The following is a 57,671-nucleotide window of genomic DNA, read 5'->3' as shown; positions in this document are numbered from 1 at the left end:
GAACGTAAGGTGTTTTGGGCTCAATAGAAATATTTGTAATCGCCAGTTCAGCGGAACCTTCAACAGTTGGCTTAGCAGCTGCGGCGTGCGCGCTGTGGTCCATGTTGCTGTGATCCATCGACTTGGCTGCGTCTGCTTTTTGCGTTGAGGCGGTTGCAGAAGAAGCTTTGCCAGCACGTTGTGCCAGATATTTTTCGCGCAATTTGCCATCTTGTGCATTTAAAACCGCTGCAAAAGCGTCCGGCATCCAGCGATCTTCTGGCTGTGCATAAGTGTCCATCAATCCCAAAACAGCGGTTTCAACTTCCGGCGTGTAAGGAATTTCGGAGAATGCAAGCAATGAGTTCAACACCACAAGCGGTGCTTTGTCGTGCAATGCGTCGGCAGTCAGCAATGTTTGAGCAGTTGCAGGATTCCGTGGCAACACTTGAACGGCCGTTTTGCGCACGTCAGCAGATGGGTGTTTCAATGCTTCCGTTACGGCAGCTAAAACCTGCGGATCTTCAATGGCTTTCAGACCGTGCAATGTCCACAATGCGTGAATGGCAGCGGTGTTCAGGCCAACTTCGTCAACTGATTTGTCTTTAACCAGCTCAACCAATTTAGCCGCAACATCTTTCTGTCCACGTTCCACCAAAAGGCGTTGCGCGTGACGGCGCCATAGCATATTGGTGTTTTTCAATGTTGCAACCAGCTCGTCGGGGCGGTCTTTGCTCAAAACGATTGGCGTATATTTCGGCGCATTTTTCCAGCCAATGCGATACAAACGACCATGCGTAAAATCACGCAAATCGGTCTCATATGCATTTCCTTTACCGTTTTCAGATCCTTTTGGGGTCGGGTTATGCTGAATAATGTAGCTATACCAGTCAGCCACCCATACAGCGCCGTCAGGACCAACTTCTGCAAACACAGGAGCAACCCATTCATCCGCACCAGCCAGTAAGTTGAATCCTAATGCATCCTCGAAGTCTGTTCCTTTCGGAGTCATGAAATTTTGGTGCAAAATGTGCCCCGTAGGTTCAGAAACGAATGCGACATTGTTCCAATATTTCTTTGGAAATGCTCTTGCCGTGTAAAAATTATGTCCGGCTGCGGCTGTAAACCCGCCAAAAACGTCCACCTGACGCACTTTCGGCGTGATTGGCTGCATATCTTTGTGCGTATCCGTGCTGCGGCTTCCGTTATCGACTTTGCTTTTACCAAAATATCTGTTTGGAATGGCGCTATACCAGCCGTGCGAGTTGTTGGCCGTTGAGCCAAAAAGATCGCCCGCTTCGTTGAAACCAAGTCCCCACGTGTTGTTAGATGTTTTTGCAACAATTTCCATATCAGTTCCATCCGGCTTGAAGCGGAAAAGTGCCTGTCCGAAGTTCAAGGAATCTGCGCTTCCGAATTTTCCTTTGAAACCTGAATAACCAACCGATCCGTAAACCCAGTTGTCGAATCCATAATGCAGGTTAGAAGGTCCGGCGTGCGTATCGCCCGTTCCGAAGCCTGAGAAGAGGATTTTCTTTACATCCGCTTTGTCATCACCATTTGTATCTTGCAAAAACAACATATGCGGCGCTTGCGAAACGATGATTCCGCCATTGGCAAAAACCAAACCTGTCGGAATGCTCAGATCGTCTGAGAACTTCGTGAATTTATCGGCTTTGCCATCTTTATTGGTGTCTTCACAAATCAAAATGTAATCGCTTCCGCCTGTGTCTTTGCGCTCGTTTGGATAATCTTTTGTGATCAAAACAAACAGTCTGCCGCGCTCATCCCAGGTCATCGCGATTGGGTGCATAACGTCTGGCTCATGCGCGAAGACGTCCAATGTGAAGTCAACCGGAATTTGAATGTGTTTTACAGATTCTTCTGGCGACAAAGGCAATTGCTGCATTTGCGGGCCAGGGCGTTGCTCGTAGTTAGGAAGTTTGGCTGCGCGATATTCAAAAGGTTTTGGCGCCAAAGCTGCCAATGATTTTCTAGCATCATCATTAACCGCCCAAAGAATCCCTTTTTCAATCATATCCTGAAAGCCAGGAACCGACCAGGTACGTTCGTCGTGGCCGTAAGCCGTGTAAAAAATGCGGCCTTTTCCGTGCGTTCTCACCCATGTATAAGGCTCTTTCTGCTGCCCCGGTCTGTCTTTTTCCTGATCTTTTTGGATCAAACGTTCTGTGAGAACAATGTTGTCGGGTTGTAATTTTTCGTGCAAATAGGTTTCGTCCACCGTTTTGAAATCCTTCACACCAGCGATTGCAGGATGATCCGGTTTTGTCCAAACAGGCTGAATGGTGTCCCACGTATGTCTCCAGAACTGGCCGCCGATCAGCTTCACCACTTCCGGGTTATTGCGGAAACAATACGATGCGCAGTGAATGGGGATAAAACCTTTTCCGCTCGCCACGTAATCCAGCAATGCTTTCGCTTGCTGCGGCGCGATGGAATCCCAGTTTGCATAAAGCATCAGGGCGTCGTATTTGTTAAGTGTCTCAGCATTAAGGTCGTTCAGGTTATCCGTGTAGGTAAAGTTGAAACCTTTCGGGCCTAATGCAGCCATGATCTGCGGAACGCGTTCGGCAGGCTTGTGATGTCCGTTGTCTCCCAGAAACAGGATTTCCAGACGCCGCGCCTTTCCGGCCTCACTCTTGGCCGAAGAGCTCTTCACCGACGCATTCTGCGATGAAGGCTGAGAGGCACAGCCCAGCAGGACAATACCAAGTAAAAAGGATAACGCTTTGGTTTTCATTGGGTTTGGTTTGTATAGAGACTTTCCAAGTCTTCAAGACTTGGAAAGTCTGTTATTTGATTTATACGTTTTTAAAATCCGGCAACTGTATCAATGCCCCGCCTTGCAACGCTGACTCGTGCGCCAAAATCCCTACGCTCGTCCAGTTCGCCGACTGCCAGGCATTCGGGAATGGCTCGCGGTCCTCTATTAATGCGCTAATGAACTCATGGGCCAAATGCGGGTGTGAGCCGCCGTGGCCGCCTCCTTGTACAAATGACAAATGCGCATTTTCATCCAGGTTATAAACGCCTTTTCCAGTGAAATGACGGATTTCTTCTGGCAAATAATGTGCGTAATCAGGCGTTGCCACTTTCTCCGCAATCTCGTGTTCCGGTTTTTTAGCTGTGTGGATCACGGGATCTTCGCCTTCGATCAATGGCCATTCGAAAGATTTCTTGCTTCCGTAAACCTCAAAACTTTCTCTGTACTGACGCGCCACGTCAAATAACGAGCGATACACATAAGCTGATAAGTCGCTGTCCTTAAATTTAATATGCGCAGATTCAACTGCAAAAGGAGAATTGTGGATTTTTGCCAAATCTTCACTGATTGTTCCTGAACCAAAGCAGGAAACATATTCTGCTTCCAGTTTCAAAAGTCCTGCAACCGGGCCTACGCAGTGCGTTGCGTAATGCATAGGAGGCAATCCAGGCCAGTAATCGGGCCAGCCTTCCATATCCTGCTGGTGACTTGCTTTCAGGAACTGAACCTTTCCAAGCTCGCCTTTTTCATACAATTCTTTTACAAAAAGGAATTCCCGCGCGTAAACCACAGTTTCCATCATCATGTATTTTTTGCCCGATTCTTTGGTCGCTTTCACGATTTCGATGCAATCCTCCACGCTCGTCGCCATCGGCACTGTGCAGGCCACGTGCTTGCCAGCGCGTAATGCCTTCAAAGTTTGCTCTGCGTGATTGGGGATAGGGGAATTAATGTGTACGGCGTCTACATTCGGATCATTCAAAAGGTCATCGTAACTTGTGTAGCGCACGTCGATGCCATATTGGTCACCAATTTCATTCAGTTTTGACTCTGTACGCTGGCAAATAGCGTACATGTTTGCATTGGGATGTTGCTGGTAAATGGGGATAAATTCGGCTCCGAAGCCAAGACCAACGATTGCAACATTAATTTTTTGAGACATATTTATTACTAGGTTAATGATCGGATTTTGGGCAATACAATTTTAAAACAAAATAGTGCTAAAAACTTTACGTCTTTTGATTAGTACTGACTCGATTTTGACCTATTTTTCCGAGGTGAGTCAAATTCTTGCAAAATATAGATACAAATTGTCGATTATATGATCAGACCCGCCGCATCAGAAGATGCTCCTGCCCTGGCTCCGCTTATCATTTTAGCATTAGGCCACATTGCCTGCATATTCGCCCAATCCGACGATCCAAACGACGCTATTCCGCTCATGGAGGGTTTTATTGGGAGTAAGGGCAATCAATATAGCTATGAAAATACATTGGTTTACGAAGATGAAAACAGTGTGATCGGCTCCATTGTAGGCTATGACGGCGCACGCCTGCATGAATTACGTGCGCCTGTTCTAAAAGTGCTCCGTGAATCAGACCCAAATTTTTCACCGGGTGACGAAACGGAAGCAGGGGAGTTTTACATTGATTGTGTGAATGTTGATCCGGCGCATCAGGGAAAGGGAATTGGTAAAAAGCTGCTCCATGCATGCTGCGAACTGGCCGCATCAAAGCATTTCAACCGCGTCGGGTTAATTGTGGATCACGTGAATCCGGATGCCAGAAAGATCTATGAAAAAGTAGGTTTTCAGGTGGCTGGCGAAAAGGATTTTCTTGGGCACACGTATGATCACATGACTATTGCAGTTTGATAGTCGTTTGCTTATGCTGCCACTCCTGCCTAATGCTGTCCGCGATGACGGATTTTTGCCTAAATTGCTTCTTTAAAATTTTTTAATAAATCCTTTTTACCTGAATCCTATGCCTCAAACCAGCAGTTCTCATCGGAGAACATTTATAAAAGCCAGTGCAATGGCTGTGGCCGGAATGGCCGTTTCGAAATGGTCATTTGCCAAAAACGCTGCTGCTGATTTTCCAGTCGTTCGCGTTCCGGCCGACAAGCGCAGTTTTACCAGCCCAGCCGTAGAAGCCACGATTACCCGCATGAAAAAGGTGATTAAAGACCCGGAACTGGCGTGGCTTTTCGAAAACTGTTTTCCCAACACCATTGATACAACTGTCCACTACAAGCCCATCGACGGAAAGCCCGACACATTCGTTATAACAGGCGACATCGACGCTATGTGGCTCCGCGACAGCACGGCGCAGGTTTGGCCCTATTTGCCATTGCTCAAAGAAGACGCGAAATTGAGGGATATGGTCGCCGGCCTCATCAACCGTCAGACCAAATGCATCATCATCGACCCTTACGCCAACGCATTTTACGACCGGCCAAAAGAAAGTGAGTGGACAAAAGACGTAACGGATATGAAGCCGATGCTTCACGAACGCAAATGGGAGCTGGACTCGCTTTGTTACACCATTCGCCTTGCTTATAATTATTGGAAAGTAACAGGAGACACGACGCCATTCGATGCTGATTGGACGAAGGCAATGGGATTAATCCTCAAAACCTGCAAAGAGCAGCAGCGCAAAGACGGCCCAGGCCCATACAAGTTTGGTCGCGTCACTTCCTGGTCAACGGACACCGTTCCCGGCAATGGTTATGGTAATCCGATCAAGCCAAATGGGCTGATAGCAAGCACATTCCGCCCTTCTGATGATGCGGCCATGTATCCGTTTTTTGTTCCGTCTAATTTCTTCGCCGTGGTTTCTTTCCGTGAAGTAGCTGAAATGTTGGAAAAAGTAGGGGGCGAAGGCGCGAAGCTGGCAGGCGATTTCAAAGCGTTGGCAACGGAAGTTGAGACTGCATTGAAAAAATACGCTGTCTATCCGCATCCGGAATTCGGCAAGATTTATGCATTTGAGGTGGATGGTTTTGGCAACTATCTGCTCATGGACGATGCGGGAATTCCAGGCTTGATTAGCATGCCTTATCTGGGCGCAATGTCTGTGAAAGATCCTATTTACATTAACACAAGAAAATTTGTCCTGAGCGATTCCAATCCTTATTTCTTCAAAGGAAAAGCAGGCGAAGGTCTAGGCAGCCCACATACATTGGTGAACCAGATCTGGCCGATGGGGATCATCGCCCGAGCCATCACATCCACGGATGAAAAAGAAATCGAAGCCCAACTAAAACTCCTCAAAACAACCCACAACAACACCGGCTTCATGCACGAATCCTTCGACAAAGACGACCAGTCCAAGTTTACCAGGAAGTGGTTTGCTTGGGTTAATACGTTGTTCGGGGAGTTGATTTTGAAATTGGAAACAGAGCGGCCGCATTTGCTGGCGAAGGTTTATTGAGGTGTGCAGACTTTCCAAGTCTTGAAGACTTGGAAAGTCTCTGGTTTAACCAAGTCAGTAACGTCACGCATCTTGTCTCATCCCTCTGGGATTTGCGTTTGGGTCGGTCGTTTCTTTTTCTACCGCGCGGCGGCTACCAATATTTCATGCCTCTGGCATTTTTGTGCTTGCAAGAATTAGCTTGGTAGAAGTGTTAAGTGTTAATCGCGGAGCGATGCGATCTTGGCGGCCGCCGCGTGGTTGAAAAAAATAGAGGTATGTAAAATAAGAAATGCCGGAGGCATGTAACAACATACATCATTGCGTTTTAACGAGGCCGTTTTGCTTTAACAGCGTTTCATACATCCGCAATTCATTGGTTCCTCTAATGTTTTTGGAGCTGTAATAGGATAAATTTTTAGCTCGTATTCTTGCAGACTTTCCAAGTCTTGAAGACTTGGAAAGTCTCTGGTTTAACCAAGTCAGTAACGTCACGCATCTTGTTATATGCCTCTGGCATTTCGTGCTTGCAAGAATTAGCGTGGTGGTAGTGTAAGTGTTAATCGCGGAGCGATGCGATCTTGGCGGCCGCCGCGTGGTTGAAAAAAATAGAGGTATGTAAAATAAGAAATGCCGGAGGCATGTAACAGCATACATCATTGCGTTTTAACAAGGCCGTTTTGCTTTAACAGCGTTTCATACATCCGCAATTCAATGGTTCCTCTAATGTTTTTGGAGCTGTAATAGGATAAATTTTTAGCTCGTATTCTTGCAGACTTTCCAAGTCTTGAAGACTTGGAAAGTCTCTGGTTTAACCAAGTCAGTAACGTCACGCATCTTGTTATATGCCTCTGGCATTTCGTGCTTGCAAGAATTAGCTTGGTGGTAGTGTAAGTGTTAATCGCGGAGCGATGCGATCTTGGCGGCCGCCGCGTGGTTGAAAAAAATAGAGGTATGTAAAATAAGAAATACCGGAGGCATGTAACAGCATACATCATTGCGTTTTGGCGAGGCCGTTTTGCATTCAATCTAGCTGTTGATACTGTGGGGAAATCCCACACTAAATGTTCAAATTTTTTTACCTCAGCTTAAAAGTGATAGTTGTCTTTTCATCAATGTCGCCAAAATCGGATAGAATCTCTTTCATGCGTTTTTGTGAGATTCCTTTTTTGAATGTGTAATCGCGCCACGCATTTCGATATCTACCTTCCTTTGTGTCAGCGGGTAGCGTTTGATAAATGTTCGCAAGCCACCATTCAAACGCTTCCTCGACAGAGGTAAATTTTTTCATTAAACAAATGTAGGATTTGTGGGTAAAGTCCACAATTGTTCAATTGCATTCGTGCATGTTGTTACATCCCTCCGGGATTTGCGTTTTGGATGTCTGACTAACGTGCTACCAATATTTCGTCCCTCTGGGACTTTCAGTGCATGTAAATCAGGAAGCGATGTAATGTTGGTAGCAAAAGTAATCGCGGGAATTATAGTGCAAGAGGCATGCAAGGTTGCTAGAAAATCGGTGCACCGCATTAGCAAACGCCGGAGGCGTGCAATTTAGTAGCAAAAATTAACGTGCAACATTGAAATGCCGGAGGCATGCAATATTGGTCGCGAAGAAAATTGATGCAAACCCGCAATGCCGGAAGCATGTAACAACATGCAAATTGCCTTCAAAATTAGTTGGTGACAACCGACTTTCTCCGCACATTCCTGCTGTCAACTGCGCCCGCCCGGGCCACTTTATTACCCTTTTTCTTCTTCCCTAACCAAATAATAACCCCCGTAACAGGCAAACTAGCGGCAATGAGCGCCGTTAAAAAAGCAAGGATTTTAGTAGGCCAGCCTAGTAAGCTTCCAGTGTGGATGGGATAAATCAGGCGTCTCACTTTCATGCCTTTCGTTTCCTCGGCGTAAAGGCGCTTTTTGATCAATTGACCATTGTTTTTGTCAAAATACAGGAAATTAACAATGTTGTTGATCGCAGCATGGTCATCGGCTTTGGAAACGGTGACGGATAGGCTGTCAGAATCAGCCAGGGTAATGACTATTTTGCCGGGATTAGGCAGTTGCTGATTGGTTTGTGTGTAAATCTTTTGAAAAAAAATGTCCTTGTGATTATCGATAGGTTGAATGTTCGCAGGTGCTTCCCTTTTCTGCTGAGGTATGCCGTCAAAGGTCATGAAGATGATGTTATTGACCCATTTATAGCTCCATACTAACCCGGTGATCGCGATTACGAAGACAAAAGGAAGCGCGTAAAAACCCAAAATGGCGTGCAGATCCCAATTAAGCCGCTTGAATTTGGCATTCCACTTGATCGTGAAGCGTTGCTTGCGATTCTTTCTATTTGGCCACCACATTACCAGGCCAGTGATCATAATGATCAGGAACATGACACAGGAGATTCCGGTGATCGCTTTTCCTGTTTCTTCCAGACATAAATAACGGTGAAGCCGTAGCACAACGCTGAAAAAAGCATCCTGCTCGATTCTGTACGATGCGATTTGTCCTGAATAAGGATCAACAGCCACGGACAAGATATCTTTTTCCTTTTTACCATTTTTCAGACCGAAAATCACATTGCGGTCAGCTTCTCTTTCAATGGTGACACGGAGTAACTTTTTGTTGGGAAAGGCGTCGGAAACTTTTGCGGTTAAGAGGTCGAGCGGCAGGCGGGGTTTTCCTTCGTGGATGGCGGCAATGTGAAATTTGCTATCAATAACCGGTTCGAGCTCGTCTTCAAAAACAAGCAAGCTTCCAGTCAGGGCCACTATAAAAACCACAAGGCCGGAGGAAATCCCCAGCCATAAATGCAGTTGCGACGCAAGTTTTTTAAGTGCTTTTTTCACAGTTAAAGGTTTAAGAATAGTTACATGCTATCAGAATGTATATGAAATCGTTGCCATAAAATTCCTCGGCGCTCCTGGGAAAAGGCGCAGATAATCGTAGCCGCCTACCCAATAAGTTTTGTTGGCCAGGTTGTTCAGGTTCACCTGGAACTGGAATTTGTCGATCTTATAATAAATGGCGCCGTTCAGCAATGCGTAGCCGGGCAATGTCTGCGTGTTGTTGATGGACACGTTACGCTCGGTCACAAAGTTTCCACCTAAGCCGATCCCGAATCCGCTTAACGCCTCGTTCACAAATGTATATTTGGTCCAGATGCTTCCCTGGTTTTTTGGTGCATTTGGTTTTTGCTTGTTAACCAGCACCTGATCCGTTGCCCGGGAGCCTGCATCGGTGATTTTGGCATCGTTGTAACTGTAAGCGACGATCAGGTTCCAGTTTGGAAGAATGTTCCCGGTCACGTCAAATTCAACACCTTTTGCAATTTCTCCGCCGATCTGCTGCATTAAGTTCGGGTTTTCAGGCGCGTTGGCTGAGTACAGTGTGTTGCTTTGCTCGATCTGATACACCGATGCATTGGCGGTTAGCCTGCCATCGAGCCATTCCGTTTTTAAACCGGCCTCATACAAGCTGCTGCGGATCGGATCGAATGGCCCGCCGGATAACGGATCGCTCTGCACGGTGGCATCTTGCGGATTGTAGCCCTTCGTGTAAGTTCCGTAAACGTTGATGTTGCTGGTAAGCGTATACACTGCTCCGATACGCGGTAAAAGTGCGTGCTGCGTTACGTCCTGCTCCTTACTTGTCGTGTAACCTTTTTTATCAATATAGGTGTCATAGCGCAAGCCAAGCAGGATTTGCAGACGATTAATCTTCAATTGTTCCTGTAAATAAAGACCATGCAGCTTGTAAAAAACAGGTGTTGTGGAGGCGTTTGTTACCACATTATAAATGTATTTGGAAGGATCTTCCATGCTGTTGTTTTGCAGCGACAAGTCGTAGTGCGAAATATTCGGCTTTGGAATGCTGCGTGTTACGCCATTCTCCGTATAATCGTAAAAAACATACTTTTCAGGTGTTTTGGCATTATAAGCTCCGGCTCCACCTGCTTTGAGTAAATAACCGCTCGCCGTTTGCTGACCCGAGCCTTTCGGCGTTACGGATTGAATGTAATCGTAACCTGCAACAACTTTATGCTCAGCAATTCCGGTGTTGAAATTATGGTTCAGGAACAGAGAAACATTGTCCATGAACGATTTTGTTTTTCTGACAAAAACTTGCCTTGCAACCAGGTTATCTATCACTTTTCCAGCTGAGTCCACAGCATTGGTATTACTGCTTCTGTGTTCCAAAAGATCTTCGGAATAACCGGTTCGCAGGTAAGCAAGATTGAATGATGTGTTTTTGGTAAATTGATGATTTAGTGACGTGGTGATCAGGTAAGTTTCTTCATTCAAATAATCATTCACCGCATTCAGCGAAGTTTTGATCGAGCTGGAATAAAGGTCATTTCCTTTTACAGATTGTCCACGGTCCAGGCGGCTGTTCGAGCGGTTGTATACGAGGTCGAAGTTGATGCGTGTTTTGTCGGTCGGCAGGAATGATACGGATGGCGCGACGATGATGTTTTTGTCAAATTGTAGATTACGGAAGCCTTGGGCATTTACATAACCCAGATTCAGGCGGTAAAGCAATGTTTTGCTTTCGTTCATCGGGCCTGTGAAGTCGGCCAGTGTGCGTAATGTGTTGAAACTACCGGTCGTAAACGTTAAGGATTTTTGTGGCGTGGTCAATGGTTTTTTGGTCACGCGGTTGATCGTTCCACCCGGTGAAGTGTTTCCATATAATGCGGATGCAGCGCCTTTAATTACTTCAACCCTTTCCAGATAATTCACGGGTGGCTGTTTCCAAAACCCTGAAAATGTCCTTAATCCGTTCACCAATTGCGTTGTGCTGCCGCCGTTCATGCGGAAACCGCGGATAGTAAGATCGTCGTAAAATGTGAATTGATTCACGCCGCTCATATTTTTCACGGCATCACCCATCAGGAATGTTCCCTGATCGCGCATTACTTCCTTGGTAATGTAACTGATCGCCTGCGGCACTTCCTTGATCGGCGTTGCGGTTTTGCTGGCGATGAATGAGAGGTCATTTTTGTAATTCGATTCCCTGTTGCCAGTGATTTCTACGGCTTGCAATTCCTGCGCGTCTTCGGTTACAGTAATTTCCAACGTGGCGGTTTTATTCGCTTTTACAGAAACGGTCTTATCGATGCGTTTGAAACCAACTCCCGTTCCGATCAGCTGATAATTGCCTTCATTCAGTCCTGAAAATTCAAAGGAACCATCAGCAGCTGTGACGGTTCCTTTGCCTGTTCCTTTCAAAATAATGTTGACGGATTCGGCGCCTTCGCCGGATCCGGTCTTGATTTGTCCTTTTATATTGCCGGTCTGGGCACTTGCAGCCGCGCAGATTAGCATGAAGAATAGTAAAAATTGTAAGCGCATAATTTTGTATAAATAAGAACTTCCCTCGATTTGGCAAGCAAAAGTAGTCTTATTTAGACTAATGCAAAATAATAATGCGGCAGATTTTTAACCATTATACGCCGAAGCGCAAATTCATTTTAAATGTTCAATTTTTTCTTTTGATTTTGCTTGATTTCAGTCAGTTGTCGCTGGCAGAAATGTGCTCAGGACAAATTTGATTTAATAAAAGCCAGCCCATCCCGCATCAGCTGTTCTTCCGATTCAAACATTTTGCGCCAAATGTTCGCTACCGGCAGTTTCTGACTAAATGCTTCAATGCTGATCCAGCCGTCGTAACGGATATCCTTAATCGCTTTGAAAACACCTTCCCAATCTACATTTCCTTTTCCGGGCGTAGAACGGTCATTTTCAGAAAGTTGGATAAATGAAATGCGGTCGCCAGCCTTGCGCATGGTGTCGCCAATGTTCTTTTCTTCAATGTTCGCGTGGAATGTGTCGAACATAATCTTGCAATGCGGGTGATTGACCTCGTCTACAAAGCGGATCAGCTCGTCACCGCATGAGGTAAGATAAAGCTCAAAACGATTGAGATATTCGAGTCCTAATGTAATGTCCAGGGATTCCGCATAATCCGCCACTTCGCGAATGCCTTCGATCGCCCATTGCCATTCTTCCGGCGTTGCAGGCTGGCCGGTGAAAACGCCTAATGCAGAATGGTAAGGACCCATTAATTTAGTAGCACCGAGCACAAGCGAGCAATCCAATGCGCTTTTCAAATGGTCGATCGTATGTCTGCGCATGGCAGGATCGGGACTGATCAAATGTTCTGATGGACCGCAAATGGTGTCTGTCTCACAGGCAAGCCCAAGCTCGTCAAGCTTTTTGCGGAAATTAAACCAATGTGCAGGATTTGTATTAAAAATGGGGACTTCTACGCCGTCAAAGCCAATTTCTTTGATCAGTTCGAGGGTAGGGAAAAGGCTGTCGTCTATTTGTGGGCCCCAGAGGAGCAAATTCATACTGTACTTCATCAAAATGGTGTTTGGTCAGGGAATGCCTGCTAAGATGCACACAATTTTACAATAAAAAACCCCTTCCGATTTTACCTGATTTGACAAATACCAACCGCATATTGATCTTTTAGCAACATCAGCAAAGAGATTAAGGCGAAATTCCGGAAAATCTGATATAGGAAAAAGGCAGCCTGGATCGCGAGATCTCAGCTGCCTTTTTCAATATTTCTTCATACACACTTATTGTACTCTGCTGAATATCATTTGATTGTTGTTCTCGTAGTACAACACGAGCCGGTTCATTTTCAGGTCGTACAGGTTTACATTTGGCAAAGCATTCACAAATAAGTTTCCCCATTGCGTTTCCGCTCTTTCTGTTCCGCCGCCGCCCATTTGAATGGTATTTTGCTGCGCAGTTTCATAGAAGCCCGTCAAAATGTTGGTAGAAGTTGTGCCTTCGAGCTCACCTTTTTCTTTAAAGATGAGACTAATGGGCATTTGTCCTTTGGCTAGTGCAGGCTTTTGAATAGTGTCAGAATTTTGTACTATACTTTGGAGCTCCCATTTCCCGGTGAGTTCCATGTTACTGCTGATTGTGGTCGTTTTTCCACAGCTTAGCAGGGCAAATATGCCAAAAAGTAAGGTTAAGAGAGGGGTAATTTTCTGCATGACGGCTTAAATGCTACTAATTGAATGTATAGGAATACCACCATATATAAATGGTTGGAATGGAGTTTACGAGCATTCTCATATTAAAAAAGTATGCCATCTTCTAACATAGTTTTCGAAACCGTGCACGCTGCATTCCTTTTGTTACAACGATAATACCGTAGAATTCTTTTGCCGTTACCTAATTGATTTTGTCCGACAATTAGCAAGTAGAATTCTTTACTAGTCGTATTTTGATACCAATATGCTAGTTTTGTAAAACTATAAGGTAAAATAAGGCAGGTTTTATGAAGGCGCCAATCCATAAAAATATTGAAAGCCAGGTTAGGACGGTGACAATCCAGGAGCTGAAAGCACCTCATTTCGATCCTAATTGGCATTTTCATCCGCATTACCAATTATTTACTGTATTGGAAGGGACGGGAAAGCGCCTGATCGGCGATTCCGTTCAAACTTTCGGTCCTGGCGATACGGTTTTCCTTGGACCTGACGTTCCCCACTTGTGGCGGAGTGACGCTGCTTATTTCGACACCGGTTCATCGTTGCTGACACATGGCGTTGTTTTGTACTTTCAGGAGGATTTTCTTGGAAAAGATTTTTTGGATAAGCCCGAGATGCTGGCATTGAAGCAATTGCTGCTGGATTCAAAACGCGGCATTGAATACAAGGGTGAATTACGGAGCCATATCCGCGCCGAATTAATGTCGATCATGCATTCGGAAGGGTTTCAAACCATTATTCAATTGCTGACATTGCTGGATAAGCTTGCCCACGAAACGGGCGGTTCGCCCATTTCCAGCTATGGTTATGTCAACACGTATAAGGTTTCGGAAACCGAGCGCATGCATAAGGTGCACAATTATGTGCTGCAGCACTTTTCGCAAGAGATCAGATTGGGAGACGTAGCATCTTTGGCAGGAATGACCGAGGCGGCTTTTTGCAGATATTTTAAAGCCAGATCAAACAAGACCTTTATCGATTTTGTCAATGAGATCCGCATCGGGCATGCTTGCAAATTGTTGCTGGAAGATAAGTGGACAATCGCGCAGATTGCCTATGACAGCGGTTTTGACTCTTTATCCAATTTTAACAGAAACTTTAAAAGATACATCGGGCATACTCCGAGAGAATACAAAGGAAACTATTAATCAATCAATTAAAAACTTTGCCCCGGGCTTAAGCCCGGGGCAAAGTTTTTAATTGATTGATTTTATTGACTGGCAGCAACTGGTTTATCCTTTCACATAGTTTGTCCCATATGGGCCGCGTTGCGGCCTGGATAATGTTGCATTTGCTTCTTTATCACCAATATATTCTTCTTTTTTCGGGTCCCATTTCAATTTACGGCCTAATTTCATCGCTGTATGCGCAATCAAACAGGCCGAGCAAGAGCGCTGTGCGATTTCTGCATGACTCACTGTTTGTTTGCCATTCTGAATGCTTTCCAACCAGTTTTGGTGTTGCTCGGGGCTTTCGTACAAATGAATTTCATCCGCCTGGATTACCGAGCCGAGAATTTTGGGATCGCTTGCATAAAAAGCTTTGTTTTCCTTCGCTGCGGCAGCTGCACCCGGATCGGAAGCTGTTACGCCCACATTACCGCGCGAAACGAAGATCCAGCCGTCCGTTCCTTCGAATTTGATCCCATTTGGGTTGGTGCCACCGATTTCCATTTCAACCCCATTGGCATATTTGGCATTGACCAAAAAATCGCCGTGGACATTCCATAAGCCGGAATTGGAAGCCGGGAAAGTTGCTTTCCCATCAATTTCAATGGGTCCGGTAAGCTCGGTGTCCATGCCCCAATGCGCAATGTCGATGTGGTGTGAACCCCAGCCAGTGATCATCCCCGCACCGAATTGCTCTAAACGCAGCCAGCCCGGACGGTCATTAATGTCGGTTTGAGAATGCACCCGATCCAGCGTATAATACACCTCGGGTGTTGAGCCGAGCCACATATCGTAATTCAAATTTGCAGGAACCGGCATTTTCTCCGTGTTACCGCCCGCCGGATCGCCTGGTAGGCCCACATAAACCTTTTTCAGCTTGCCAATGCGGCCATTACGCACCAGCTCACAAGTCCTTTTGAATTGAGGCCAGGGGTTCATAGACCGCTGCTGACTGCCCAATTGAAACACCACCTTCTTTTTCTTGATCATATCCGCCATCATCCGGCCTTCCTTGATTGTCAGCGAAGTGGGTTTTTGCATATAAATGTGCTTGCCCGCAACAGCCGCTTCCATCGCAGGCTGCGCGTGCCAGTGATCGGGCGTGCTAATGATCACCGCGTCTATTTCTTTGTTGGCCAAAAGCTCCTTATAATCGTCATATGCTTTTACATCTACATAATTCGCCTTGCCTGTTTTATCTGCATATTTCTTCTCAATCCACTGTTTACCTTGTGCAAGTCGGTTTTTATCCACGTCCGCCACGGCCATTACATGCGCAACTTCGTTTTTCAAAACTTCTGGCAAATCGTGACCGGTTGCAATGCGCCCGATTCCAATCTGGCCAATGTTAATCCGGTTGCTAGGCGCGAATTTGCCAAAAACACTTGCCGGAACAATCGTCGGAAACATGGATGCCGCGATAATTCCGGCTGTTCCCGTAGCAGCGCTTTTCAGGAACGATCTTCTGTCCTGACTGTTTTCTTCTTTTTGATTTTTCATTGGATTCAGGATAATGTTTTGATGTTACTTTTTACGCACTTCATCTGTCGGGCTTGTTGCATAGGCCTTGCTATAATTTCGAGCCTTTTGCGGCCCGATTGCCCATTCAATGGCTCCCAGAATATGTTTTCTCAGATCTTCCTGCTCATAATCCTCTTTCTGATGTCCGAGCGAAGTATAAAATGCGCGGCCACCGTCGTACTCATGCCACCAAACCGAAGGGAACACAGTCCCGAATGTATCCAGCGCCTTTCCGGCTGGTTTTTGAATGGTTGTATGGTCGTTAACGGCTAGCACGTTCAGGTTCACGCCCATTTCTTTTACAAAATAAAACTCATCCGTTTTGCGGTCCCATTTGGCTGGTAAATGTGCTAATGAAGGATTTTTGGAATCCAAAACATTAACTGTAAAGCTTTGCCCGGGCTCATGCCAGAAGAATGTCCCGCCCAGCATATCTTTAAACCATCTCCACTTCCGCTCAGTCCCTGAGGCCGAGTGCAATCCGACAAAATTCCCGCCAGCCTGAATGTAGCGCATCAATGCAACGCGCTGTGCATCCGTATCAAAAACATCATTATTTGTGTTTGAAAAAACAAGCGCATCATATTGTTTCAAATTCTCATCCGTAAACTTGGCGGGATCCTCACTCACATCCACGCCAAACCCATGTTGTTTGCCCAAAGCCTGAATCGCCGCCACCGAAGCAGCAATATTATCGTGTACATAACCCTTGCCATTTTTGGTGTAAATAAGGACTTTGACCTTGTTCCACTTGATTTTTTGAGCGTGGGTATTCGATATTGTCGAACTTAGCAACAGAATTGTAAAGAGAAGATAAATAGGTTTCAGGAATTTGTCTTGCTTCATAGATATTTGGGTTGGAATTGTTGATTTCTTCTAAGTGAAGTTTGGTTATTGCAGTTCATCAGGTTTTCGAACATTTGCAAGTATTTTCGCATTATCTCGGCTGACAATCTTCTTCCCGGTCTTGGCTTCAATTTGTTTTCTCGTATTTCCGGCAATGCTCCCGCCGGTATGTGCAATTTCTTTACTTTCGTCAAAAGTGGCTGGGAGTTTCGACTGAATAAGTCGGAGCATTTGTTCTGTATCCGCAACATCTGTCAGGTATGACTTCCCGTCCGTAGCTATCAATTTCAGTTGACTACAAACTGTAGTCAACTGACTTCCTTCCTTTTTCAGGCGTCCTTTCAAAACACTCCAGTATTTTCTAGGATTTGGACTGTCAGTTAAAATTCCGACTATATCAGTAATGGCAAAAAACCACTTTTCAAGATCAGAATCCCCGTGGCTCCTAATCTTCTTTTGATCAAACATCTTTATCCTCCTTTCCATAGTATGTGATTATTGGTTGTTTCAATCATCAAAACCCAATCGAATTCCCGCCATCCACTGGCAATGTAACGCCCGTGATGAATTTAGCTGCGGGGGAGGCCAGGAAGACGGTTGCCCAGCCAATATCGTCCGGTTTTCCCCAGGTGCCCATAGGCGTGCGGTCCATCGCTTTGTCCCGCCGGGACGGATCACCATTCATGGCGGTGAGCATCATGGGCGTTTCTATAAAACCCGGAGCGACAGCATTTATCCTTACATTATAAGGAGAAAATTCGGTGGCCAGCGCCTTAACCATCCCGCCGACGGCAGATTTGGAAGCTGTATAGGCCACGACGCGGTCGATTCCGTACAATGCGGCCATGGATGTAATCATGATAATAGAACCTTTCTCGCGCGCGATCATGCGTTTGCCGCATTCTCTGGTTACAGCGAACACTGCGTGTAAATTGGTTTGAATAACACGGTCGAAATCCTCGTCGGTGACTTCAATGGCATGTTTTTTCATGTTAATGCCTGCATTATTGACCAGGATATCAATCGGCCCGTGCGCTTCTTCAATGGCGGCGATCAAGTCGGGAATGGTGCTTAGCTGCGTAATGTCATTTACAAAATAACTCGCATTAGTGCCTAACAAACCCACAGCTTCTTGCAAAACTGCTTCCCGGCGGCCCGTAACGACTACTTTTGCGCCTGATTGGATCATGGCCTGCGCAATGTAAAAGCCAATTCCACTCCCGCCACCGGTTACCAGCGCCAGTTTTCCGTGGAGCGAAAAGACGTTCATTGCCGCTGCATTATTGTTATCAATTTCAGGCATTGCTATAAAATCGTAAGTTGAGTAGAAAAATAGGTTTTGTTTTAAAAGACGACAGAGCGCTTAATGCCCATTTCGAGCCCGCGAAGCTCTGCTAATGCTTTCAATCGCCCGATGCCGGAATAACCGGGATAAGTTTTCTTGCGCAGGTCATCAAGCATTTGGAAACCGTGATCAGGGCGCATGGGAAGTTCATGGTCCTGATAGCCAGCGTCTTTTCGTTTTTGCTCTTCTGCTAACAGGGCCTTTACAACTGCGTACATATCCACATCGCCATACAGGTGCGGTGCCTCGTGAAAATTTCGGGTGCCATCTTCACGCTTCGTTGTTCTTAAATGCACGAAATGAATGCGGTCACCGAATTTTTCAATGATATTGACAAGGTCATTATCGGCCCTTACGCCCAGCGAACCTGTGCAAAATGTGATTCCGTTGGCCCGAACATTACAGGCTAGCATTAATTCGGCAAGGTCAGCTTCGGTGCTGACCACTCTTGGTAACCCCAGCAATGATCTTGGCGGATCGTCGGGGTGAATGCAGAGGTTAATACCAAGCTCTTGTGCAACCGGAGCGACTTCCTGGATGAAATAATAGAGATTTTTACGCAGCTGCTTGTCGTCAATGTGCGCGTATGCGTCCAGGTAACTCTGGAAATGAGTGAGGTCGAAAGCTTCTTCGGAGCCTGGTAAGCCCAATAAAACAGTATTGATTAAAACAGAAATTTCGTCCGCAGACATCTTCTCAAACTTTTCGAAAGCCGACTGTTGGGTCTCCGGTTCGTAATCCGCAGCTGCGTTGGGTCTGCGAAGAATGCAGAGGTCAAAAAGTGCGAAATCTTCCCATACAAAACGAAGGGTTTTGTGTCCTTCCGGCATTGTATAGTCGAGCTGGGTGCGCGACCAGTCCAACACGGGCATGAAGTTGTAGCAAACGATCTTGATCCCGCAAGCCGCCAGATTTACTAATGACTGTTTGTAATTTTCAATGTAAAGTTCTCTGGAAGGAAGGCCTTTTTTGATGTGCTCATGAACAGGAAGGCTTTCAACGACCAGCCATTTTAGCGAGGTGAATTGTTCGTTACCGGCTTCAATCAGCGTTTTTCGTTCCTCGATCGCTTCTGCTGACCACACATCTCCCACTGGTATCTGATGTAGCGCACTCACAATTCCGGCGCACCCGGCCTGGCGTATGTCCATCAATGAGACGGGATCATTCGGCCCGAACCAGCGCATGGTATGAATCATAGGATAATTTGCATATTAAGTTATAAATATGCAGACGCAATTGCTTGCGCTTTCCCCTACATCGGCACTTCAACGACAAATATTTGCTGGGAAGCTGCCTCGCCCTCTTTTTGTGTTAAACGATTGGATGCTAAAATTTTACCATCGGGAGACCACACCAAATTAGATGGCGCCGGGTTGGCAGGTTGTGTAAGTTTTAGGATTCTTTGCTCAAAAGGCGCGTTGCCGGGTTTGCAGAGCGTAATGCTTCCCTCGTGTATGTAGCTCACTGCACTTCCATCCGGACGCCATCTCACGTTTCCCGAAACATTAGATTCGTGCGCTGTGAGCTGGCGTGGATCGTCTCCGAAAGGAGAGGTCAGGAATATCTGTTCAACGCCGTTATCATCTTTTGCAAGATAAGCAAGTGAAGTTCCGTCCGGCGAAGAACGCACAATGCCCGTGCATCCGGGATATTTCTTTTTTGATGTGAATGTCAGCCTCCTTTGGATTGCTCCTCTGGGCGGCATCGGGAAATCATCTTTTGTTCCTTCCAATGGCCCTAACTCACCTGGCTGCGTAATGTCTTCCGGAATGTCAACGATGAACACTTCATTAACTTCCTTTCCGTTTACATCTTTTACAACACCAATAAATGCTCTGGCGAGCTGCCTTTCGCCGTTTTTAAGTAAATAACCATTCGTCCCGACCCAACTGTCGCCCGCGGCATGACTGATCTGATCGCTTCCAGGCGCAGGATCAGGCACCACCCGAACAACTAATGTGCTGAACCATTCACCCGATACATTTTCGTCGTTTTTATCGACATTAACACTCCTTATATTCTTCGAAACACCAATGGTGCGCAGGTTTCTTTTTTGACCGGTTGAATCCTCCAATGCTTTGAGGATGGCATCATTATAAGTAAAACCGATCCAGTTTCCGTCGCCACTCCATTCGTGCCGGTGCGTTCCGCCGCGCAATGCGCCTGGTGTGAACGGAAAAGTCACATCCCGCGCGTCCATGTAAATAGGAACGTTCGGATTTGCGTCTTCAATGATGACGCCCGTTCTCCGCCATTGCTGGTAAGGGTTCTCCTTGGTGCTATTCGCCAAACCGTGGATAAAAACAACCGCTTGCTGCACCGGGCTATAACTTACCGCGCCGGCTCCCGGACCCCATATTTCATTGTTTTTTATTTCAAGAAGAACCTTTTTCTCGCCGGTTTCAATGTTGACTTTCTCAATTTTTGCTGACTCTGCAATGCCTCCGCTATCTGTTCGGGTGTCATAAACCAGCCATTTCCCATCGGGCGAAAAATTGTCGTTGTTATCCAGGTCGTGATGGTAATGGTAATCGTCGGTAATCTGTTTTTCTTTCAGATAGGAGTCAGTTTGGCACGACAGCATCGAAAATAGGATTAATGTGGTGAGCGAATAACGTTGAAATGGCATGAGGCTATTTTTGAGGTGCGCTGATCACACCCAGATAACGGCCCATCCAGTAAGGCAGAAGCCAGATATCACCCGCACTATACTCCGCATCGCCCTCTTTTCCTTCCTGGTCGAGGTTGAACATATTGGCATTATGACGCTGAACCTGGCGCTCATCGGGCGGCAGCACTTCTTTTGTGGTTTGCCTGCGGAAGTTAGGGGCGATCAGCTCAATGTCTTTTCGGTGACTGTTTTTAATGCTCCAATCGATCAGATCCAGCGGGTGTTCCTGCAAATACCAGACGGCTTCCTCGAGATCAAAATCTTTTACGCCGGTTAGTGCCGTGAAAATGTTCCAGGCGCCTTCTTTCTCGGGACGTTCAATTTCCCAATGGTCCAGGATCTGTTGCTTGTATTTTGCTTTGAGCGTATCATTGAATGCGTAGCGATAAAGACCCCAGTAACCCACAAAGTACATTTCGTCGTCCGAATGGTTCCAGCCGTCAGACATTTGTTTGGCATGTTCATCCGCATTTTCGGGCGCCATGCCAATCACTTTCATGGGACGCATCATGTTTTCGAAGTAGCCGTGCTTATTCATTAATTCAAATGCTTTGGCTTTGTATTTTTCCTTTTTGGTAAAATGGTAAGCGGTCTGCAGCATGGCAACAATGTTGGACGAATTCAGCTTCCGGTCGCCCACATTAATCGGGAAAGCATTTACATATTCAGGGTTCCACTTGCCCCACATGGTTGGTTTCCCGTCAAAATCAATCAGATAGAAGTTGTTTTTAACTATGTGTGACATGACCGTGTCGATAAGCGCCACTGCCCGTTTTTTCATAGCGGGATCGTCCACAAGCTCGGCCATAGCACCGAATGCAAAAACATGCCCGATAATTTCATCACTGCTGGTTGTGGATTTCCAGTCCCATTCTTTTACAGGCGAATGTTGCCAGCGCTCGCTGTCGCTTAATTCTTTGGCGTGTCCGGATCTTTCAAATGACCTTGCAGGAAAACCGGGAATGCCCGTTACCGAATATAATCTTTCCATCGCATCCAGGGATTCGCGGCAATTTTGCAATGCTTCGGGATCTTTGGTTACGGCATAGCGGAAAATTTCTCCGCCAAGATACATGGAAGTCCAAAGACCGTCATTGTCAGAATCGTCCATGTAGCCGGTAGCAATGTTTCCATGGTCCATCTTAACCCGCGAAGCATTGAACCCATTTCTGATATGTCGCTGCCGGACCTGTTTTTCATAGACCAGCGCCTTCTCTTCCAGCGACATGGATTGGAAAATAATTTTTCCCAGTCCCTTGTTTGTTAGGAGTAACACCGAATTTTTGGGCCCTTCAGCAATGTCGGTCACCTTATTGCCCGGCAGCCAGCGCTCACCATAGTAATAGTCAAATTTCCCGTCAGTCCGAAGCGCGAACGCACCTTCATCAGATCCGAACCAAATGCGGTTGTTAATCTCCTTCACAGCCGTTATCTTATTAACCGGCAGTTTCCTGTGGATTTCTCCGTTTTGTTTTTTTGAGGCAATATCAAAAAGCAAATAGCCCTCAGCGGTTCCTATCACGATGTTTTTTCCCTTGTTAGCAAGGTCAAATGCTGTGAAATCGCTTCCTGCAAATGCTTTTGTCAACACATTATTCCCAACAGAAAGATTATAGAGCGATTTGTTTCCCAAAATCCAGAACTGATTTCCCATGCTCTGGAAAACAATGTCCAGGACTTCATCTTCGGGTAAGGCGCCATTCCAGATACTCTTTGAATCCTTAACCAATTGCAGCGATTTTCCATCGGAGATTAGGAAGGCGAAATCATTCCCGCCTGCAAAAATGCGGGCTTTTGGTAATGTATGTTGCGAGAAAAGCTTTCCAGCCCAGGCATTGCTCAGAATCAATGATTCCGTCAGATATACATGCTGGTTTTGATATGAGCCGATGGCAACGATCTTTTTGTCACCCATAAACCGGTACGAATTATCTGTACGAATGTTCCCCGGAAGTAAAAATTGGCCGTTTTCAGTGTGTAGCAGGCCACTTTTGCCCAGGATCTGGACATTCTCATTCCGGTCGGCGATAACTTGCTGCAAATTCATTCCGTCATTTGCGTAGAACTTAATGCTGTAATCCTGCTGGAACGGCCTGTCCTGGTGAACGGTCTGGGCGAAATTTTTGCCCGCAGACAATGTGCCCAGCGCGATGGCAAATGAAACGAGAGAAAGAATGTTTTTAAGCATTAATTATGGTTGGTTTAGGAGTTGCTTTAATGTTCGCACGAAGCGGAGCTTCGCGCAGGCGCACTTGGTTTTTATAACAGCTTAGGATCAACAACTACGTATTTTATTGATTTTTTGCCTTTTTCGGGATGGTGGGAATAGGTCATATGCAACAAACCATCGGGAGTTTGGATCAGGGACGGGTAGGAGTAACCTCCTTTTTTGGACTTGTCGTATTCAATCCAGCCTCTTTTCCAGGTTTTACCTTCGTCCGCTGAAATTCTCAGGCTCAGTTCGTAGCGTCCATCATCGACATCATTGCCTAAAAAAGCCCATTTGCCATCATTCAAAACTAAAAACTCCACGCTGGCTGTGTTGGGAATATCCATTTTTTGCGTTGCTGTCCAGCTCTCGCCTTTATCCGCGGATTCGCTGTAATGTACACGTGTGGGCGGGTCTCCGCTGTCGCGCATGAAGGCGACGAGGTTGCCGTTCTGTTTTATCCCCAGTGCAGGCTGGATCGGGCCGCGTCCTACAATGGGCAGGCCGGGGCGCCAGGTCGCGCCATGATCTTCCGAAATGGCGGTCATGGAGAGGTTGTAACCATCGGAGTAAAGAGGCAGTATGATCCTTCCGTTTTCCATAATCAATGGTTTTATCCTGGTCATCCAGCCGATGCTGCGTTTTACGGGGTCTTTGGCCGCTTCCATGATCATGCTGTCGTAACGAGGCGCATATCCCGCCCAGCCTGCATGATTTTCTGGTAAATTCTTGAATTTTTTCTCAATTTCCGATGCAAATTTATCATCCGGTTTTAGCAGAATATTATCCTGCCAGGTCCAGTTTGGAGCGCCATCACCATTGTAATCTATTGCTGTTTTTGTTCGTAAAATGGATTGTTCCCAAAGATTGGCCTGCACCGCAATCCAAACCAGAAACAGCTTTCCCTGGGCATTCAGGAACAAAACCGGGTTGCAATCGGGCAGGTGCGGGGTGTCGGCCATCAGGAATGGTTGGCTCCAATTTTTGGCGCCTTTTTTTAGTCTTGCACCCATAATGCGCACGTCATCCGCCGTGCGTTCGCCGCTTCCCTGGAACCAGGCGACCAGGAAGTCGCCGTTGGGCAAGCTTACGAGGCTGCTGCCGTGAACATGCTTTTCCTGTTGCGGAAAAATGAGCATTTGTTGCTTAATAGCGCTGTTTTGAGCAAAAATGACCGTTGTGCAAGCACACCAGAATAAAATCGGTAAGAATATTTTCATGCTAAATTATTTGATCATGTTCATATAACGGCCCATCCAGTAAGGCAGCAGCCAAAAGACCGGCTCGCGCTCTACTTGCGGGTTTCCGCCCGCCAAGGTCCACGGGTTTTTGTCCCAGCGTACCGTCATGCGCACACTGGCCGGTTGTAATGCATTCACCTGCTGGTCTTCCAAAACCGGCGTTCTTACAATTTTAATGTCTTCTCTTTTGCTATGGTCAATTGGCCAGTCGATCAGATCGAGCGGGGTGTCGACGAGGAAATCGATGGAGTTGTTGAGCTCCGTTTTTTGGCCTGAGGAATAGCAATATATGAAGTTAATGAGCGGATTATGGTCTGCTTTTCGTTTTTCAAACCATGTATTCAAATGGTCTTTATAAAACTTCAATCGCTCCGGATCTTTCTCACATTTAAGCATGATCGGGTAGAGATAGGCTTGCAGCACAATATCGAAGTAGATAAACCACGCGGGGTTCTGGTTGGTTACTTCCGACATGTTTTGAAGATAATTTTCTTCCTTAATAAGCCTTAGATACTCATTTTCGTATTTTTTATCACCGGTAACATGGTAAGCCAGCTTAATGAATGCCAGCACTTCCATCGAATTTTGGTTGCGGTCGGGGAGCCATTCGGGATCACGGTTCAGCTTGTCCGGCGACCATACAGACCAGCGCGTATGCGTGCCATCGACGTCCACCAGGTTCAGGTTATTTTTTATTAGATGATCCACAATTCTTGCAACGTGTGCTGCAATGACCTTTTTTTCATTTGTGTCAGCTACTAATGTGTAGTAGAAATAATAACCAAACATATGACCGCACATTTCGTCGCTGCTCGTGTCACCCTTCCAAAGCCATTTTCCATCTTTGGATTTGTGCCAGCGCACTTCTACCGGCTTGAACCGCGGCTCTTTTACAAGTTCATCGGCTTTTTCCCGTTCGGTAAAGGTCCTGTTGCCGTCATGCACATTTTCCCAGTGTGCCGGCACGATGGTTCGGGCAAAGAAGCCGTCGGTATCTGTCACTTCCTGCAATAATTTAAGGAAACTAAAAGCTTTCGCTGCATTGGCTTTTGCTTCCGGGCTTTTCGTTACCGCATATCTGAAACTTTCCATCGCAAGATAATTTCCGGTGTATTCACCATCGTTATCATCATCTTCGGGCTGCCACGAGGTCGTGTCGCCCGGAATGCGTAAATGCGCCTGTCCCGCAATCCATGGTGCACGAATGTGCCTCTTCATTAATATATCATAGAAAAAATCGCTTTTCTGTGCCAGCGTCATGGCTCTTTTGCGGATTGCGCTCACACCTTTCGGCGTCGCAATCCACGCTGTCCCTTCTTTGTCAAAAGCGATTTTATTAACCTGATCATCCATTAGCCAGCGCCTGGAAAAGCGCAACGAATGGCTGCCATCAGGCTTGTAACGTACAATTCCCGCCTGCGTGCCTACCCACATGGAGCTGTCCGGCGCGTAACGCACGGTGGTCACGTAAATCGATGGAATGCCGTTTTCGGGTTTAAGCTCTTTTTCTTTTTTATCAAGCCCGCGAATGGTGACGCCACCGAGCCCGCCGACCCAAAGTTTATTGTTCCCATCCAGAGCCAAGCCCTTTGCATAGCCGCTGATCAGCGCATCAGTTTGATAGTAATGATTCAAACCGTTTTTTGTCCAGTGATACAATCCCACGTCCGTGGCAATCCATAAGCCCTTGTTTTCATCCGAAATCACATCTCGAACGGATCTTGAAATGATGTCATTTATCTTTTGGAAGCCTTTCCCCTGGTTCAACCAAAATCCATTCGGGCCTAACGCATACAAGCCTTCTTTTGCAGCACAAATAGCTGAGATCGGGCCCTGAGGGCCGTTTGCTTTTTTCAGCTCGCCAGCTCTATAAGAGAATAATCCGTTCCATGTCCCCAGCCACATTGTGCCGTTCTGATCACATGCTACGGCGTAGGCAGGGCCATTGTCGCCGCTGCTGATCATATTGGTCCATTCCCGGCTTTCTTTATTTTTTTTAAAGATCCCTGCGGCACTTGCTATCCAGATATTGGATTCCTGGTCGGGCGCAATGCTTCGAACTTCATTTTCAACAGTTCCGTCTCCAACGGGAAATGCTTCGTGAAATTCCTGGATAAAGGGTTTGTCTTGATAAACAAGATTCGCAATTTCCTCACGCGGCTCTTTTTTGCAGGCTGCCACCAGCACTATGGAGAGCAGCAAAAGGCACTTTTTAAGAAATCTTTCCGCGTGGCCGTTCATGCGTCCGCGTATTTTACATTTTCCTGAAAGAGGAGGGTTATGAGTTTTTTGTATTGAGAAAAATCGGGAATGAGCAAATGTGCGCCCGCTTTTACCAGGCGAGGCCGTTTGGCCGGATTATGGCCAAAACGCTGCACTTCATTGCTGGTGATGCCCACAGCAATGCCGCCTGCGCGCCTGCCTTCCCGAATTTCGTCAGGGCCGTCGCCAAAAACAGCCAGTTCATTTCCTTGCAAATTGTTGTCCTTAATGATCTTTTCAATGATCATCTTTTTGGAAAACTTGGTGTAATCTTTTAATGCCCCATAAATCCCGCCGTCAAAAAGGTGCGCATAACCCAGCATTTCGGCTTCGTGTTTGACGTCTTCCGCATCCGTTCCGCTGGCCAGATACATGATTATGCCCCGTTCCTTCAACTCTTGCAGAAATGCAACGGCGCCTTTCATGGTGTAATCTTCCTGGCCAAGCTCTCCGGCGGCCAATTTTTCCATCCGCTTGTTGACCATCTCCATTAAGCCGTCATTATATAGGGCTTTGTACTGGAATTTGTCCAAAATTTCATGCTCAGGCACATAACCGCATTCGCGCACCAGATTGACCAAACCTTCCATTTGATAAATGGTCTGAATCCCGGTCGTTTTGTGAATAAATTCTTTGACCTGGCCCAAAACCTTATGAAATGCGTGGGCATCAACTGTGCCATAATGTTTGCCCAGTATCGCCTTCATCATTACCGGCTCCATAATTTCTTCCCAACCCTGGCGGAGTGAGCTGATTGTGCCGTCGTGATCAAATACGGCGTAGCGGATCTGTCCAAGCTTTTCCAAAACATTGGGTTCGCACAATTCAAATTCACTGTCTTGTAAATACACTGCGCTGCGTTCATTTTCAGCGAGATCTGCGTTATAGATGAAATCGGGATCCTGACTTACTGAAAGAATTTCCTGCGCATTTGCAGTGCCGGTTGTATAAAGTTTCTGAACAGTAACCGCCGCCGCGAAATTGCCAAAAGTAGCTGCCTCCATGGAATTAAAACCAGCTGCCAGGCAAAGTGTAATGGCACTGATGGCTGTATCGCCGGCACCAACGGTGTCCAATTTGCTTTTAAGCTGTAAACCCTGGACTTCCTGAGCGCCCGTTTTATCAAATGCGATTATTCCGCGTTCACCGCAAGTCACAAATACGGGTTTTTTGTATTTTTCGTACACCTCACGGCCATATTTTTTCACATCGGTGATGGGTACGTTATCATCCGGGTTTAAGGCTTGACCGTTGAGCGAGGCTATTTCACGGTCATTGCATTTAAGGAATGTATTTTTAAAACGGTCATTGAAATGCCTCGAATCCAGCATGACGATCTTGTTATTATATTTCTCAAAAAGCGTATTGGCCTGCCCGATAAAGGATTCATTGTTAATGCTGCCGGTCACTTGCTGATTGAAAATCACCGCATCCGATTCCTGTAACGCTTGTTCGATCGCTGCTAGTAATTTTTGATCCGTTTCTGTGCTGCGTTCATTGTATACACCGAAATCAATGCGTGGTTCTTCTTGTCCGTCAACCAGCCTTTTGAGATAACTATATGTATTGAAATGTTCTTTCTGAACAAAAAGAGCGGTTGTGTTTGCCCCCAGCTTTTCCAGCTGTGACCTTAATTCCCTTCCCTGCATGTCGTCGCCGATGGTGCCGATAACCCGAATTTCAGCCGGATTCAGTGCGGATAAATTGGCCACAACATTGGCGGCACCGCCAGGCGTATAGTAATGTGTGGCAACTGCCTGTGCCTGCAAGCCCGTTTCAATAGAAATTTCCGATCCGCGCTTATCCATAATCCAGTAAGAATCAAGGCAGAAGTCGCCGTAAACAGCGATTTTGGCTATGGAAATTTTTTCAATGATATGTTGGATGCGGCTTAGGTCCATGGAAAATGATGCTGCTTGATTGCGGATTTGGAAATGGTTTGTGGGTTCCTTTTTAGGATATATACTGTTTATCCCAAATGGCGGGCTATCCGGGTGCGCCGCATTTTGCGCAAATGTTATAAAATTGTTAACTGCTGCCTCGGACTGCTATTTGATAAATTCTGGTTTCAATAGTAAATGCTGATAAGAAATGACTGATAATGAGAGCATATACCAGCCCTGCTCCGTTTGTTTATCTAAATATTAATAAAACAGGATTGCGCAAAATGAAGATATTTTTACGCAATTTGCGATTTGAATCTGAAAATCTAAGCGTAGATTTATCAAAGAATAACGAATAAGCCACTCAACATAAAACTTTACCAGCCCGAAGAAAAGCAAAATTTACAATTGCTTTGGTAAGTTTTGACCAATGAAATTTTAAAAGATAACCTGACTATCAATTTTATATCAATTCTTTGACGATATAATTTTGGGATAGTTGTGATAGTACAATATCAAGAAATAAAGTTGTAAAAGAAACATTCCTTTGCGAATAAATACACGTATTAGCCCTTTTATATTCGATAAACATCTACAACCGTGGCCTATCCTGACGAAAACACCCTGAGAAAAGTAACGCAAGGCGACGAACAGGCTTTTGCTGAACTCTACAATTATTATAAAGCTCCTGCTTTGCGGTTCACCACGTCTTTATTGAAAGATGAAGAAGAGGCGGAAAACATGGTTCAGGATGTTTTTATTAAGATTTGGGTTAAAAGAGACCATATTAAGCCCGATTATAATTTTAACTCTTATCTGTTCACTTGTTTACGGAATATGGCATTCGATCATTTCAAGAAATTGGAAAAGAATGAGCTGCTGCGAAAAAATTATATGGAAGTCATCAGATCGGCCGAAGAGGATGAGAAAGAAGAAAGCGAAAGGAGGATCAATCTGGTCGTGGCGGCCGTGGACTCGCTTTCTGTGAAAAGGAAACAGATTTTGAAACTGAATATCGAAGAAGGAAAATCTTATCAGGAGATCGCGGAGTTTTTAAGGATCTCTAAAAATACAGTGAAAAATCAATTGGTAAAGGCCAAGCAGATCCTGAGAGAAAAAGTTGATTTTGCCACAGCATTTTAAGCTTCGCCGAAAAGGACATTAAAAAAGCAGAAGCGTCGAGCTTCTGCTTTTTCTATTTCAAATCGCCTAGTTTGGCGAGATCCAGATCTTTTAATGCGTCTTTAAGTTGATCCACCGTAATGTGATCGCCCTGTACATTGACTACGAAGCGGTCGGCTACCAGCACATTCAGTTCGCCGTTTTTGCCCTCGTTGTCATATTTTTCGAAAGCTTTATAACCGTCGATCTTGGTCGTTTTTTCGTAACCTGTGGTTGTTTCCTTATCAATTTCAGCCATCGACCAGCCTGCCAGCGCCATTGTTGAAACCCCGGCTATGCCTCCGGTGTCAACGATTTCAATGTCCAGGTTTGCATCTCCGTCGCCTTTATACTTAGCACGAGCTGTGGAAACAGTAAATCCCATTGCACCGGATTTTTCACCTGTGGCCTCTGTACGGGACATGCCGCCGATTTTCTCCGGCATTAACTCTTTCAGTTTTCGGAAGTCGATGGGATCAACTGCTTCGCGGCTGCCCATTTCTTTGGCTTTATCAGCGAACGCCTGCAATGCATCTACGGCGGATTTTTCTACCTCTTTTTCATCCACTTGCTCCTCTTCCTGCTTCTTTGCGCAACTGCTTATTAACACTGCAGACGCAAGAACAAATGATAGAATAAACGATGTTTTCATCTTCCTGGGTTTAAATTCTTTCAATAAGAACTCAATTTAATCAAAAAACAAACCCATGAAACGCTATCAATTCACAAGTGGCAAAGATTATACTACCGGGCCAGCTGGTGTGAAGATTTTCTTGATTGGTAAATAAAATAAATGCCCAGTAACACGGCCGGAATGCTTAATATCTGGCCCATATTCAATGCGTAATTCGCTTCAAATGCTTCCTGGTTTTCTTTGAGGAACTCGTACATGAAACGCAGAGTGAACACCCAAACGAAGAAAACGCCGACCATTAAACCGCGTGGCGTGGCTGCCTTGTATTTATTCCATATCCATAAGAGAATGAAGAAGAGTATAAAGCAGGAAATGGATTCGTAAAGCTGTGCGGCGTGGCGTGGGATCTGGCGGAATTCGGTGTTTTGAACAAAAACAAAACTCCACGGCACATCGGTTGGCTTACCGACAATTTCGGAGTTCATTAAATTGCCAAACCGGATAAAAGCGCCTGCCAGGGCAATTACGATAACCATTCTATCGGCAACCCATAGGAATGTTTGGCCCGACTCCCGTCTAGAACGCGAATAAAGCAATAAGCCAGTAATGATCCCTATGATAGCCCCGTGACTTGCCAAACCTGCATAGGGAGGAAGAATTACTTCCAGCGGATTCTTGAAAAGAACTTCGGGTTCATAAAAAAGAAAATGGCCAACGCGTGCACCAATGACGGTGGATAACACCATATATAAGGTAAGCGAATCGATATCTTCCAGGGGCTTGCCTTCTTTCTTGAAGACATGGATCATTATTTGTTGTCCAACCAAAAAACCGGCGGCGAAGAGGAGGCCATACCAGCGGACAGGGAATGGGCCGAAGTCACCAATTTGCGGAATAGTGAAAATTTCAGGACTGACATTCCATATTATATACGAAATCATGCTTTTATGATGTTAATTGCCAAATATACTACTTTGACACAAGAAGCGAAATGAAATTTTTACTCATTGGGTTGGTTCGGATTTACCAGGGCGTGCTGTCCCCTTACCTGCCAAATTCTTGTCGTTATACGCCCACTTGTTCGCAGTATATGATTGAGGCAATTCAGAAGCATGGCGTCGTAAAAGGCACCTGGCTGGGCCTCAAACGCTTTTCCCGATGTCATCCCTGGGGCGGTCACGGGCACGATCCGGTTCCCTAACCGATGGCTACTTTCCGGAGAATGGAATCAATAATGGCCATTGTCCGGACGCCGTCTGCTTCTGCTTCATAGTTGAGTAAGATCCGGTGGTTCATAATGTCCGGCGCGAGCTCCTTAATGTCTTCGGGCAGTACATAATCACGTCCTTCCAGATACGCGAGCGCTTTTGCAGCCCGGTTCAGGTAAATAGTGGCTCGGGGCGAAACGCCAAACTGAATGTAACGCGCCTCATCACGAAGTCCGTATTCCAGCGGGCGGCGTGTTGCGAAAACCAGCTCGATAATGTATTTTTCGAGCGTTTCAGAAATGTTCACTTTATTCACATTGTCACGGATCGCGAAAATGTCTTCCTTGTTCAGGATCGGTTTGATCTGGTAATCATAATTAATGTCCGACATGCGGCGCATGACTTCCAGTTCTTTGTCTTTTTCCAGATAATCGACATAAACTTTCATCATAAAACGGTCGATCTGTGCTTCCGGAAGCGGATAAGTTCCTTCCTGCTCCACCGGGTTTTGGGTTGCAAGCACTACAAATGGCCGGTCGAGCAGATAAGTTTCGTCTCCGATCGTCACCTGTTTTTCCTGCATCGCTTCCAGCAAAGCAGATTGAACTTTCGCAGGCGAACGGTTCACTTCGTCGGCCAGAATAATGTTAGAGAAAATAGGCCCTTTTTTTACCTCATAGTCGCCAATTTTTGGCTTGTAGATCATTGTTCCTATCAAATCGGCAGGCAATAAGTCGGGTGTAAACTGGATTCTTTTGAAATCCAAATGCAGCACTTTCGCCATAACATTGATCGTCAGCGTTTTGGCCAGCCCGGGAACTCCTTCGAGCAGAATGTGGCCGCCTGTGAAAAGGCCAATCAGCAGTCTATTGAGCAGTTTATCCTGCCCCACAACCACTTTGCCCATCTCATTCAGCACATCCTTTATTTTCTCTATATACATTGAAGATTAGTCTTGTTTGGCGGTTTACTTGGCCCCCGGCCCCTGAAGGGGTGGTTGGCGGTTGTTGGTTTGGCGGTTTGCTTTGTCCCCCGGCCAATGAAGGGGTGGTTGGCGTTTTTGGGTTTTGCGGTTTGCTTTGCCCCCAGCCCCTGAAGGGGTGGTTAACGACACGATATACACCCCTTTAGGGGCTGGGGGCAAGGTTGGATGTTTACTTCCAGATCGCCCTTACGAAGCGATCTTTTCCGTGAATGTCCCGCAGGATTTCGACGTTTTTGTAATTTCTTTCTTCAAAAACCTGCTTGGTGCCTGCACCGAAATGCTCGTTGATCTCTACATAGCACTTTCCTTCAGGTTTTAAATGGTGTATGCCAAAATCTGCAATGGCTTTGTAAAATAGCAATGGGTCACTGTCTTCTACAAATAACGCCTCGTGGGGCTCAAAACGCAGAACATTTGGGCGCATATGCTCTTGTTCTGAATATGTTACGTAGGGCGGATTGCTTACAAGGCAATCAAACTGGATAATGTTGCCGGGTAACGGGAAGGTCACATTCAACATGTCTTGTTTGGCAAATGTAACGTCTGCAATCAGCTGGCGTGCATTTTCCCGCGCAACTTCAAGCGCTTCATCCGACACATCCCAGGCATGCACGGAAACGTGCGGCAGGAAGCGGGCGAGCACGATAGCGATACAGCCGCTGCCCGTTCCAATGTCCAGAATGCTGATGTTTTTATCCGGCTCGGCATAGTCGCGGGTCACCATTCTTACCAGCTCTTCCGTTTCGGGACGCGGGATTAGCACAGACGATGAAACACGGAATTCGAGTCCGCAAAATTCGGTTGACCCGATGATATGCTGAACGGGTTCGTTGTCATTCAGCCGACTGATAATGGTGTTCCAGTCGGGTTGTGCGGTGTTTTCCGCCACCGGTCTGTCCACGAGTACATCAATATTGCGAAGTCTCATATAATGCTCAAGCAACATAAAAGTGATTGCCTGAGCTTCTTTTTCGGGATATACGGTAATGCCTTTTAAGATATATTGATATAACTGACGTGCCGAAGTCATTTGATGTGTTTTTTATTCCAATGTCGGAAAGTTAGCAAATAATAGGAACTCACGAAAGTTGAGTTTAAAAGGAGGTTCGTATTTTTGCCGGATGGAGGCAGATATTCAATGGATGAGACGGGCTTTGCTGCTTGCCGGGTATGGTCGGGGGAATGTCAGCCCTAACCCGATGGTGGGTTGTGTGATTGTTCATGAAGGCAGCATTATCGGTGAAGGATGGCATCGGCAATATGGCGGTCCGCATGCAGAAGTTTGGGCCATTAACGACGCTGAATCAAAGGGAAATGCACATTTACTGCCCGAATCGACTGCCTATGTCACGCTTGAACCTTGCTCGCATACGGGCAAAACGCCTCCGTGCGCAGACCTGATCATTAGTAAAAAACTCAAAAAAGTGATCATTTGTAATAATGATCCCAATCCATTGGTTTCTGGAAGAGGGATTGCGCGGATGGTTGAGGCTGGAATTGAGGTCGAAATTGGTTTGCTGGCTTCGGAAGGTTTGGCGCTGAATAAGCGTTTCTTCACTGCTATGGGGCAAAAGAGACCTTATGTGATCCTGAAATGGGCTGAGACGGCGGACGGATTTTTAGGCCCCGAAACGGGTGATGCCCTGCGGATCAGCGGAACGCTTTCAAACATGCGCGTGCATCAATGGCGGACTGAGGAAGACGCTATTTTAATAGGTTATAAAACGGCACTGATGGACAATCCGCGCCTGAATGTGCGTAACTGGGAAGGCCGTGATCCCGTTCGTGTTGTTCTTGACAGGCACTTGCAGCTTCCGGCAACTTTGCATTTGTTCAATAAGATACAGTCGACCATTGTTGTTAATTATTTGCAAGAAAGCACCTTGCCGGATTCTCCTGAACGTTATTCAGTAAGCTCTGACCCGAGTTATTTGAAGGTAAATCCAGGTGCTGGCGAAATTGAGCAAATGCTGAAAGGATTGTTGGCAAGGAAAATCCAGTCTGTTTTCGTAGAAGGCGGTGCGGCAGTGATCAGTGCATTTCTGCAAACCGGATTATGGGACGAAATCCGTCGCTGCCAGGGTCCCGCTGTTATTGGTAATGGCGTAAAAGCGCCGATTGCAACCGGCGTTTTACGCGAATCTGAAATAGTCGAAAAGGATCTCTGGACTCATTATTCCCGCATTTAAACGCTCCACAAATTTTCTTCCTGCGTCCAGATTTCCCAGGCTTTTTCTGCTTGTAATTCAAGCATTTTTAAGCCATTCTGCACAGCAGCGCCTTTTTCAATTCCTTTTTTCAAAAACAATGTTTCCGCAGGATTGTAAACCAGATCGTACAAATAATGTTTTTTGGTTAAAAACTGATATGGAATGTCGGGGCATTCTTCAACTTTCGGATACATGCCCAGCGGAGTTGTATTAATGATCAGCAAATACGAATTCATGATTTCTTCTGTCAATTCTTCATACATGATCGAGTTATCACTTTTTTGCCTCGAAACCAGCTTATAATCCATGTGCATGTCTTGCAAGGCAACTTGCACGGCCTTAGCCGCTCCGCCATTTCCCAAAACCAATGCACTAAAATTGCTGCACTTTTCACCGCGCTTGTCCATCCATTCTTCCAATGACTGGCGAAATCCGTAATAGTCTGTGTTGAACCCTTTTGTACTGCCGTCGGCGTATATTTTTATTGTATTAACAGCCCCAATCCGTTCTGCGGAAGCATCATCCAGATCATCCAGATAGGCGATCACCTCGGTTTTGAAAGGAATTGTCACATTTAAACCTTTCAGATCCGTCTTATTTTTCAGCAGTGTGGTCAGGCCTTCCAGTGAATTCATTTCAAACAGTTCGTAGCTGCTTTCCCGGATCTTCTCGCGGAGAAATTTGTCCGTAAAATATCGCTTGGAAAAAGAATGCGTCAGGGGAAATCCAATTAAGCCGTATAAGTTCATAATCCTGTGCGCGCTGGTTGCAGCGCAAAAATAATGTGAGACAAACTGCGAAGTTAACCCTGTGCGAAGGCAATTACAAAAATTAATATCACCGGCATGATGACCGTTGAAGTGGTGAGTGGTAAGGAAAAGCAGGTGTTTCATGTTTTAAAGAATTAAAGCCATAAAATTTGCGCAATTTGCAGCATAGTGACCCAGTGCAGCGAATATAGCAATAGTGCCAAAAGTGTTTTTCTCAATGATTGCCATGCGTAAAATATTACTAGTCCTCTGTCTTTTAAGTTGTTCCCACATTTATGCTCAAACCGGAGGCAGGCTTCCCAAAACATTAATCCTTGATACGGACATTGGCCCGGATTATGATGATGTAGGAGCCATGGCCGTGCTGCACGCATTGGCAGATAAGGGCGAAGTAAGGCCGCTGGCAGTGATTGCCTCTAATAAAAATGAATTTGTAGTCCCGACCATTGACATCCTGAATACTTACTTTGGACGACCGGAGCTGCCAACAGGAGCGCCGAAAGGCGAGGCCGCCCCAACTTATGGTGCCACTCAGAAATGGCCCGAAATGTTGGTTGAAAAATATCCGCATAAGATCAAAACAACGGCTGATGCGGAGGATGCTGTGACGGTTTATCGCAAAATTTTAGCCAAACAGCCCGATCAAAGTGTCACAATCGTAACCATCGGTTTTTTGACGAACCTTGCCGATTTGCTCGATTCCAAGCCGGATGAGCATTCGCAGCTATCGGGCGTGAACCTTGTAAGAAAAAAAGTTAACGGGCTGGTAAGCATGGCCGGCAAATTCCCCGCCGGACGCGAGTATAATGTGTATGTGGATTCCCTGGCTTCACAAAAAGTATTTACGGAATGGCCTACGGAGATCATTTTCAGTGGTTTTGAGATCGGGCAGGAGATTCGTACGGGCGTGCATGTGATCGCGAACGAACGGTTGAAAAGCCCGGTGAAGGACGCATATCAATTAGCGATGTCTAAAAGCGAGGGTGATGCCAATGGTCGTCAAAGCTGGGACCAGACTGCCGTGCTGGTGGGTGTCCGTGGTGTACAGCCTTATTTTGGATTGAAACGGGGAAAGATCATTATTAAGGATGGCAACAACACGTGGCAGGATGATCCCATGGGCCCACACGCTTATCTCACACCCAACATGCCCACGCCCCAGCTCACTGCATTGATAGAGGGCTTAATGATGTGGGAAGGCAAAAAATAGGCAGGATGTTTATAGTTTGATAAAAATCTTTCTCCTGTACAAAATGTAAGCGGGAATGAAATTGATGCCAACGAAGAACAATGCATAAAGCAAACTAGCCAGCTGCGGATTAAAACCAATGTTGACTAATGTGTTGACAGCGTGTGTATTAACGGTATGTCCATTGATTTTATACAAATAAAAAAACAAGGCAAAAATATCCGCCAGCACATAAATCGTGATCGCATTTGCACCGAAAATAATTCCGGGAGCGGTTCCCTTTGTTCTTCCTGAAATATCCATCAAAAAGTAAAGCGTGCCTAGGAGCATAGCTGCGAAACCGGACGTTACCAGCACAAAAGAGCTTGTCCAGAGATTTTCGTTGGTTGGAAAAGTAAGGTTCCAGAAATAGCCCGCTGCACAGCTGAAGAAGCCCGTTACCATCATATAATTGACTTTTTCGTGGGGCTTAATATTGCTTAGCATCAACCTGCCCGCCAGCATGCCCGTAATGCCTGTCACGAAGGATGGAAAAGTGCTTAGTATGCCTTCGGGATCCCAGTTTCCCTGCCACATTTTCCCGGGCAAATATTGCTGATCCACCCAGGCAGCCAGATTACTGCCGGGCTCCAACATTACTTTACCCGTTCCCGGCGTCGGGATGAGTGTCATGGCCAGCCAGTATAAAATCAATATCGCCAAGCCGATGGATGCTTGCTGTTTCCAGGTTGTGTTTAGGAACAAAATGGCGCAGAAAAGGAAAACAATGGCGATCCGGTGCAATGTGCCGGCATAACGCAGGTCCGAAAAGTCGAAATGGGGGAGCAGGTTCAAGAACATTCCAACGGCAAAAATTTTCAAAGAACGGAAGACGATTTTTTGATACAACGGCGTTTTCGCGTCCCCGCGTTCGAGCCTTTTGGAATAGGCAAATGCAATGGAAACACCGACAATAAACAGGAAAACGGGCGCGATCAGGTCTGTAAATGTTAGTCCGTTCCATTTGGAGTGGCGCAATGTAGGAAAGACGAATGCTTCGCTGCCGGGAAAATTGACCATGATCATGGCGGCAATGGTGAAGCCGCGCATGGCGTCGAGGGAAAGCAGTCTTGTGAATGTTCCTGTTTCGTTTGTCATCCTGCCTGTTTTTGGGGATAAGTACGTGCTTGTGCACCGGAAAGGCTATTGATGAAAGAAATACTAGTATATTTTCCCAACTTATCAGTAATATTAATGCGGTAATTTTATCCATCTGCGAAATCACCGTTGAACTCATTAAATCTTTGTGTTTCTGACCCTATGAAGAGAATATTTCTTTATCAGCTCGTTATCGTTTGTTTTTTCCTGTTGGCCGGCTGTTCACGCACCGGTGATGTTACCAAAGAACAAGCGCAGAAAATTGGCGTTTCGTGGAAACTCGTTTCTAATTTCATAGAACCGGCCCACAGCTTTGACGCGAAATTTACCCTGAAAAATGGCAGCGATTTTACGCTCGACGGCAGCAACTGGGCGCTGTTTTTCAACATGTCGCCGCGTCCGATCCAGAGCAATAAAACACCTCAGCCGGCCATCATCGAGCATTTGAATGGGGATTGGTATAAAATGGTCGCCGCGAAAGATTTCAAACTGGCGCCCGGTGATTCTATAATCATTAATTACACCGGAACAGAGGGTGTTATAAAGGAAACGGATGCGCCCATGGGCTTGTATTTTGTTTTTTATGACAAAGAAGGCAAAGAGAAGGAGATCGTGCAGGTTAGGGATTTTACCGTGGAGCCATTTGTTGCTAAGGAGCAGATTATGAGAGGAAAGGATGATCTGGTGCCGCTTCCAACCGCCGAACAGCGTTATAAAGACAATTTGAAATTCACCAAGCTGGGCGCAGAACAATTGCTGAAAATTATTCCTAGCCCAGTGAAAATGAGTGCTCGCACTGAGGCATTTACATTGGATAATAAAGCCAATGTGTTTTACCAGAAGGGCCTTGAAAAAGAAGCGAAATACTTAATTGAAAAACTAAAAGCGGTCACTGGAACTGACTTTCCGATCCGTGAAGGGTTGCCAACAACAACCACGCCCGAGGCTCCTTCTATTGTTTTAAACACGGGAACCGTTTCTGTAAATGGGATTGCTAAGGAAGCGTATAAGCTAAGCGTTAATGCGGGTGGCGTGAACATTACAGGCAGCGATGCGGCCGGAGTTTTTTATGGAATTCAAAGCCTTATGCAGCTTGTGCCGACTGAGTCTTATCAAAAACCAGCCGCGTCCATTTTGCTGGGCCATGTGCAGGTTGAGGATGCACCGCGTTTCCATTTTAGAAGCATGCATCTGGATGTGGGCCGGAATTTTCAGACAAAGGAAACCATCAAGCGCGTTCTCGATTTGCTTGCATCTTATAAAGTCAATCACTTTTTGTTTTATACAACCGAGGACGAAGGCTGGCGTGTGGAAATTGACGGGTTACCCGAGCTAACGGAAATAGGCGCGCACCGTGCACATACGTCCGGAATCAATGCTTCGGCGCTGCATCCTGCTTATGGATCAGGGCCTGTCGCGAATGATGAGGGTAAATTCGGAAGCGGTTATTACACCCGTGCCGATTTTATTGAAATACTCAAATATGCCAATGATAGGCACATTAAGGTGATCCCGGAAGTAAATTTCCCTGGTCACGCGCTAGCGGCCATTAAGTCTATGGAAGCACGTTATGATCGCTTAATGAAGGAAGGCAAGGAAAAAGAAGCGAATGAATATCGCCTGATCGATCCGGACGACAAGTCGGTTTACCTCTCGGCCCAGGCTTATAAGAACAATACGGTAAGTGTTGCACGCGAATCCACTTATCATTTCTTTGAGAAAGTGGTGGATGAATTTGCCAAAATGTACAAAGAGGCGGGCTTAACGATGGACACATTTCACACCGGCGGTGATGAAGTTGCCGAAGGTGCCTGGACCAAGTCACCCATGGCCATTAAATTGAAAAACGAGCATCCGGATATCAAAGAATTCCGGGATTTGCAGACTTACTTTTTCAGGAAATTATTGCCGAGGCTTGAAAAGCGCAATCTAAAAGTGCATGGCTGGGAGGAAGTTGCATTAACCAAAACCAATGCAGGGATTTACAATGCTAACCCTGAATTTGTGGGTCATCCTGTTGTTCCTTATGTCTGGAACAATGTGTATGATGTGGATCTGGGCAATCGCCTCGCTAATGCGGGCTATCAGGTGGTGCTTTGTAATGTGACAAATTTTTATTTCGACATGTCCTATAACAATGATCCAAAAGAACCGGGCTTGTACTGGGGCGGATTTGTGGATACGCGTGATAACTGGGCGTTCGCACCATTCAATATGTTCCGGACGACAGAGGAAACGGCTTTGGGCAAACCCATGAAGGAGGAGTTCAACGGGAAGCAGCAGATGAAACCGGAAGCGCGAAAAAATGTGATCGGGATTGAAGCGCAGCTTTGGTGCGAGACGGTTAAGGGTCGCGACATGATGGAATATTCAATTTTGCCCAAACTAATGGGTTTCGCAGAAAGCGCGTGGGCGGCGGAGCGTCCGTGGGAAAATGTGGCGGATGATGCCGCAAGGAAGAAAATGATCAGTGAGGGCTGGAATGTGTTTGCAAACAGCATTGCGCAGCGCCATATGCCAAGAATGAGCTTTGTTAATGGCGGTTATAATTACAGGCTTCCTATGCCGGGCGCCATCGTTGAGGACGGCATGCTGAAAGCCAATGTAGAGCTGCCGGGACTTGCTATCCGTTACACAACGGACGGCTCGGAGCCTACTGCCAAATCCCCGGTGTTCGAAGCACCGGTAAAAGCGGCCGGAACGATCAGGCTGAAAAGCTTCGATATGGCTGGCAGATCAAGCCGTACGAGCGTTGTAACGGCTCAGTAAGCCGGGAAAAAGAAGTTTATAGTAAGCCTTGAACCCTCATGCAAAGGAATAGTTTTATTGTCGTTCTGATCCTGCTGATATTCTTTGTCATTTCTTTTTTGACCAATATCCTTGGGCCGATCATCCCGGATATTGTGAAGAGTTTCAGTCTGAGCATCGGGCTTGCAGGTTTTTTGCCTTTTGCGTTCTTTGTGGCTTATGGAGTCATGTCCATTCCCGCAGGGCTTATGGTTGAGAAATATGGAGAAAAGCCGGTGTTACTGCTGGCTTTTCTTCTTGCATTTATAGGAGCGCTGCTTTTTGCCATTATTCCCAGTTTTGCCATTGCGTTATCGTCCCTTTTCCTGATCGGGATTGGCATGGCAATGTTGCAAGTTGTTATTAATCCATTGCTCCGGGTTGCGGGAGGTGAGGCGAAATTTGCTTTTTTCTCGGTGCTGGCGCAGCTTTTCTTTGGCGGCGCTTCATTTCTGAGCCCCATGCTTTACAGTTATCTGGTGCTCAATGTGCATTCGGGCCGCTCGGGTTTTTTGATTGATATACTAAATAACCTGGTTCCTGAAAACCTGAAATGGGTGTCGCTTTACTGGGTTTTTGCCGTAATAGCATTGCTAATGGTGGTGGTGATTGCATTGGTAAAATTTCCGAAAGTGGATCTGCTGGAAGATGAGCGCATGGATGTTGGCCATTCCTTTAAAGAGCTTGCCGCCAACAAATCGGTCTGGCTGTTTTTTTTGGGCATCTTTGCTTATGTAGGAACGGAGCAAGGCATAGCGAACTGGATTTCCCAATTTTTACAAACCTATCATCATGTGGATCCTGCCACAGACGGCGCTGCCGTTATTTCCTATTTCTGGGGCTTGCTTACAGTCGGTTGCTTCCTGGGATTGGTGCTTTTGAAAATATTCGATAGCCGTAAAGTGCTGATTTTCTTCACTTCGGGAGCGATTGTCGCATTGGGCTTTGCATTATTTGGATCCAAAACGGTTGCTATGAATGCATTTCCGGTCACCGGGTTTTTTGCTTCTGTTATGTATTCTGTGATTTTTTCCCTCGCGTTAAATTCTGTTCCCAGGCATCACGGGACGTTTTCCGGTATATTGTGCGCTGGGATTGCGGGTGGGGCCGTTGTGCCTTTGATCGTCGGTGGGCTGGGGGAGCTGTTTGGTTTACAAATGGCCATGTTATTCCTTTTTGTGCCACTCGCTTACATTTTTAGCATTGGCATCTGGGCAAGGCCGCTGGTTAATAATGATACGATTACGAGCATTAAGGAAATCTTCTGACCCTGCCGGATGTATAAAATTATCCTCCTACTTGATTTTGCCGAGGAATACAGCAAGAGCCTCATGAAGGGGATTAATGCTTATTCCAAAGAATTCGGGCCATGGATTTTCTGCCGCATGCCGCTTTTTCATCGGGAAACGGTGGGGATTGATGGGATTTTGAAATGGGCATTGGAATGGAAGGCCGACGGCATTGTTGGCCAGCTTTATAATAAGGATATTGAAAAAATTATTCAGACAGGCATTCCGGTCATTGCGCAGGATTTTAAAGAACGTTTTACTGAAATTCCCAACATTACCGGCGGCTATCACGAAGCTGGCCAGCTAGGCGCGGATTATTTTCTCAAAAAGGGTTTTACAAATTTCGCGTTTTACGGTTTTAATGACATCGTTTGGTCAAGAGAAAGGGCAGAGGGTTTTGAGGAGAGATTGAAAAAGCGCGGGCATCAGGTTCATTATTTTGAGCACAAAAAGGCACGCTCGACTGAACTTTGGTATTACAAACCCAGCTCGCTAAGCCGCTGGCTGAAATCATTGCCGAAACCAATCGGCCTGATGACTTGTGACGATAACCAGGGACAGCACATTACCGAAGCTTGCCGGCAACTGGGCATCCGCATTCCTGAGGAAGTTGCGGTTTTGGGTGTGGATAATGATGAAATGATCTGCGACTTATCCGATCCACCACTTTCGAGCATTGCGCTGGACGCCGAAAAAGGCGGTTATGACGCCGCCAAGCTGCTCGATCACATGATCAAACACGGCACTTCGGAATATTATGATATCATCGTGAAGCCCGTTCAGGTCATTACCCGGCATTCCACCGACATTTACGCGACCAATGATGACCATATCGCGTCTTCATTGAAATACATTCACCAGAACATTGATAAAAACCTGCACGTGGATGAGGTTGTGAAACAGGTTCCATTATCACGCCGCGCACTGGAAAAGCGCTTTTTGGAAATTACAGGCTATCCAATTTACAAATACATTTTCAATCTGCGCATTGAAAAATTTACCCAGAAACTGCTCGATACAGACATGTCGGTTTTTGAAATTGCGCTGGATATGGGCTTGACGGATAGTAAAAATATAGCCCGCCAATTCAGGCAGGCTAAGGGTTGTAGTCCAAGTGTTTACAGAAACAGATATGTCGCTGGCAAATGATTACCAGATCACAATCCGGGCCGAATCTGGCAGGATCATTTTGCTTCCCGGCGAGCAATTCCACGCTGCCTGAAACTCTTTCAAATGTGGCATCGGACCGTTAATGCGGTCTTTTGCTGGTGAATGCGGATCAGTTTGCACCTGATTTCTTAATGCTTCGTTGGTTGTATTCATATGCCAAACCTGCGCCCAGCCCAGGAAAAAGCGTTGCTTCCAGTTGAAGCCGTCTATTGGCGCTGGCTCCGCTTTTCCTTTTAATGATTTTTCCAAAGCATAATAGGCAAGTGTCAATCCGCCAAGGTCGGCCACATTCTCACCGATCGTTAATGCACCGTTGATCTTGAATCCTGGTAATGCTTCGATTCCGCTGAAATAATCAATGTACTTTTTGGTCAGCTTGTCAAAATTCGCGCGATCCGCAGTTGTCCACCAGTTTTTCAGGTTTCCTTCATCATCAAACTGTGATCCCTGATCGTCAAATCCGTGCGTAAATTCGTGGCCGATTACGGCGATAATCCCTCCGTAATTAATGGCATCATCCGCATTGCGATTGTAGAATGGTGGTTGCAGAATGCCGGCCGGGAACACGATTTCGTTGTTCAACGGATTGTAATAAGCATTCACCGTTTGCGGAGTCATCAGCCATTCAGCCTTATCCACCGGCTTGCCAATTTTTTCAATTTCTTCCTTATGCGCGAAAAGCGATGCTGCTATGGCGTTTTCAAACAGTTTATCTTTCTCAATCTTAATGGATGAATAATCCTTCCATTTGTCCGGATAGCCGATTTTATAGGTGAATGCTTTTAACTTTTTGTGCGCCTTGGCTTTTGTTGAATCGCTCATCCAAGTGAGTTTGTCAATGCGTTCGCCGTAGACCGTGCGCACATTTTCGATCATGTCAGAAACTTTCTTCTTGTCTTCTTCCGGAAAGTATTTTTTGGAAAACAGTTTTCCTAATGGCATTCCTAACAAGCCGTCCGTAGACCGGATCGCACGTTCAACTCGCGCTTTTTGCTGCTTCGTGCCACGCATTACCGTGCTGAAAAAGCGGAAATTTTCCTGATCGAAGCTTTTTGGGAGATAGCCTGCAAATCTTGTCAGCAGCTGCCACTTTGCATAAAGCCTTAATGTCTCAATAGGAGTTGCTTTCAAAAGCTTGTTTACATTTTGCAAATAAAGCTTGTCTTGAACAACAATGCTGTCGGTCTTAATGTCTTGCTTATCTGCAAATGCTTCCAGGTCAAAATCCGGCGTGAGCGATTGAAAGCCTTTGAACGCCATTTTGTTATAGGTTTTCACCGGGTCGCGCAGCTCCACATTGGTTAGTTGAAGCTTCGCCAGTTTTGTTTCAAAATCAAGGATCGTCTGCCCTGGCTTTTGCTCAGGAAATGCTGCCAATGCAAACATTTTATCCACATGTTTTACAAACTCATCACGCACTTTTACGGTGCTGGAATCCATTCTATCGTAATAGCTGCGCTCACCCAGGCTCAGTCCGTCCTGTCCCTGATAAAGCACATTCGTTTTACTGTCCTTCAAATCCGCGTCCACGCCCAGGCCAATGACAGAAGAGACGCCGACTTTCTGCAATTCACCCGAAACCGAAGCCAGATCTTTAAGCGATTGCACACCATTGATTTTATCCAAATATGGCTTTAATGGCGTGATAGCACGTTTTTCAATGGTTGCAGTGTCCAGATAGGATTGATAATAATCCGCGATCTGCTGTTCTTCGCTTCCGTTTTTGCGGTCTTCCAGCTTGACGATTTCGTCAATGATCCCTCTCAGTCTGACTTCCTTATTTTCTTTGTCTAAAACATTAAAAGCACCCCAACGGCTTTCTGTTCCGGGAATTGGATTGGCTTTTTTCCAGCCGCCATTGGCGTAAGTGTCAAAATCGTCGCAAGCCTTCGCTGTGGAGTCAAGCGAGCTGATGTTAAATCCAGGCACTTTTTCACCGGTTGCCTCCTGGTCACTTTCCTTTTTACAAGCCGACATGGCCAGTGACACGGCAAATGTAGCGTAGCATAGATGGATTAATTTCATGTGGTGTTTTTGTGAATGTTTATGTGTTGATGTGAATGATTGACTACGAGATTCCGCCCATCCAGCCTTTGATCGGCTTCCAGAAAACAAGCAGAATAAGACCAAAAATGGTTGTGATAATGGCTACCTGATTGAATAATGCGGGCATTTGCATGATGTTTTCTTCATCAAAACCGCCTGCAAAAATCCCGGCGATGAGGTTCCCGAGCGAAGCACCTACGAACCAGATGCCCATCAGTTGGCTCACATAGCGTTTAGGGGCAAGCTTTGTATATGAACTTAACCCGACCGGACTTACGCACAATTCCCCGATGGTGTGCAGGAAATAAGTAGAGGTCAGGAATAACGGAGATGCAAGTTCACCGGTAACCGCAATGTTAGAAGCCGCAACCATTACAAAAAAGCTCAATCCAAGCAAAATTAATCCTGCACCGAATTTCACAGGAATGGATGGGTTGAGATTTTTAGTCGAAAGATATATCCAGAGACTCGCCAAAACCGGTGCGAAAAGCAAAACAAAGGTCGGCTGGAAATTCTGGAACCAGCTCGATGGCACTTCCCATCCGCCAATGACTCTTTGTGTATGCCGCTCGGCGAAGATTTGAAGTGACGTTCCAGCTTGTTCGTATCCAGCCCAAAACAGCGAAATCGCAAGGAATAAGATGATCAACACCAACACGCGATATTGTTCCACGCGGGTCAGTCCGCCCGCAAACAATATAAACAGGAAATAGGAAGCAGAGATAATTACAATGATCACGCCAGCACCTTTCGCCAATCCCTGGGCAGTGGTCATGTCAAGAACGCCGGAAGTTTGCAGAATGATCAGGAGCACGACGAGTGCTCCAATGAAAAGGTAACCAAGCTTTTTGTTCGCACCTTTTTGCGCATCTGACTCGGCCGTTGCGATCCTTGCAGGCGGCACATCGCCCATTCCTTTCAGATATTTTGCACTTCCATAACGGAAAACAACCAGGCCCAGAAGCATTCCGATCGCAGCGGCACCGAAGCCCATATGCCAGCTCACGCGCTCTCCAAGATATCCCACAATGGCAATTCCGAGAAATGATCCCAGATTTATCCCCATATAAAAGATGGAGAATGCTGCATCGCGCCGCGCACCGCCTTCGGGATAAAGCTCTCCAACAATTGAGCTAATATTGGGCTTTAACAGACCTGTCCCAACAGCAACGGTTGTCAATCCCAAAAAGAATAAGCCCGAGCCGCCCGGCACAGCAAGAATAATGTGACCCAACATAATCACAATTCCTCCATACCAAATCGCTTTCTTTTGTCCTAAAATATTATCGGCAAGCCAGCCGCCGGGTAATGTTAGCAGATATACCGATGCGGTATAAAGTCCATAAATAGCAGCAGCTTCACCTGCGCTCATAGACATTCCGCCCCTCACAGAATCGAGCAGGAAAAGTAAAAGTATCGCACGCATCCCGTAGTAACTGAAACGCTCCCACATTTCGGCAAAAAACAAGACGTACAAGCCTTTGGGATGTTTTTGAGATATCTGTGAAGACATAGAAGAGAAGTGTTTTATTTGGTTTTATGGGTTATTTATTGAAAATTTTATCGCACAAGATAGGGAATAACGATAAATATAAATAAATCCATAAAAATAAAAGCAGTAACCAACTATTCAGGCCGATTACTGCTTTTCTCCTACTATGCTTTGCTTTTGTAATGCTTATTTTACTGAGAATGAGCCTTCTCCTATTGAGAATCCTTCGGAATACAGCTCGATGGTGTATTTCCCGGAGGGGAAGTTCGAATCCCGGTCATAAAGGATGCTTACATCTTGATTATTATTGGTGTAGGTTACTTCCTTGCTAATGGTATATCCTTGTTCCTGACCATTGTAATCGAATGTTCCGGATCCTGTTTTCGTATCCGAAATCGTTGCGCCTGTTGGGTCGATGATTCGTAAATAAACGGTTTTGTTATCGGCTGCAGTCAATGGGTTTTTCTCGAGAATAAAATCAACCCGCACTTTGTCCACTCTTTTCGCTTTCACATTATCACCTTCCCTAACCTTGCCTTTTGACGAAACAGCGTACACCTTCACACTGCGCGCCCGCAACGCTGCTGCCATGGTAACTTTTGATTCGAGCTCTGTGTTTTTGGAAACTACGCCGGAAAGTGAATCACTGATTGCTTGTTTGGTTGTTTCCAAAACCGTTTTTTCCTGAACCAATGTTTCGTTCTGGCTGATCAGCTGCTGGTTTTCTTCCCTTAACTGAGCGATTTCCTCATCTTTTTTGGTAAGGAATGCTTCATATTCTTTTACTTTTTTTCCCATTGTCAAATTTCCTTTGCGCAAGGCAATGCGGTCGTTTTCCAATGCAGCTTTTACTTTTTGCAATTCTTCAATGTCGCCGCCAAGTCCCTGGACTTCCTGAATTCTTGCATCGAGTTGTTTTGAAATGGAGTCAAGTTTAATTTCTGATGAGGCCAGTTCATTTACCCGGGTTTGCAGGTCTGCTTCCTGCTTGTTTGTAACAGCGCGCTCATTGTAGTACAAGTAGCCAAAAACAGCCGCGAGGATCGTCATAAGGATTAAACCGACCAATAGACCAGTGTTATTTTTCCTTTCCATAGAAATTTGTTTAGGTTAAACAATTTGAATTATTCAAATTAATCCAAAAACTATGCCACTAGTATACGTTATGCGTTTAGTATTGAACATAATAAAGCCCGGATGAACATTACTGTCACATCCGGGCTTTTGAAAACTCAAATTTTAAGGTTCTCAGAACGGCCTCTAATAATCTCCTCCTGCTCCTCCGCCTCCGAAGCTTCCTCCACCAAAACCTCCGAAGCCACCTCCTCCTCCGCCTCCGCCGCCCCAGTTTCCGGAAAAGCTTCCTCCACCTGAGTGCGTCGTATATGGAAAGAATAATGGTCCGCCGAAGCCTCCTAAACCGCCTCTTCCGCCGCGTCCACCACCATTATTGCGGTTGCGGAACATAAAGACCATGATCACGATGAAGATAATTACAAAAATCAGCAATGGTGGAAACGATCCATCTTCATCAGCCTGTTTGGGATCTGCTTTGTATTCACCCGTCGCATATTTGAATATCATATCTACGCCCTGATCCAGTCCTTCATAAAACTGGCCGTTCTTAAACTGAGGCGTGATGACTTGCGAAATGATCCGCTTGGCGACTGCGTCAGGAATGGCTCCTTCGAGTCCGTAGCCGGTGCTAATGTACACTTTACGATCCGTAGGAGCCCATAGGAGCACAATTCCATTGTCTTTATCCTTTTGCCCAACGCCCCATTCCCGGCCAATTTTCAAAGCATAATCCGCGATGGGATAGTCTCCCGTTGTGGGAACGATTACAATGACAATCTGCGAAGAAGTAGAATCATTGTAGGCGACCAGTTTTTGTTCCAATTGCGCTTTTTCAGTCTCGCTGAGCTGTTTGGCAAAGTCGTTGACCAGTTTGGGCGGGTTTGGTTTCGGCGGAATGTCCTGGGCAGCTGCATTCATAAATGCGGCTATGACCAGGAAAAAAACAATCAGGATTCTCTTCATAAGGATCATTTACCGAACGAAATATCGTCCGGCAGTTCGTTGATGTCGTTGGAGTTGTATGGAAAATGGATTTTCAATTGAAAGCCTGCTTCGGCAATTCCGTGAACCAATCCTTCTATAAACTCTCCTTTCGCAAAATGCTGTTTAAGCAGGTCTTTTGTGCTGTTCCAAAAATCATGGGGCACTTTCTCATTAATTCCCTTATCACCTAAAACAGCAAATTTGCGGTCTTCGTAGGCCAGATAAAACAGGACACCATTTTGCAATGCTGTCCTGTGAAGATTGAGAAACAGAAACACTTCTTTGGCTCTTTCCATTACGTCCGGAGCCGGGCATTTCTTTTCGATATGCACTTTCACCTCACCGGAAGTCTGAGTTTCAGCTTGCTTTATTGCTTCAATGATGCGTTGCTGATCCTTTTCAGAGAAAAGAAGTGAATCTGTGGCCATGATGATCTGGTTTTTATTTTTTCCGAACCTAAATTAAAACTGAACGGTCGGTGCTTTTTCGGAGCCAGCTGCGGCTGTAAAATATCCTTTTTGGGCAAACCCGAAGACACCGGCGAAAAGGTTATTCGGGAATGTGCGCACTTCCTGGTTATAGTCCTTCACAACGGTGTTAAAATCATTGCGGGCAACCGTAATGCGGTTTTCAGTGCCTTCTAACTGCGCTTGTAATTCAAGGAAGTTCTGATTGGCTTTTAGCTGCGGATATTGTTCAACTGTGACAAGCAAGCGGGATAATGCGCCGCTTAACTGATCTTGTGCGCCCTGGAATTTTGCAATGTTCTCAGGAGTAAGATCGCCTGCATTGATTGTGGTTTGTGTGGCCTTTGCACGTGCTTCGATAACAGCAGTTAATGTTCCTTTTTCAAAATCGGCAGCTCCTTTAACAGTGCTTACCAAGTTAGGGATAAGGTCAGCACGACGCTGATATTGACTTTCCACTTTGGCCCATGATTCTTTTACAACCTCATCTTTACTTACGAGGCCGTTATATTTACCGCAGCCTACGAACCCGAGAATTAAAATTACGGCGATAACTGCAATTAGTCCTTTTGACATTTTTATTCAGTTTAGAGTTAATGAATTAGTTTCAAAGTTGCCCAAAGCTAGTAAAATCCGAAAGAAAAACTACACGACCGGGCAAAGGGCAATTTGTGCATGGAAATAACCGGATAATAGGTTTTTCATGAAAAAATAAGGCTTTGGCATTAGTTTTCACCAACTCCTGCTATGTTATTCCAGCGTCCCCAGTTCACAGAGACTTCATAATCCAGCAAGTGGCTTTCGAAATACATGGCACCCCAAGTCCAGTTGACACCTAGCTCATTTACCAGATAATTGGCACACAATGTTCTTTCTGAGGATGTTAGAAAGCCTGTCATTTTCAGTTTTTCCATTAAAAGATTCACCTCATTATCCGCGGTCTGACCATTGATCCAGGTGTCATAAGCTGCATTGTCGTTTTCCCATCTTTGCAGAAAATTGTGCTTTACACCACTGGGCTTAAACATTCGCGGGCCATAACGCAGTAATGTCCAATGAAAATAGTCCCGGGAAAGCAGATTTTCAATCATTGGGTCACTTTTTGCGTCGTTGATGTGTGCATTTTTAAGCTCGTTATAGATGTATCTGGCGGAAATGCATCCCAGCGAAAGCCAGTCCGACAAGCGGGTGTCCGTAAGCGGATCTGCTGACTCAAATGGCTTCCCGTTTTTTACATGTTCAGCTATATATTGATCAAGAATTTCGTGTGCTAACGATTCACCAGCCTTGCCATTATCCAGAGGTTGATTTATAAATTCAGACTCTTCAATTCCCAATTCCTGTAATGTGGGTACGGAGCCAGCCTCGTATTGCGCGGGAAGAACCAAACTTTGGGACTCTGTCAATGGCTGCTTAACCCGCAGCTTATCTCGGATCTCATTAAAATAAGCTTCAAAATTGGAGGGCAGTTTCGCGATTGGGAAGGGCAGGTCTGTCGCGTGCATGAGTGTATCCATCCAAAACAGCTTAATGTCTATATTCAGTGATTTTAAATTTTTACTTAAAGAAGATTCAATGCGCGTTTCAGCCGGTGCAATTTCCTTGCTCGTGTATACATATTGCGCGTTGTTTTCTTCCGCAAGCTGAGCAACGATATTCTCCGGCATACCGACGCGGATCAATAAATCACCGCCTTTTTCCCGCAGGCGATCCCTTAATTCGAGCACCGCGCCAATCAAGAATTGACCGCGCATGGTGCCGGTTCGGCGGAAGTGTAATTTTGTTTTATCAAATTGTCTGGGGTCGAAAACGTAGACAGGTAAAATCTCGCTCGCTGCCGAAACTGCGGAAAACAAAGCTTCATTATCACGTAACCGCAAGTCGTTCCGAAACCAATAGATGATGCGCTGAGCCATTAATACAAACTAAATAATGCTGAAAATCAATTTTTGAAAATACAATAGTACAAATTTCGAGCCGGGCCATAACAACTGCGCCCGGCCTGAAAGCTTGTTCAGACCGGGCGCATGTAGGGACAATTTAATGTTAGTAACTCAAAATTGTGAATTCTGTGCGACGGTTACGCTGATGTTCCTCCTCGGTTTTTGCATTCGGAATGATCAGCTCCCGCTCTCCATAACCTCTTGCCACCATCCGATCGGCATCAATTCCCTTGCTATTCAGATAAGTCACCGCAGATTCGGCCCGGTTTTGCGACAGTGTCATGTTATAGGCATCCGTGGCACGTGCATCCGTGTGGGAACTCAGCTCAATTTTCATGGTTGGGTTATCCTTTAAAATTTGCACCAGTTTATCAAGCTCAATTGCCGCATCCGGGCGAATGTTGTATTTGTTCAAATCGTAATAGATGTTTTCAAGAACAAATGTCTTATTCAATTCCAGTTTATCGAGTTTAATCGTCACATTGAATGTTGTGTCGGTCAGTTCTTTGGTCAAAAAGATAGGCGGAATCGAGCGTCCGTCCATCGAGAATGGCTCGCGCTTGCTAATGTAACCTTTGCGTTGAACCAAAAGACTGTAAGACTTGCCCTCTTCAATAGGCTGTGTGCCAAATTTTCCATCCCGGCGTGATGGAAGCTCTGCAATTTGCGTGTCGGCCGTGTCCGGATAAATACGAATAACCGCGGAGTCAATCGGCGTGGACGTTGATCCGTTTTCAACCACATTGCCAGCCAGGAAATATCTTACAACCTTTGGCTTACCATTGATATAATTAGGATTGTTTGGATTCAGCGGGCTGTTTGGGTCATTGTTTTTAGCAATCGTTGTGCTATCCTCCTCTTCCGGTCCTGCGAAATAGTAAATGTCATCATCACCCTTGCCGCCTTCCCGGTTGGAAGAGAAAAAGCCTTTGTTCAAATCCTGATAGAATACGAGTCCGAAATCATCTTGCGGACTATTAAAAGGCAAGCCGAGGTTTTCAATGCTAATCACACCTTGCGTCCGGGTCGCGGAGAACAAATCCAGCTTTCCAAGACCTGGATGACCGTCTGACGCGAAGTATAGCTTTCCGCCTTCGGCAACGTAAGGGAACATGTCATCTCCGGCCGTGTTAATGTCTTTTCCCATATTCACGGGCTTGCTAAACCGGCCCGAGGCGTCCATATTGGTTCTGTAAAGATCAATTCCGCCCGCGCCACCTGCACGATTTGAAGCAAAGTATAATGTTTTGCCATCACGAGAAAAAGCCGGTGAGCCGTCCCAGGCGAGGGAATCATTGATAGGCAAAATGGCAGGGGCAGTCCATTGTCCGTTCACATTGCGGCTCAGATAAAGGTCTACATCCAGTGTTCCGTTTTTCTTACCCGTGTTACCGCGCGCAAAAACCAATGTTTTCCCGTCGGGAGAAAATGCGGGCGATGCTTCATTAGCATCTGCGTCAAAAATCTCATTGCTTAATAAAGTCGGCGTTCCCTGGGTGGTACCCGCATCTTCGGAAAGCGCAACCTTGTAAAGGCCTAGCATAGGCTGGCCATTGTTCTTATAGACTTTATCTTTTTTGGAAAACGAAAAAACGAGCTCGCTGCCGAGAATAGTAGGCCCAAATTCAGAACTTGAGGTGTTTAAAGGAATGTCCTTTAGCTCGACATCCATTTTGGTGGTGCGTAAGCGATCAGCAATGCGCAGGATCTCAATTTCTCTGAGCGCTCTTTGCTGTAAGTTTTGCGAAGCAGCCGTGTCCTTTGCATAAGAAGCATACTGAGCAGAAGCTTCTTCGTATTGCCCGGCAGTTTTCAATGCGTAAGCATATTGGAATTTAGCGTCGGGCTTATTCAGGCCTGCGTCAATGGCTTTTTTGTAAAAAGGAATGGCCTCTTTAAAACGATTTGAAAGACGATAGGATTCAGCAATAAGATAATCGGTTTGAACCGGCTCTATATTTGCAGCAGCGGCTTTCTCGAACGCCTTGATTGCCAGATCATATTCACCATTCTCAAATTTCTTTTGGCCGTCTTTATACGCCTGCATGGCTGAGTTGCAGCCGGTCAGATACACACATATAGTAAAAACACTAATTATGAGGGTAAAATAACTTCTGGAAAGTTTCATAATGTAAAGTATAATATCAAATGATTTGACGGGCACACTGAGTTTGGAAAAACAATACTAATAAACAACGTTTGGAAATAAAATTCTGGATATAAGCCGTCAAGATTTTTATTCGGGCACTTTTCTTTCGGAAGAAGGGCTCATATTCGTCGTCAATGCTTCGACCAATATAGGCACGTTAGCAGTGTGTTTTACATCTGAGAATGGATTTGTTTAAATGCTTTTTGCAAAAATTCCCAGTAACGTTTTGTAAATCAACGCCAGCCTGTTACTTTTGCAGTCCGATTTTTCGGGAAAACTGTTTATAAAACAATAGACTGGTGCATTAACCAGATCAAAATCAATTTGTTAAATGCCAACTATTTCACAATTAGTCCGTAAAGGTAGAGAGACCATTACATGGAAATCAAAGTCACCGGCTTTGGATTCTTGCCCTCAGCGTAGGGGTGTGTGCACCAGGGTGTACACGACAACGCCTAAAAAACCGAACTCAGCGCTTCGTAAAGTGGCCCGTGTTCGTCTTTCAAACAACAAAGAAGTGAATGCCTACATCCCAGGTGAAGGCCACAACTTGCAAGAGCACTCGATCGTTTTGATCCGCGGTGGTCGTGTTAAAGATTTACCAGGTGTGCGTTACCACATTATCCGTGGTGCATTGGATACAGCCGGTGTGAACGGACGTAAACAACGTCGTTCGAAATATGGTGCTAAGCGTCCAAAACCAGGACAAGTTGCGGCAGCACCAACAAAAGGTAAGAAAAAATAAAAAAGTAACTCTCTCTGCTTTTATTAAGGAATTAATCTGATAAAAGGGAAGTAATCCTAGATTTAGTCTGGGGTGAATAAGTTGCAAAACGAAACCTCGTGTAAAATTTTAAGTTAAAATGAGAAAGTCGAAACCAAAGAAAAGATATATCCTTCCTGATCCAAAGTTCAGGGACGTACAGGTTACCAAGTTCGTTAACAACCTGATGTACGAAGGAAAGAAAAGCATTGCATTCACAATCTTCTACGATGCGTTGGAGTTGGTTGAGAAAAAAACCAGCGAAAGCGGTCTTGAAACTTGGAGAAAAGCATTGAACAATGTAACTCCATCTGTTGAGGTAAAAAGCCGTCGTGTGGGTGGTGCTACATTCCAGGTTCCTACGGAAGTTCGTCCTGAGCGTAAGCAATCACTTGGCATGAAATGGTTGATCAATTATTCACGTAAGCGCGGAGAAAAAACAATGGTGGATCGCCTTGCTGGTGAGATCATTGCTGCTGCAAAAGGTGAAGGAGCTGCTGTTAAGAAGAAAGACGATACGCACCGTATGGCAGATGCCAACAAAGCGTTCTCGCATTTTAGATTCTAGGAGTTTAAAGTTAATAAGTGTCAAGCCGGATGCTGCGTTAGCAGTGTCCGGCTTTTCGTTTGTAACTGAACGTAGATCTCTGTTTGCTTATGATTGGTAAATTGGATAATTTTCAATCATTTATGTAGCTACGCTCCAACAAACCTGTCATCTGCTATCATGCGAAAGATCTATCTTTTTCTATTATTTCTGCCTACCCTATTTTTGGCCTGTAAAAAGGATAGTAAGGAGGTTGAGCCTAAGCCAGAAGAAGTTCTGACTAATACATCACTGGTTAAAGTTGAAGCCGGCTTCGAAAAGGCCCTAATCAGGCTTGGCATTGACAAATCAGGCAAGCAAGATGGCCTTATTCTTTACCAGGACGTGAAAGATATTGATAGCCTATACATTAGAGGGCAGATTAGGGATGAAATACAGGGACTTGGCGGGATAGAATACTTTACTAATCTAAGGTCCTTGACGACTTTATTTTCAAAACCAGATTCTCTGGATTTGAGCAAAAATACTAAACTAGAATATTTACACATTCAAACAGGAATGGAGGTCGGAGGCGAGCGTAATGCTTTGAGATACTTGAATGTCCGGAACTGTAAAGAACTGAAATACTTAAGGTGCTCTAACAATCTCATTTCTACCCTTGACCTAAGCCAGAACACGCAGTTAAGGGAATTGCATTGTCACGAGAATTTTAACCTTAAAGCGCTTGATCTATCGAAAAATACGGAATTGCTGGTACTTTCTACTTTGATGGGAGATGAATTTAAGGAGATGGATCTTAAAAATAATTTGAAGCTCCGAAAGCTTTTGTGGCAGTCAAGAGGCTTGGGAAAGCTGGACATTAGCAACCTTGATGATCTGACTTACTTATACCTCGGGGTGGGGGATGCGAGCTTCAACTTGGGGAACAAGCCTAAGTTGGACACGCTCATTTTACCTTACACAAAATTAAATTCTCTTGATTTTACAAAAATACCTAATCTTGTGTCACTTGAATTAGGCGAAGGTTTAGAATCAGTTGATCTAAGTGCATTGAAAGGTCTAAAAAGATTATCCTGTATAAATTCGGGATTTTCGGAGTTGAACCTTAGGAGCAATACTTTACTCGCCGAGTTTTTCGGTCATGGGCTGAAACAGCTCATGAAGCTTGACCTCAGTTCTTGCAAAGATCTTAAAAAGCTAACAGTGTTTGATTCCCCGAAACTAGCAAGTATTTGTCTGGCACGGCTCCCGGAGCCTTCGGATTCAAGTTGGCAGAAGCCTGAACATACGAAATTGGAGGTTTGTAAATGATCTATTGCTAGGAGCGCCAGACGTCGTGGGAGCAAATTTCCTGTTTACCAGATATTTCTTTAAAAATTAACCTTCTCATAATTGTTTTTATCATCAACAATTGATACTTTTGCGCTCTGAATTTTTGGAAGTAGTGCGTTTTTTTCGCCTTCGTAAAGTTCAAATTGCTTCTGAGTGAATTGCACATCGAATATAATATAACACATCACCATCTGTCATGGCACGTGATCTAAGATTAACAAGAAACATTGGTATTGCTGCGCACATTGATGCAGGTAAGACAACCACAACGGAGCGTATCCTTTACTACGCAGGTGTAAGCCACAAAATTGGAGAAGTGCATGATGGTGCTGCTACAATGGACTGGATGGAGCAGGAGCAAGAGCGTGGGATTACCATCACATCTGCTGCAACAACTGTTGATTGGAATTACCGTGGTGAAAAATATCACATTAACATTATCGATACACCGGGACACGTTGACTTTACAGTTGAAGTAAACCGTTCTCTTCGTGTATTGGATGGTCTTGTATTCCTTTTTAGTGCAGTTGATGGTGTTGAGCCTCAGTCTGAAACGAACTGGCGTCTGGCTAACAATTATAATGTAGCACGTATCGGTTTCGTAAATAAAATGGACCGTTCTGGTGCAGACTTCTTAAAAGTTTGTACGCAGGTTAAAGAAATGCTTGGAAGCTACGCTGTTCCTCTTCAATTGCCGATCGGTGCTGAAGATACATTTAGAGGTGTAGTTGACTTGGTTAACTTCCGTGGTATCGAATGGAATGAAGAAGACAAAGGAATGACTTTCAGAGAAGTTCCTATTCCTGACGATATGCTTGAAGAAGCAACTGAGTGGAGAGAAAAATTGCTTGAAGCTGTTGCCGAGTTCGACGACACCTTGATGGAAAAATATTTTGAAGATCCTGCTTCTATTTCAGAAGACGAAATTCTTGCGGCTTTGCGTGCAGCAACGATCAGCATGAAAATCGTTCCTATGGTTTGCGGTTCTTCATTCAAAAATAAAGGTGTTCAAACGATGCTTGATTACGTGATGGCTATTTTGCCTTCACCACAAGATCGTGAAAGCATCATCGGAACTGATCCACGTACAGGAAATGAAATTTCTCGTCAACCAACGGATTCTGATCCTTTCTGCGCATTAGCATTTAAAATCGCAACAGACCCTTACGTAGGTCGTCTTTGCTTTATCCGTTCTTACTCTGGATATCTTGATTCAGGTTCTTACGTTTTGAACAACCGTTCAGGAAACAAAGAGCGTATTTCTCGTATCTTCCAAATGCATGCTAACAAGCAAAATCAAATTGATCGTCTTGAAGCAGGTGACATTGGAGCTGTTGTAGGATTTAAAGATATCAAAACAGGAGATACATTATCTGACGAAAAGAATCCAATTATTCTTGAATCAATGGTGTTCCCTGAGCCGGTAATTGGTTACGCTATTGAACCTAAGAAAGCGGCTGACAGCGATAACTTCTCTAAGGCAATTACTAAATTGATCGAAGAAGACCCTACGTTGCAAGTTGAAAGTAACGAAGAAACTGGTCAAACGATCATCAAAGGAATGGGTGAACTTCACCTTGAAATTATCATCGACCGTATGCGTCGTGAATTCAAAGTAGAAGTAAATCAAGGAGCTCCTCAGGTTGCTTACAAAGAGATTCTTACGAAGAACTTTGAGCACCGTGAAGTTTACAAGAAACAAACAGGTGGTCGTGGTAAATTTGCCGATATCGTATTCGAAATCGGACCACGTGACGATAACGAAGAAGGTAAAGAACCAAAAACAGGTTTGCAATTTGTAAATCAGATTGTTGGTGGTACTATTCCTCGTGAATTTATCGCTCCGATCCAGAAAGGTTTTGAAGCGTCCATGTCAAATGGTGCACTTGCAGGATATCCTTTGGATTCTATGAAAGTGCGTATTTTCCACGGATCTTTCCACGATGTCGATTCAGATGCACTATCATTTGAACTTGCAGCAAAAATTGG

At 45.5% G+C, this 57,671-nt stretch carries 45 protein-coding genes (2 of these 45 running past the window's edge); 14 read left to right on the top strand and 31 right to left on the bottom strand.

Translation table 11 applies throughout. The annotated features are described in order from the left end of the window. Nucleotides 1-2,740, bottom strand: partial view of a PVC-type heme-binding CxxCH protein gene (locus MUK70_RS20660; RefSeq protein ID WP_234654938.1) — the 5' portion only. The gene continues 1,025 nt to the left of window position 1, outside the view; only the first 2,740 of its 3,765 coding nucleotides appear in the window; it begins with the start codon at nucleotides 2,738-2,740; its stop codon lies beyond the left edge, outside the window. A gap of 61 nt (nucleotides 2,741-2,801) precedes the next feature. Further along, nucleotides 2,802-3,926 (bottom strand): Gfo/Idh/MocA family protein, encoded by a 1,125-nt coding sequence (locus tag MUK70_RS20655; RefSeq protein ID WP_234607875.1) that lies wholly within the window; start codon nucleotides 3,924-3,926, stop codon nucleotides 2,802-2,804. Nucleotides 3,927-4,085: 159 nt separating this feature from the next. Between MUK70_RS20655 and MUK70_RS20650 the strand changes: the two genes are divergently transcribed. Together MUK70_RS20650 and MUK70_RS20645 are read left to right on the top strand one after the other, a co-directional pair. Further along, on the top strand, nucleotides 4,086-4,637 hold the full coding sequence (locus tag MUK70_RS20650) for a GNAT family N-acetyltransferase (RefSeq protein ID WP_234654937.1): 552 nt from the start codon (nucleotides 4,086-4,088) through the stop codon (nucleotides 4,635-4,637). 109 nt (nucleotides 4,638-4,746) lie between these two features. Beyond that, nucleotides 4,747-6,195 carry a glycoside hydrolase family 125 protein gene (locus MUK70_RS20645; protein WP_234654936.1) on the top strand — a complete coding sequence of 483 codons (1,449 nt, stop codon included), beginning with the start codon at nucleotides 4,747-4,749 and terminating at the stop codon, nucleotides 6,193-6,195. A gap of 1,057 nt (nucleotides 6,196-7,252) precedes the next feature. Here the strand turns inward: MUK70_RS20645 and MUK70_RS20640 are convergent. From MUK70_RS20640 to MUK70_RS20620, 5 genes are all read right to left on the bottom strand, one after another. After that, the gene (locus tag MUK70_RS20640; RefSeq protein ID WP_234654935.1) at nucleotides 7,253-7,465 is read right to left on the bottom strand and encodes a hypothetical protein; all 213 of its coding nucleotides are present in this window, start codon (nucleotides 7,463-7,465) and stop codon (nucleotides 7,253-7,255) included. A 385-nt stretch (nucleotides 7,466-7,850) separates the two neighbouring features. Next, a complete protein-coding gene (locus tag MUK70_RS20635) occupies nucleotides 7,851-9,023 on the bottom strand; it encodes a PepSY-associated TM helix domain-containing protein (protein ID WP_234654934.1) in 1,173 nt (390 codons plus the stop codon). Nucleotides 9,024-9,053: 30 nt separating this feature from the next. Continuing rightward, nucleotides 9,054-11,528: a TonB-dependent receptor gene (locus tag MUK70_RS20630; protein WP_234654933.1), complete on the bottom strand. Its 2,475-nt coding sequence runs from the start codon at nucleotides 11,526-11,528 to the stop codon at nucleotides 9,054-9,056. Between the two features lie 185 nt (nucleotides 11,529-11,713). Further along, nucleotides 11,714-12,541, bottom strand: a complete 828-nt coding sequence (locus MUK70_RS20625; protein WP_234654932.1) for a sugar phosphate isomerase/epimerase family protein — start codon at nucleotides 12,539-12,541, stop codon at nucleotides 11,714-11,716. A gap of 222 nt (nucleotides 12,542-12,763) precedes the next feature. Continuing rightward, the gene (locus tag MUK70_RS20620; protein WP_234607868.1) at nucleotides 12,764-13,192 is read right to left on the bottom strand and encodes an META domain-containing protein; all 429 of its coding nucleotides are present in this window, start codon (nucleotides 13,190-13,192) and stop codon (nucleotides 12,764-12,766) included. Between the two features lie 287 nt (nucleotides 13,193-13,479). On the opposite strand from MUK70_RS20620, the gene MUK70_RS20615 reads away from it, so the two are divergent. Beyond that, nucleotides 13,480-14,340 (top strand): AraC family transcriptional regulator, encoded by an 861-nt coding sequence (locus MUK70_RS20615; protein ID WP_234607867.1) that lies wholly within the window; start codon nucleotides 13,480-13,482, stop codon nucleotides 14,338-14,340. Nucleotides 14,341-14,424: 84 nt separating this feature from the next. Here MUK70_RS20615 and MUK70_RS20610 read toward each other — a convergent pair whose 3' ends face one another. The 10 genes from MUK70_RS20610 to MUK70_RS20565 form a co-directional block, all read right to left on the bottom strand. Next, nucleotides 14,425-15,861 carry a Gfo/Idh/MocA family protein gene (locus MUK70_RS20610; protein WP_234654931.1) on the bottom strand — a complete coding sequence of 479 codons (1,437 nt, stop codon included), beginning with the start codon at nucleotides 15,859-15,861 and terminating at the stop codon, nucleotides 14,425-14,427. A gap of 24 nt (nucleotides 15,862-15,885) precedes the next feature. Next, nucleotides 15,886-16,728, bottom strand: a complete 843-nt coding sequence (locus tag MUK70_RS20605; RefSeq protein ID WP_234654930.1) for a ThuA domain-containing protein — start codon at nucleotides 16,726-16,728, stop codon at nucleotides 15,886-15,888. Between the two features lie 45 nt (nucleotides 16,729-16,773). Further along, on the bottom strand, nucleotides 16,774-17,214 hold the full coding sequence (locus MUK70_RS20600; protein WP_234654929.1) for a BRO-N domain-containing protein: 441 nt from the start codon (nucleotides 17,212-17,214) through the stop codon (nucleotides 16,774-16,776). A 28-nt stretch (nucleotides 17,215-17,242) separates the two neighbouring features. Continuing rightward, on the bottom strand, nucleotides 17,243-18,031 hold the full coding sequence (locus MUK70_RS20595) for an SDR family NAD(P)-dependent oxidoreductase (protein ID WP_234654928.1): 789 nt from the start codon (nucleotides 18,029-18,031) through the stop codon (nucleotides 17,243-17,245). Nucleotides 18,032-18,072: 41 nt separating this feature from the next. Beyond that, nucleotides 18,073-19,272 (bottom strand): mannonate dehydratase, encoded by a 1,200-nt coding sequence (uxuA, locus tag MUK70_RS20590; RefSeq protein WP_234654927.1) that lies wholly within the window; start codon nucleotides 19,270-19,272, stop codon nucleotides 18,073-18,075. 56 nt (nucleotides 19,273-19,328) lie between these two features. After that, a complete protein-coding gene (locus tag MUK70_RS20585) occupies nucleotides 19,329-20,705 on the bottom strand; it encodes a DUF3748 domain-containing protein (protein ID WP_234654926.1) in 1,377 nt (458 codons plus the stop codon). A 4-nt stretch (nucleotides 20,706-20,709) separates the two neighbouring features. Beyond that, on the bottom strand, nucleotides 20,710-22,935 hold the full coding sequence (locus tag MUK70_RS20580) for a hypothetical protein (RefSeq protein WP_234654925.1): 2,226 nt from the start codon (nucleotides 22,933-22,935) through the stop codon (nucleotides 20,710-20,712). Between the two features lie 71 nt (nucleotides 22,936-23,006). Next, nucleotides 23,007-24,176 carry a sialidase family protein gene (locus MUK70_RS20575; protein ID WP_234654924.1) on the bottom strand — a complete coding sequence of 390 codons (1,170 nt, stop codon included), beginning with the start codon at nucleotides 24,174-24,176 and terminating at the stop codon, nucleotides 23,007-23,009. Between the two features lie 6 nt (nucleotides 24,177-24,182). After that, on the bottom strand, nucleotides 24,183-26,438 hold the full coding sequence (locus MUK70_RS20570) for a ligand-binding sensor domain-containing protein (protein ID WP_234654923.1): 2,256 nt from the start codon (nucleotides 26,436-26,438) through the stop codon (nucleotides 24,183-24,185). Continuing rightward, the gene (locus tag MUK70_RS20565; RefSeq protein ID WP_234654922.1) at nucleotides 26,435-28,360 is read right to left on the bottom strand and encodes a PfkB family carbohydrate kinase; all 1,926 of its coding nucleotides are present in this window, start codon (nucleotides 28,358-28,360) and stop codon (nucleotides 26,435-26,437) included. The genes MUK70_RS20570 and MUK70_RS20565 overlap by 4 nt, the downstream gene beginning before the upstream one ends. Before the next feature lie 582 nt (nucleotides 28,361-28,942). On the opposite strand from MUK70_RS20565, the gene MUK70_RS20560 reads away from it, so the two are divergent. Next, a complete protein-coding gene (locus MUK70_RS20560; protein WP_234654921.1) occupies nucleotides 28,943-29,485 on the top strand; it encodes an RNA polymerase sigma factor in 543 nt (180 codons plus the stop codon). Between the two features lie 52 nt (nucleotides 29,486-29,537). Here the strand turns inward: MUK70_RS20560 and MUK70_RS20555 are convergent, their stop codons facing one another. Beyond that, nucleotides 29,538-30,155: a hypothetical protein gene (locus tag MUK70_RS20555; RefSeq protein ID WP_234607856.1), complete on the bottom strand. Its 618-nt coding sequence runs from the start codon at nucleotides 30,153-30,155 to the stop codon at nucleotides 29,538-29,540. A gap of 92 nt (nucleotides 30,156-30,247) precedes the next feature. Next, on the bottom strand, nucleotides 30,248-31,078 hold the full coding sequence (gene lgt, locus MUK70_RS20550) for a prolipoprotein diacylglyceryl transferase (protein WP_234654920.1): 831 nt from the start codon (nucleotides 31,076-31,078) through the stop codon (nucleotides 30,248-30,250). 50 nt (nucleotides 31,079-31,128) lie between these two features. Between lgt and yidD the strand changes: the two genes are divergently transcribed. Then, nucleotides 31,129-31,338, top strand: coding sequence for a membrane protein insertion efficiency factor YidD (gene yidD, locus MUK70_RS20545; RefSeq protein WP_082217029.1), 210 nt, complete (start codon nucleotides 31,129-31,131; stop codon nucleotides 31,336-31,338). On the opposite strand, the gene MUK70_RS20540 is transcribed toward yidD, so the two are convergent. Continuing rightward, on the bottom strand, nucleotides 31,335-32,288 hold the full coding sequence (locus MUK70_RS20540; protein WP_234607854.1) for an AAA family ATPase: 954 nt from the start codon (nucleotides 32,286-32,288) through the stop codon (nucleotides 31,335-31,337). The genes yidD and MUK70_RS20540 overlap by 4 nt on opposite strands. Before the next feature lie 211 nt (nucleotides 32,289-32,499). Then, a complete protein-coding gene (gene prmC, locus MUK70_RS20535; protein WP_234607853.1) occupies nucleotides 32,500-33,360 on the bottom strand; it encodes a peptide chain release factor N(5)-glutamine methyltransferase in 861 nt (286 codons plus the stop codon). 91 nt (nucleotides 33,361-33,451) lie between these two features. Between prmC and ribD the strand changes: the two genes are divergently transcribed. Next, nucleotides 33,452-34,519 (top strand): bifunctional diaminohydroxyphosphoribosylaminopyrimidine deaminase/5-amino-6-(5-phosphoribosylamino)uracil reductase RibD, encoded by a 1,068-nt coding sequence (ribD, locus tag MUK70_RS20530; RefSeq protein WP_234654919.1) that lies wholly within the window; start codon nucleotides 33,452-33,454, stop codon nucleotides 34,517-34,519. Here ribD and MUK70_RS20525 read toward each other — a convergent pair. After that, nucleotides 34,516-35,289: a shikimate dehydrogenase family protein gene (locus MUK70_RS20525; RefSeq protein WP_234655384.1), complete on the bottom strand. Its 774-nt coding sequence runs from the start codon at nucleotides 35,287-35,289 to the stop codon at nucleotides 34,516-34,518. The two genes, ribD and MUK70_RS20525, sit on opposite strands and share 4 nt — an antisense overlap. Before the next feature lie 247 nt (nucleotides 35,290-35,536). Here MUK70_RS20525 and MUK70_RS20520 point away from each other — a divergent pair, with 247 nt between their 5' ends. After that, nucleotides 35,537-36,520, top strand: coding sequence for a nucleoside hydrolase (locus tag MUK70_RS20520; RefSeq protein WP_234654918.1), 984 nt, complete (start codon nucleotides 35,537-35,539; stop codon nucleotides 36,518-36,520). A gap of 9 nt (nucleotides 36,521-36,529) precedes the next feature. On the opposite strand, the gene MUK70_RS20515 is transcribed toward MUK70_RS20520, so the two are convergent. After that, nucleotides 36,530-37,636 carry an acyltransferase family protein gene (locus MUK70_RS20515; RefSeq protein ID WP_234654917.1) on the bottom strand — a complete coding sequence of 369 codons (1,107 nt, stop codon included), beginning with the start codon at nucleotides 37,634-37,636 and terminating at the stop codon, nucleotides 36,530-36,532. A gap of 162 nt (nucleotides 37,637-37,798) precedes the next feature. On the opposite strand from MUK70_RS20515, the gene MUK70_RS20510 reads away from it, so the two are divergent. The 3 genes from MUK70_RS20510 to MUK70_RS20500 are packed head-to-tail and all read left to right on the top strand — an operon-like array spanning nucleotide 37,799 to nucleotide 42,861. Beyond that, the gene (locus MUK70_RS20510; protein ID WP_234654916.1) at nucleotides 37,799-40,405 is read left to right on the top strand and encodes a family 20 glycosylhydrolase; all 2,607 of its coding nucleotides are present in this window, start codon (nucleotides 37,799-37,801) and stop codon (nucleotides 40,403-40,405) included. 38 nt (nucleotides 40,406-40,443) lie between these two features. Further along, entirely contained in the window at nucleotides 40,444-41,691 is a 1,248-nt protein-coding gene (locus tag MUK70_RS20505; protein ID WP_234654915.1) for an MFS transporter, read from the top strand. 9 nt (nucleotides 41,692-41,700) lie between these two features. Continuing rightward, entirely contained in the window at nucleotides 41,701-42,861 is a 1,161-nt protein-coding gene (locus MUK70_RS20500; RefSeq protein WP_234654914.1) for an AraC family transcriptional regulator, read from the top strand. Here the strand turns inward: MUK70_RS20500 and MUK70_RS20495 are convergent, their stop codons facing one another. The 8 genes from MUK70_RS20495 to MUK70_RS20460 form a co-directional block, all read right to left on the bottom strand. After that, nucleotides 42,862-44,907, bottom strand: coding sequence for a M13 family metallopeptidase (locus tag MUK70_RS20495; protein ID WP_234654913.1), 2,046 nt, complete (start codon nucleotides 44,905-44,907; stop codon nucleotides 42,862-42,864). A 43-nt stretch (nucleotides 44,908-44,950) separates the two neighbouring features. Next, nucleotides 44,951-46,441: a peptide MFS transporter gene (locus tag MUK70_RS20490; protein WP_234654912.1), complete on the bottom strand. Its 1,491-nt coding sequence runs from the start codon at nucleotides 46,439-46,441 to the stop codon at nucleotides 44,951-44,953. A gap of 165 nt (nucleotides 46,442-46,606) precedes the next feature. Then, nucleotides 46,607-47,515, bottom strand: a complete 909-nt coding sequence (locus tag MUK70_RS20485) for a DUF8428 domain-containing protein (RefSeq protein ID WP_234654911.1) — start codon at nucleotides 47,513-47,515, stop codon at nucleotides 46,607-46,609. 165 nt (nucleotides 47,516-47,680) lie between these two features. Next, entirely contained in the window at nucleotides 47,681-48,460 is a 780-nt protein-coding gene (locus MUK70_RS20480) for a TPM domain-containing protein (RefSeq protein ID WP_234654910.1), read from the bottom strand. Between the two features lie 5 nt (nucleotides 48,461-48,465). Continuing rightward, nucleotides 48,466-48,909, bottom strand: a complete 444-nt coding sequence (locus tag MUK70_RS20475; protein WP_234607842.1) for a TPM domain-containing protein — start codon at nucleotides 48,907-48,909, stop codon at nucleotides 48,466-48,468. A gap of 33 nt (nucleotides 48,910-48,942) precedes the next feature. After that, the gene (locus MUK70_RS20470; RefSeq protein WP_234654909.1) at nucleotides 48,943-49,524 is read right to left on the bottom strand and encodes a LemA family protein; all 582 of its coding nucleotides are present in this window, start codon (nucleotides 49,522-49,524) and stop codon (nucleotides 48,943-48,945) included. A gap of 149 nt (nucleotides 49,525-49,673) precedes the next feature. Next, a complete protein-coding gene (locus MUK70_RS20465; RefSeq protein ID WP_234654908.1) occupies nucleotides 49,674-50,864 on the bottom strand; it encodes a deoxyribodipyrimidine photo-lyase in 1,191 nt (396 codons plus the stop codon). Nucleotides 50,865-50,994: 130 nt separating this feature from the next. Continuing rightward, nucleotides 50,995-53,019 (bottom strand): CHU_0125 family OmpA-like outer membrane integrity protein, encoded by a 2,025-nt coding sequence (locus MUK70_RS20460; protein WP_445438794.1) that lies wholly within the window; start codon nucleotides 53,017-53,019, stop codon nucleotides 50,995-50,997. Between the two features lie 352 nt (nucleotides 53,020-53,371). Here MUK70_RS20460 and rpsL point away from each other — a divergent pair, with 352 nt between their 5' ends. The 4 genes from rpsL to fusA form a co-directional block, all read left to right on the top strand. Then, nucleotides 53,372-53,785, top strand: coding sequence for a 30S ribosomal protein S12 (gene rpsL, locus MUK70_RS20455; RefSeq protein WP_026631225.1), 414 nt, complete (start codon nucleotides 53,372-53,374; stop codon nucleotides 53,783-53,785). 118 nt (nucleotides 53,786-53,903) lie between these two features. Beyond that, nucleotides 53,904-54,371, top strand: a complete 468-nt coding sequence (rpsG, locus tag MUK70_RS20450; protein WP_234607839.1) for a 30S ribosomal protein S7 — start codon at nucleotides 53,904-53,906, stop codon at nucleotides 54,369-54,371. A gap of 204 nt (nucleotides 54,372-54,575) precedes the next feature. After that, a complete protein-coding gene (locus MUK70_RS20445) occupies nucleotides 54,576-55,661 on the top strand; it encodes a leucine-rich repeat domain-containing protein (protein WP_234654907.1) in 1,086 nt (361 codons plus the stop codon). 217 nt (nucleotides 55,662-55,878) lie between these two features. Continuing rightward, on the top strand, nucleotides 55,879-57,671 hold the 5' portion of the coding sequence (gene fusA / locus MUK70_RS20440; RefSeq protein WP_234607837.1) for an elongation factor G. The gene runs 328 nt beyond the window's last position; the window shows 1,793 of its 2,121 coding nt (coding positions 1-1,793); it begins with the start codon at nucleotides 55,879-55,881; the stop codon falls past the right edge of the window.

Origin of the sequence: Dyadobacter chenwenxiniae, assembly GCF_022869785.1 — a bacterium.
In the GTDB taxonomy this organism is placed as follows: domain Bacteria; phylum Bacteroidota; class Bacteroidia; order Cytophagales; family Spirosomataceae; genus Dyadobacter; species Dyadobacter chenwenxiniae.
This window is presented reverse-complemented; position numbering and strand designations above follow the sequence as displayed.

Bases quoted from the DNA above. Each gene is read 5' to 3' on its own strand.
- MUK70_RS20655 (WP_234607875.1), bottom strand. From the start codon at position 3,926: ATGTCTCAAAAAATTAATGTTGCAATCGTTGGTCTTGGCTTCGGAGCC.
- MUK70_RS20650 (WP_234654937.1), top strand. From the start codon at position 4,086: ATGATCAGACCCGCCGCATCAGAAGATGCTCCTGCCCTGGCTCCGCTT.
- MUK70_RS20645 (WP_234654936.1), top strand. From the start codon at position 4,747: ATGCCTCAAACCAGCAGTTCTCATCGGAGAACATTTATAAAAGCCAGT.
- MUK70_RS20640 (WP_234654935.1), bottom strand. From the start codon at position 7,465: ATGAAAAAATTTACCTCTGTCGAGGAAGCGTTTGAATGGTGGCTTGCG.
- MUK70_RS20630 (WP_234654933.1), bottom strand. From the start codon at position 11,528: ATGCGCTTACAATTTTTACTATTCTTCATGCTAATCTGCGCGGCTGCA.
- MUK70_RS20625 (WP_234654932.1), bottom strand. From the start codon at position 12,541: ATGAAGTACAGTATGAATTTGCTCCTCTGGGGCCCACAAATAGACGAC.
- MUK70_RS20620 (WP_234607868.1), bottom strand. From the start codon at position 13,192: ATGCAGAAAATTACCCCTCTCTTAACCTTACTTTTTGGCATATTTGCC.
- MUK70_RS20615 (WP_234607867.1), top strand. From the start codon at position 13,480: ATGAAGGCGCCAATCCATAAAAATATTGAAAGCCAGGTTAGGACGGTG.
- MUK70_RS20610 (WP_234654931.1), bottom strand. From the start codon at position 15,861: ATGAAAAATCAAAAAGAAGAAAACAGTCAGGACAGAAGATCGTTCCTG.
- MUK70_RS20605 (WP_234654930.1), bottom strand. From the start codon at position 16,728: ATGAAGCAAGACAAATTCCTGAAACCTATTTATCTTCTCTTTACAATT.
- MUK70_RS20600 (WP_234654929.1), bottom strand. From the start codon at position 17,214: ATGGAAAGGAGGATAAAGATGTTTGATCAAAAGAAGATTAGGAGCCAC.
- MUK70_RS20595 (WP_234654928.1), bottom strand. From the start codon at position 18,031: ATGCCTGAAATTGATAACAATAATGCAGCGGCAATGAACGTCTTTTCG.
- uxuA (WP_234654927.1), bottom strand. From the start codon at position 19,272: ATGATTCATACCATGCGCTGGTTCGGGCCGAATGATCCCGTCTCATTG.
- MUK70_RS20585 (WP_234654926.1), bottom strand. From the start codon at position 20,705: ATGCCATTTCAACGTTATTCGCTCACCACATTAATCCTATTTTCGATG.
- MUK70_RS20580 (WP_234654925.1), bottom strand. From the start codon at position 22,935: ATGCTTAAAAACATTCTTTCTCTCGTTTCATTTGCCATCGCGCTGGGC.
- MUK70_RS20575 (WP_234654924.1), bottom strand. From the start codon at position 24,176: ATGAAAATATTCTTACCGATTTTATTCTGGTGTGCTTGCACAACGGTC.
- MUK70_RS20570 (WP_234654923.1), bottom strand. From the start codon at position 26,438: ATGAACGGCCACGCGGAAAGATTTCTTAAAAAGTGCCTTTTGCTGCTC.
- MUK70_RS20565 (WP_234654922.1), bottom strand. From the start codon at position 28,360: ATGGACCTAAGCCGCATCCAACATATCATTGAAAAAATTTCCATAGCC.
- MUK70_RS20555 (WP_234607856.1), bottom strand. From the start codon at position 30,155: ATGAAAACATCGTTTATTCTATCATTTGTTCTTGCGTCTGCAGTGTTA.
- lgt (WP_234654920.1), bottom strand. From the start codon at position 31,078: ATGATTTCGTATATAATATGGAATGTCAGTCCTGAAATTTTCACTATT.
- yidD (WP_082217029.1), top strand. From the start codon at position 31,129: ATGAAATTTTTACTCATTGGGTTGGTTCGGATTTACCAGGGCGTGCTG.
- MUK70_RS20540 (WP_234607854.1), bottom strand. From the start codon at position 32,288: ATGTATATAGAGAAAATAAAGGATGTGCTGAATGAGATGGGCAAAGTG.
- prmC (WP_234607853.1), bottom strand. From the start codon at position 33,360: ATGACTTCGGCACGTCAGTTATATCAATATATCTTAAAAGGCATTACC.
- ribD (WP_234654919.1), top strand. From the start codon at position 33,452: ATGGAGGCAGATATTCAATGGATGAGACGGGCTTTGCTGCTTGCCGGG.
- MUK70_RS20525 (WP_234655384.1), bottom strand. From the start codon at position 35,289: ATGAACTTATACGGCTTAATTGGATTTCCCCTGACGCATTCTTTTTCC.
- MUK70_RS20520 (WP_234654918.1), top strand. From the start codon at position 35,537: ATGCGTAAAATATTACTAGTCCTCTGTCTTTTAAGTTGTTCCCACATT.
- MUK70_RS20515 (WP_234654917.1), bottom strand. From the start codon at position 37,636: ATGACAAACGAAACAGGAACATTCACAAGACTGCTTTCCCTCGACGCC.
- MUK70_RS20510 (WP_234654916.1), top strand. From the start codon at position 37,799: ATGAAGAGAATATTTCTTTATCAGCTCGTTATCGTTTGTTTTTTCCTG.
- MUK70_RS20505 (WP_234654915.1), top strand. From the start codon at position 40,444: ATGCAAAGGAATAGTTTTATTGTCGTTCTGATCCTGCTGATATTCTTT.
- MUK70_RS20500 (WP_234654914.1), top strand. From the start codon at position 41,701: ATGTATAAAATTATCCTCCTACTTGATTTTGCCGAGGAATACAGCAAG.
- MUK70_RS20495 (WP_234654913.1), bottom strand. From the start codon at position 44,907: ATGAAATTAATCCATCTATGCTACGCTACATTTGCCGTGTCACTGGCC.
- MUK70_RS20490 (WP_234654912.1), bottom strand. From the start codon at position 46,441: ATGTCTTCACAGATATCTCAAAAACATCCCAAAGGCTTGTACGTCTTG.
- MUK70_RS20485 (WP_234654911.1), bottom strand. From the start codon at position 47,515: ATGGAAAGGAAAAATAACACTGGTCTATTGGTCGGTTTAATCCTTATG.
- MUK70_RS20480 (WP_234654910.1), bottom strand. From the start codon at position 48,460: ATGAAGAGAATCCTGATTGTTTTTTTCCTGGTCATAGCCGCATTTATG.
- MUK70_RS20475 (WP_234607842.1), bottom strand. From the start codon at position 48,909: ATGGCCACAGATTCACTTCTTTTCTCTGAAAAGGATCAGCAACGCATC.
- MUK70_RS20470 (WP_234654909.1), bottom strand. From the start codon at position 49,524: ATGTCAAAAGGACTAATTGCAGTTATCGCCGTAATTTTAATTCTCGGG.
- MUK70_RS20465 (WP_234654908.1), bottom strand. From the start codon at position 50,864: ATGGCTCAGCGCATCATCTATTGGTTTCGGAACGACTTGCGGTTACGT.
- MUK70_RS20460 (WP_445438794.1), bottom strand. From the start codon at position 53,019: ATGAAACTTTCCAGAAGTTATTTTACCCTCATAATTAGTGTTTTTACT.
- rpsL (WP_026631225.1), top strand. From the start codon at position 53,372: ATGCCAACTATTTCACAATTAGTCCGTAAAGGTAGAGAGACCATTACA.
- rpsG (WP_234607839.1), top strand. From the start codon at position 53,904: ATGAGAAAGTCGAAACCAAAGAAAAGATATATCCTTCCTGATCCAAAG.